The sequence below is a fragment of the Acidimicrobiales bacterium genome (genome assembly GCA_041394245.1).
Lineage (GTDB): Bacteria > Actinomycetota > Acidimicrobiia > Acidimicrobiales > Aldehydirespiratoraceae > JAJRXC01.
Genome location: JAWKIR010000002.1, coordinates 1827706 through 1884360 on the forward strand (window position 1 = coordinate 1827706; position 56655 = coordinate 1884360).

The 56655-nt window shown below is 67.9% G+C and carries 61 protein-coding genes (1 of these 61 only partly in view); 16 read left to right on the forward strand and 45 right to left on the reverse strand.

Features of this window, described 5'->3' with window-relative positions; translation table 11 throughout:
- A protein-coding gene (locus tag R2707_09185; protein MEZ5245256.1) for a DUF3516 domain-containing protein crosses the window boundary here: on the forward strand, positions 1–1022 show its end. 1411 nt of this gene lie to the left of the window's left edge; the window shows 1022 of its 2433 coding nt (coding positions 1412–2433); its start codon lies off the left edge, out of view; it ends in the stop codon at positions 1020–1022.
- Positions 1023–1030: 8 nt separating this feature from the next.
- On the opposite strand, the gene R2707_09190 is transcribed toward R2707_09185, so the two are convergent.
- The gene (locus R2707_09190) at positions 1031–1264 is read right to left on the reverse strand and encodes a hypothetical protein (protein MEZ5245257.1); all 234 of its coding nucleotides are present in this window, start codon (positions 1262–1264) and stop codon (positions 1031–1033) included.
- Between the two features lie 127 nt (positions 1265–1391).
- Here R2707_09190 and R2707_09195 point away from each other — a divergent pair, with 127 nt between their 5' ends.
- Positions 1392–2231, forward strand: coding sequence for an SDR family oxidoreductase (locus R2707_09195; protein ID MEZ5245258.1), 840 nt, complete (start codon positions 1392–1394; stop codon positions 2229–2231).
- On the opposite strand, the gene R2707_09200 is transcribed toward R2707_09195, so the two are convergent.
- The 3 genes from R2707_09200 to R2707_09210 are packed head-to-tail and all read right to left on the reverse strand — an operon-like array spanning position 2214 to position 4011.
- Positions 2214–2600, reverse strand: a complete 387-nt coding sequence (locus R2707_09200; protein MEZ5245259.1) for a DUF952 domain-containing protein — start codon at positions 2598–2600, stop codon at positions 2214–2216. The genes R2707_09195 and R2707_09200 overlap by 18 nt on opposite strands.
- Entirely contained in the window at positions 2597–3298 is a 702-nt protein-coding gene (locus R2707_09205; GenBank protein ID MEZ5245260.1) for a hypothetical protein, read from the reverse strand. The genes R2707_09200 and R2707_09205 overlap by 4 nt, the downstream gene beginning before the upstream one ends.
- On the reverse strand, positions 3295–4011 hold the full coding sequence (locus R2707_09210; GenBank protein MEZ5245261.1) for a maleylpyruvate isomerase family mycothiol-dependent enzyme: 717 nt from the start codon (positions 4009–4011) through the stop codon (positions 3295–3297). Before R2707_09210 ends, R2707_09205 begins: the two co-directional genes overlap by 4 nt.
- Positions 4012–4071: 60 nt before the next feature.
- Between R2707_09210 and R2707_09215 the strand changes: the two genes are divergently transcribed.
- Positions 4072–4869, forward strand: a complete 798-nt coding sequence (locus R2707_09215) for an SDR family oxidoreductase (protein ID MEZ5245262.1) — start codon at positions 4072–4074, stop codon at positions 4867–4869.
- Positions 4870–4894: 25 nt separating this feature from the next.
- Here R2707_09215 and R2707_09220 read toward each other — a convergent pair whose 3' ends face one another.
- Complete coding sequence (locus R2707_09220; protein ID MEZ5245263.1) at positions 4895–5575, reverse strand: hemolysin III family protein; 681 nt, start codon at positions 5573–5575, stop codon at positions 4895–4897.
- A 68-nt stretch (positions 5576–5643) separates the two neighbouring features.
- Between R2707_09220 and R2707_09225 the strand changes: the two genes are divergently transcribed.
- Both R2707_09225 and R2707_09230 read left to right on the forward strand, forming a co-directional pair.
- Complete coding sequence (locus tag R2707_09225; GenBank protein MEZ5245264.1) at positions 5644–7182, forward strand: MFS transporter; 1539 nt, start codon at positions 5644–5646, stop codon at positions 7180–7182.
- A 17-nt stretch (positions 7183–7199) separates the two neighbouring features.
- Positions 7200–8033, forward strand: a complete 834-nt coding sequence (locus R2707_09230) for a L,D-transpeptidase (GenBank protein ID MEZ5245265.1) — start codon at positions 7200–7202, stop codon at positions 8031–8033.
- Here R2707_09230 and R2707_09235 read toward each other — a convergent pair.
- From R2707_09235 to R2707_09275, 9 genes are all read right to left on the reverse strand, one after another.
- Positions 7996–9183, reverse strand: coding sequence for an MraY family glycosyltransferase (locus R2707_09235; GenBank protein ID MEZ5245266.1), 1188 nt, complete (start codon positions 9181–9183; stop codon positions 7996–7998). The two genes, R2707_09230 and R2707_09235, sit on opposite strands and share 38 nt — an antisense overlap.
- Before the next feature lie 28 nt (positions 9184–9211).
- The gene (gene glyA, locus R2707_09240; protein MEZ5245267.1) at positions 9212–10465 is read right to left on the reverse strand and encodes a serine hydroxymethyltransferase; all 1254 of its coding nucleotides are present in this window, start codon (positions 10463–10465) and stop codon (positions 9212–9214) included.
- Between the two features lie 82 nt (positions 10466–10547).
- The gene (gene rpiB / locus R2707_09245; protein MEZ5245268.1) at positions 10548–11006 is read right to left on the reverse strand and encodes a ribose 5-phosphate isomerase B; all 459 of its coding nucleotides are present in this window, start codon (positions 11004–11006) and stop codon (positions 10548–10550) included.
- Between the two features lie 9 nt (positions 11007–11015).
- Entirely contained in the window at positions 11016–11609 is a 594-nt protein-coding gene (locus R2707_09250) for an L-threonylcarbamoyladenylate synthase (GenBank protein MEZ5245269.1), read from the reverse strand.
- Between the two features lie 5 nt (positions 11610–11614).
- A complete protein-coding gene (gene prmC / locus R2707_09255) occupies positions 11615–12472 on the reverse strand; it encodes a peptide chain release factor N(5)-glutamine methyltransferase (protein ID MEZ5245270.1) in 858 nt (285 codons plus the stop codon).
- A gap of 1 nt (position 12473) precedes the next feature.
- Entirely contained in the window at positions 12474–13538 is a 1065-nt protein-coding gene (prfA, locus tag R2707_09260; GenBank protein ID MEZ5245271.1) for a peptide chain release factor 1, read from the reverse strand.
- A gap of 10 nt (positions 13539–13548) precedes the next feature.
- Positions 13549–14112: an alpha/beta family hydrolase gene (locus R2707_09265; protein ID MEZ5245272.1), complete on the reverse strand. Its 564-nt coding sequence runs from the start codon at positions 14110–14112 to the stop codon at positions 13549–13551.
- Positions 14112–14822, reverse strand: a complete 711-nt coding sequence (locus tag R2707_09270; GenBank protein MEZ5245273.1) for a hypothetical protein — start codon at positions 14820–14822, stop codon at positions 14112–14114. The genes R2707_09265 and R2707_09270 overlap by 1 nt, the downstream gene beginning before the upstream one ends.
- 53 nt (positions 14823–14875) lie before the next feature.
- Complete coding sequence (locus R2707_09275; protein MEZ5245274.1) at positions 14876–15685, reverse strand: hypothetical protein; 810 nt, start codon at positions 15683–15685, stop codon at positions 14876–14878.
- A 45-nt stretch (positions 15686–15730) separates the two neighbouring features.
- On the opposite strand from R2707_09275, the gene glpX reads away from it, so the two are divergent.
- Positions 15731–16723: a class II fructose-bisphosphatase gene (glpX, locus tag R2707_09280; protein ID MEZ5245275.1), complete on the forward strand. Its 993-nt coding sequence runs from the start codon at positions 15731–15733 to the stop codon at positions 16721–16723.
- 15 nt (positions 16724–16738) lie between these two features.
- On the opposite strand, the gene R2707_09285 is transcribed toward glpX, so the two are convergent.
- The gene (locus R2707_09285) at positions 16739–17575 is read right to left on the reverse strand and encodes a hypothetical protein (GenBank protein MEZ5245276.1); all 837 of its coding nucleotides are present in this window, start codon (positions 17573–17575) and stop codon (positions 16739–16741) included.
- A gap of 81 nt (positions 17576–17656) precedes the next feature.
- On the opposite strand from R2707_09285, the gene R2707_09290 reads away from it, so the two are divergent.
- Both R2707_09290 and R2707_09295 read left to right on the forward strand, forming a co-directional pair.
- The gene (locus tag R2707_09290) at positions 17657–18460 is read left to right on the forward strand and encodes a polyphosphate kinase 2 family protein (GenBank protein ID MEZ5245277.1); all 804 of its coding nucleotides are present in this window, start codon (positions 17657–17659) and stop codon (positions 18458–18460) included.
- A complete protein-coding gene (locus R2707_09295; protein ID MEZ5245278.1) occupies positions 18457–19422 on the forward strand; it encodes a hypothetical protein in 966 nt (321 codons plus the stop codon). Before R2707_09290 ends, R2707_09295 begins: the two co-directional genes overlap by 4 nt.
- Here R2707_09295 and atpC read toward each other — a convergent pair.
- The 11 genes from atpC to R2707_09350 are packed head-to-tail and all read right to left on the reverse strand — an operon-like array spanning position 19400 to position 27737.
- On the reverse strand, positions 19400–19792 hold the full coding sequence (gene atpC, locus R2707_09300; GenBank protein ID MEZ5245279.1) for an ATP synthase F1 subunit epsilon: 393 nt from the start codon (positions 19790–19792) through the stop codon (positions 19400–19402). The two genes, R2707_09295 and atpC, sit on opposite strands and share 23 nt — an antisense overlap.
- The gene (gene atpD / locus R2707_09305; GenBank protein ID MEZ5245280.1) at positions 19792–21240 is read right to left on the reverse strand and encodes a F0F1 ATP synthase subunit beta; all 1449 of its coding nucleotides are present in this window, start codon (positions 21238–21240) and stop codon (positions 19792–19794) included. The genes atpC and atpD overlap by 1 nt, the downstream gene beginning before the upstream one ends.
- Positions 21241–21259: 19 nt before the next feature.
- Complete coding sequence (locus R2707_09310) at positions 21260–22513, reverse strand: F0F1 ATP synthase subunit gamma (protein MEZ5245281.1); 1254 nt, start codon at positions 22511–22513, stop codon at positions 21260–21262.
- An 11-nt stretch (positions 22514–22524) separates the two neighbouring features.
- Entirely contained in the window at positions 22525–24147 is a 1623-nt protein-coding gene (gene atpA / locus R2707_09315) for a F0F1 ATP synthase subunit alpha (protein MEZ5245282.1), read from the reverse strand.
- Between the two features lie 31 nt (positions 24148–24178).
- Complete coding sequence (gene atpH / locus R2707_09320; GenBank protein ID MEZ5245283.1) at positions 24179–24703, reverse strand: ATP synthase F1 subunit delta; 525 nt, start codon at positions 24701–24703, stop codon at positions 24179–24181.
- Positions 24704–24747: 44 nt separating this feature from the next.
- Entirely contained in the window at positions 24748–25272 is a 525-nt protein-coding gene (locus R2707_09325) for a hypothetical protein (protein MEZ5245284.1), read from the reverse strand.
- A gap of 11 nt (positions 25273–25283) precedes the next feature.
- Positions 25284–25802, reverse strand: a complete 519-nt coding sequence (atpF, locus tag R2707_09330; GenBank protein ID MEZ5245285.1) for a F0F1 ATP synthase subunit B — start codon at positions 25800–25802, stop codon at positions 25284–25286.
- 19 nt (positions 25803–25821) lie between these two features.
- Positions 25822–26109, reverse strand: a complete 288-nt coding sequence (gene atpE, locus R2707_09335; GenBank protein MEZ5245286.1) for an ATP synthase F0 subunit C — start codon at positions 26107–26109, stop codon at positions 25822–25824.
- Between the two features lie 53 nt (positions 26110–26162).
- Entirely contained in the window at positions 26163–26918 is a 756-nt protein-coding gene (gene atpB, locus R2707_09340; GenBank protein MEZ5245287.1) for a F0F1 ATP synthase subunit A, read from the reverse strand.
- A gap of 11 nt (positions 26919–26929) precedes the next feature.
- Positions 26930–27451, reverse strand: coding sequence for an ATP synthase subunit I (locus tag R2707_09345; GenBank protein ID MEZ5245288.1), 522 nt, complete (start codon positions 27449–27451; stop codon positions 26930–26932).
- Positions 27444–27737 carry an AtpZ/AtpI family protein gene (locus tag R2707_09350; GenBank protein ID MEZ5245289.1) on the reverse strand — a complete coding sequence of 98 codons (294 nt, stop codon included), beginning with the start codon at positions 27735–27737 and terminating at the stop codon, positions 27444–27446. The genes R2707_09345 and R2707_09350 overlap by 8 nt, the downstream gene beginning before the upstream one ends.
- A gap of 138 nt (positions 27738–27875) precedes the next feature.
- Between R2707_09350 and R2707_09355 the strand changes: the two genes are divergently transcribed.
- Complete coding sequence (locus tag R2707_09355; protein ID MEZ5245290.1) at positions 27876–28805, forward strand: glycosyltransferase family 2 protein; 930 nt, start codon at positions 27876–27878, stop codon at positions 28803–28805.
- A gap of 9 nt (positions 28806–28814) precedes the next feature.
- Here R2707_09355 and R2707_09360 read toward each other — a convergent pair whose 3' ends face one another.
- The 6 genes from R2707_09360 to R2707_09385 form a co-directional block, all read right to left on the reverse strand.
- A complete protein-coding gene (locus R2707_09360; protein MEZ5245291.1) occupies positions 28815–29708 on the reverse strand; it encodes a glycosyltransferase family A protein in 894 nt (297 codons plus the stop codon).
- Positions 29701–31143, reverse strand: coding sequence for an O-antigen ligase family protein (locus R2707_09365; GenBank protein ID MEZ5245292.1), 1443 nt, complete (start codon positions 31141–31143; stop codon positions 29701–29703). The genes R2707_09360 and R2707_09365 overlap by 8 nt, the downstream gene beginning before the upstream one ends.
- A complete protein-coding gene (locus R2707_09370) occupies positions 31140–31763 on the reverse strand; it encodes a hypothetical protein (protein MEZ5245293.1) in 624 nt (207 codons plus the stop codon). Before R2707_09370 ends, R2707_09365 begins: the two co-directional genes overlap by 4 nt.
- A gap of 13 nt (positions 31764–31776) precedes the next feature.
- Positions 31777–32514, reverse strand: coding sequence for a hypothetical protein (locus tag R2707_09375; GenBank protein MEZ5245294.1), 738 nt, complete (start codon positions 32512–32514; stop codon positions 31777–31779).
- A gap of 161 nt (positions 32515–32675) precedes the next feature.
- A complete protein-coding gene (locus R2707_09380) occupies positions 32676–33866 on the reverse strand; it encodes a hypothetical protein (protein MEZ5245295.1) in 1191 nt (396 codons plus the stop codon).
- Complete coding sequence (locus R2707_09385) at positions 33821–35506, reverse strand: S-layer homology domain-containing protein (protein ID MEZ5245296.1); 1686 nt, start codon at positions 35504–35506, stop codon at positions 33821–33823. Before R2707_09385 ends, R2707_09380 begins: the two co-directional genes overlap by 46 nt.
- 130 nt (positions 35507–35636) lie before the next feature.
- On the opposite strand from R2707_09385, the gene R2707_09390 reads away from it, so the two are divergent.
- From R2707_09390 to R2707_09420, 7 genes are read left to right on the forward strand one after another with little or no spacing between them, the layout of a single operon-like run.
- Positions 35637–36101 carry a hypothetical protein gene (locus R2707_09390; GenBank protein ID MEZ5245297.1) on the forward strand — a complete coding sequence of 155 codons (465 nt, stop codon included), beginning with the start codon at positions 35637–35639 and terminating at the stop codon, positions 36099–36101.
- Positions 36098–36574 carry a glycosyltransferase gene (locus R2707_09395; protein ID MEZ5245298.1) on the forward strand — a complete coding sequence of 159 codons (477 nt, stop codon included), beginning with the start codon at positions 36098–36100 and terminating at the stop codon, positions 36572–36574. Before R2707_09390 ends, R2707_09395 begins: the two co-directional genes overlap by 4 nt.
- Complete coding sequence (locus R2707_09400) at positions 36567–37151, forward strand: acyltransferase (GenBank protein MEZ5245299.1); 585 nt, start codon at positions 36567–36569, stop codon at positions 37149–37151. Before R2707_09395 ends, R2707_09400 begins: the two co-directional genes overlap by 8 nt.
- 16 nt (positions 37152–37167) lie before the next feature.
- The gene (locus R2707_09405; protein MEZ5245300.1) at positions 37168–38310 is read left to right on the forward strand and encodes a glycosyltransferase; all 1143 of its coding nucleotides are present in this window, start codon (positions 37168–37170) and stop codon (positions 38308–38310) included.
- Entirely contained in the window at positions 38307–39758 is a 1452-nt protein-coding gene (locus R2707_09410) for a lipopolysaccharide biosynthesis protein (GenBank protein MEZ5245301.1), read from the forward strand. Before R2707_09405 ends, R2707_09410 begins: the two co-directional genes overlap by 4 nt.
- Positions 39755–40690: a glycosyltransferase family A protein gene (locus tag R2707_09415; protein MEZ5245302.1), complete on the forward strand. Its 936-nt coding sequence runs from the start codon at positions 39755–39757 to the stop codon at positions 40688–40690. The genes R2707_09410 and R2707_09415 overlap by 4 nt, the downstream gene beginning before the upstream one ends.
- Positions 40690–41613, forward strand: coding sequence for a glycosyltransferase family 2 protein (locus tag R2707_09420; protein MEZ5245303.1), 924 nt, complete (start codon positions 40690–40692; stop codon positions 41611–41613). The genes R2707_09415 and R2707_09420 overlap by 1 nt, the downstream gene beginning before the upstream one ends.
- Here R2707_09420 and R2707_09425 read toward each other — a convergent pair.
- The 13 genes from R2707_09425 to R2707_09485 all read right to left on the reverse strand — a co-directional run bounded on the left by R2707_09425 (position 41591) and on the right by R2707_09485 (position 56568).
- Positions 41591–43033 carry a PKD domain-containing protein gene (locus tag R2707_09425; protein ID MEZ5245304.1) on the reverse strand — a complete coding sequence of 481 codons (1443 nt, stop codon included), beginning with the start codon at positions 43031–43033 and terminating at the stop codon, positions 41591–41593. The genes R2707_09420 and R2707_09425 overlap by 23 nt on opposite strands.
- Positions 43033–44166, reverse strand: coding sequence for a methyltransferase domain-containing protein (locus tag R2707_09430; protein ID MEZ5245305.1), 1134 nt, complete (start codon positions 44164–44166; stop codon positions 43033–43035). The genes R2707_09425 and R2707_09430 overlap by 1 nt, the downstream gene beginning before the upstream one ends.
- Positions 44163–45203 carry an SDR family oxidoreductase gene (locus R2707_09435; protein ID MEZ5245306.1) on the reverse strand — a complete coding sequence of 347 codons (1041 nt, stop codon included), beginning with the start codon at positions 45201–45203 and terminating at the stop codon, positions 44163–44165. Before R2707_09435 ends, R2707_09430 begins: the two co-directional genes overlap by 4 nt.
- Positions 45204–45212: 9 nt before the next feature.
- Positions 45213–45866, reverse strand: a complete 654-nt coding sequence (locus tag R2707_09440; GenBank protein ID MEZ5245307.1) for a PIG-L family deacetylase — start codon at positions 45864–45866, stop codon at positions 45213–45215.
- A gap of 5 nt (positions 45867–45871) precedes the next feature.
- Positions 45872–46660, reverse strand: coding sequence for a sugar phosphate nucleotidyltransferase (locus R2707_09445; GenBank protein MEZ5245308.1), 789 nt, complete (start codon positions 46658–46660; stop codon positions 45872–45874).
- Entirely contained in the window at positions 46657–47916 is a 1260-nt protein-coding gene (locus tag R2707_09450) for a class I SAM-dependent methyltransferase (GenBank protein MEZ5245309.1), read from the reverse strand. Before R2707_09450 ends, R2707_09445 begins: the two co-directional genes overlap by 4 nt.
- A gap of 15 nt (positions 47917–47931) precedes the next feature.
- Positions 47932–48966: a class I SAM-dependent methyltransferase gene (locus R2707_09455; protein MEZ5245310.1), complete on the reverse strand. Its 1035-nt coding sequence runs from the start codon at positions 48964–48966 to the stop codon at positions 47932–47934.
- Between the two features lie 182 nt (positions 48967–49148).
- Positions 49149–50606: a hypothetical protein gene (locus tag R2707_09460; GenBank protein ID MEZ5245311.1), complete on the reverse strand. Its 1458-nt coding sequence runs from the start codon at positions 50604–50606 to the stop codon at positions 49149–49151.
- Between the two features lie 136 nt (positions 50607–50742).
- A complete protein-coding gene (locus R2707_09465; GenBank protein MEZ5245312.1) occupies positions 50743–51732 on the reverse strand; it encodes a hypothetical protein in 990 nt (329 codons plus the stop codon).
- Positions 51733–51738: 6 nt separating this feature from the next.
- Positions 51739–52047 (reverse strand): type B 50S ribosomal protein L31, encoded by a 309-nt coding sequence (locus R2707_09470; protein MEZ5245313.1) that lies wholly within the window; start codon positions 52045–52047, stop codon positions 51739–51741.
- A 39-nt stretch (positions 52048–52086) separates the two neighbouring features.
- Positions 52087–53694 carry a transcription termination factor Rho gene (gene rho / locus R2707_09475; protein ID MEZ5245314.1) on the reverse strand — a complete coding sequence of 536 codons (1608 nt, stop codon included), beginning with the start codon at positions 53692–53694 and terminating at the stop codon, positions 52087–52089.
- A gap of 193 nt (positions 53695–53887) precedes the next feature.
- The gene (thrC, locus tag R2707_09480) at positions 53888–55264 is read right to left on the reverse strand and encodes a threonine synthase (protein ID MEZ5245315.1); all 1377 of its coding nucleotides are present in this window, start codon (positions 55262–55264) and stop codon (positions 53888–53890) included.
- Positions 55265–55266: 2 nt separating this feature from the next.
- A complete protein-coding gene (locus R2707_09485; GenBank protein ID MEZ5245316.1) occupies positions 55267–56568 on the reverse strand; it encodes a homoserine dehydrogenase in 1302 nt (433 codons plus the stop codon).
- Positions 56569–56655 lie beyond the last annotated feature (87 nt).

Genomic DNA, 56655 nt, shown 5'->3' on the forward strand with positions numbered 1-56655 from the left:
GACGGGCGATCTCCGTCTATCGATCGCTGCTCGCCGCCGACATCATCGAAACCGACCCGCTGCGGGTCAACCTCGACCTCCAGGACGACTTCCGTCTCAATCAGCCGCTGTCACTCTTCGTCGTGGAGGCCATCGATGCGCTCGACAACGAGGCCCCCGACTACCACCTCCAGATCATCAGCCTCGTCGAGTCGATCCTCGAAGACCCGATGGCCGTCCTGATCGCCCAGAAGGACAAGGCCAAGGACGCCCTGATCAGCGAACTGAAGTCGCAGGGTGTCGAGTACGAGGAACGCATGAATCGGCTCGAGGAGATCACCTGGCCGCGGCCCGAGGCCGAGTTCATCGAACCGGCCTTCGAGATCTTCGCCCGCCAGCACCCCTGGGTGGGGCGCGACCGGGTCAGCCCCAAGGCGGTCGCCCGCGAGATGTTGGAGTTCGCGGAGACCTTCAACCAGTTCGTGGCCCGCTACGGGCTGAAACGGTCAGAAGGCCTCGTGCTTCGCTACCTGACCGACGTCTACAAGACGCTGGTGCAGACCGTGCCGATGGACAAGTCGAACGACGACCTCGACGACGTCATCGAATGGCTCGGTGCCATGATCCGCCGGGTCGACTCCAGCCTCCTCGACGAATGGGAGCGCCTGCGCAACCCCGACCCGACGCTGCCCGATGCGGCCACGATCGAGGAGCCCGCCGACATCACCGCGAACCATCGTGCCTTCGGTGTCCTCGTGCGCAACGAGATGTTCCGCCTGGTCACCGAGCTGGCGGGCCGTCGAACGGCGCTGCTGGCCGACGACATGGCCGCCTACTGGGACGAACACGACTGGATCGGCATCGACGCCGACGCTCGCAGCGGCGAGTGGTTCGACTTCGCCCGCGACGCGCAGATGGCCACCCAGATCATCATCGATCCGGATGGCCATCACGAGTGGGTGCTCGAAGCCGAGGTCGACCTCGAGGCGTCGCGGTCCGAGGACCGGGCGGTGGTTCGCCCGTTGCGCGTCGTGCGACGCTGACGGAAGAACTACTCGGCGCTGTCTGCTTCGGTGCCGCCCTCTTCGTCCTCACCATCGATCTTGTCGACGGCGTGCTTGACCGCGTCCGGTACCTTGCCGCCGGTCAGGTCATCGACCTTGTCGACGGCGGCCTCGGCCGCGTCGCCGACCTTGTGGCGGGCGGCTTCGGCGACGTCGCCGGCCTTCTCGGCCACATCGCCCAGCTTGTCCTTGGCCTTGTCGGCGAAATCCTTGATACCCATCGTGTGCTCCTCGGGGGTTGGGGGTGTGCGATCGGCCGGTTCCCCGGCCCGCTGATCTCGACGATAGGCGACGTGCGAAAGTCGCGCATTGGTGCAGGATTTCCTCCGCTCGCTAGTGTGCTCGCCCATGGCTTCGATTCAGGGATTTGCAACGCTCGTGACCGGAGGCGGCAGCGGCATCGGCGAGGCCGCCGCGGCCAAGCTGGCGGCCGACGGCGCGCACGTGACCATCTGCGGACGCACCGAGGACAAGCTCGTCGGCGCCGTCGAGCGCATCTCGGCCACCGCGGCCGAGGGGGTCACCGTGCAACACATCGTCGCCGATGTGACCAGCGAGGCCGACGTGCAGGCGGCCGTCGCCGCGGCCAGCGCGGTCACCGGCCGCCTCGACGGCCTGTTCGCGTGCGCCGGCGGCTCGACCGGTATGGGTCCGCTGGCCACCGCCGACGTCGAGGCCATTCGCTCGACGATGGAACTCAACTACATCGGCACCTTCCTGTGCCTCAAGCACGGCGGCGTCCAGATGGCGAAGCAGGGCGGCGGCGGCTCGATCGTCGGGTGCTCGTCGCATGCGGGTCAGGACTCCATGCGCTGCCTCGGCGGCTACGGCGGCGCCAAAGCCGGCCTCGACCATCTCTGCCGGGTCAGTGCCGACGAGATGGGCCGCTTCGGCGTACGGGTGAACTCGGTCCAGCCCGGCATCGTTGCGACCGAGCTCATGGGCGCGATCACCGGCGGCGGCGCGCTGCTCGACGACTACCTCCCACAGATCCCGCTCGGCCGCGTGGGCGAGCCCGAGGAGATCGCCGAGATGGTTCGATTCCTCATCGGCCCGGAGTCGTCGTGGATCACCGGCCAGGCGTTCGCCGTCGACGGCGGCCAGAACCTGCGCCGTGGTGCCGACTATGGCGCCCTGCTGCGCGAGTTCGGTTCCGATCCGCTCGACGAGCTAGTGGCCGAGGGGTGAGCGGACCGCCCGCACCAGCGCGGGCGGCAACACGAACGTCCCATCGACCTGGGGTGGAAACTCGATCTCGGTGAGCACCGACTCGGCCGGCAGCGCCGCGTAGAGGTGCGGGAACAACTCCTCGGTGTCGGTGCCCGGTTCCCACACCACGGCGGCGCCGAGATAGTGCGCGTCGAGGACGAGGGCGACGAGATCGTCGCGGCCCCGGTAGAAGCGATTGGCCGGAGTCAGCACCTGATCGATCGACGAGAGGTGGATGAACCCGTCGCGATCCCACTCTCGCGGGATGTAGCTCGGCCGACCGGCGGCCTCGGCCCACACCTGCTTCTCCGCCAAGTGCACGAGCCGCGCCGGGCGAGGGGCGGTCACGTCCTCAACCGCCCGGACTGCTCGAGCACATTGGTGAGGCCCGGATACTCCGGGATCGGGTCGAGTGTGCGGTCGATGTACATGAGCGCTCCGGTGATGAACGCGAACGACACGATGAAGTTGACCCCGGAGCGGGTCAGGAAGAAGAAGCCGAGACCCGAGTTGTTGTAGAGCCAGATGTCCCAGATCGAGGTGAGCAGCTCGAACGCCACGAAGATCCATGTCGCCCCCGACATCGCCGTCCGGTAGCGGGGATGCTCGATGACGCTCGCCGGCAACTTGACCACCTTCGGGATCAACCAACCCAGGATCGGGCGACCCGCCAGGATGGTCAGCGCACATCCGACACCGATCAGGATCTTGCCGACGATCCCGAAGCCGAAGTAGACGGCGTCGGCGCTCACGTCGACATCGATCCACTCCTGCTCGACGGCGATGGTCAGACCGGCCCGCACGAGCAGGTAGGCGGCGGTTCCGGGGAGGAACCAGCCGATCCGCAGCCCTCGACGGTGGCGGGAGATCGATGCCTTGATGGACCAGAGCATCGATGCGATGACGGCGAGCACGAGGTTGCCGAGCACGATGCGAAAGCCGAAGAACAGGATCACCGGCATCAGCTGATCGAGGTTGTGCCCCCCGGAGAAGGTGGCCGGCTCGAGCGCGTCCTCGGGGTCCGATGTCGTCTCGGATTCGGTCATGACGCCAACGCGATCCACTGCTCGGCCACGTCGCGGTCTCCGAAGAACTCGAGCCCGTCGAGCGAGCGTCGACCCCAGACGGCCAGCAGCAGATCCTCGCCGGTCGCCCGCAGGGCGGCATCGCCCTTTGCGTGCGCGCGGCTGACCGCCAGGGAGCCGTCCACCACGTCGAGCATGAACTCGCCGTCGCCGTCGGTCTGGTGCAGGTGGAACGAACCCGACGGCAGGTCTTCGGTTCTCCCGGCGCGAAGTTCCGTGTAGAGCTCGTCGACGCCGTCGATGCCCACCCACGGGTCGACCGGTGTGGGGTCGTTCGCCGCGAACTCGGCGTCGACTCGATGCACGACGGTCTCGAGGTGGGCCCGTCGGGGCCAGAACGCCATCGGCTTCTCCCCTGCCCAGGTCCAGACGGATCGACCCGGATCGACCGACGCCAGGACCGGAACGAGGAGATCGAGCCGCTCGGCTGCGAAGTCGGCGAGCGCAGCGGGGTCGTCGGGCAAGGTGGCGAGTTGGCCGAAGTCAGGAGGGTCGAGCGAGGGGGACTCGGCCGCGAGCCGCAGGGAGTCCCAGACCACCGCGACATGGCGCAGGAGGTCGCGACATCTCCAGCCCGGGCACGTGGGGACTTCGGCCTCGAGGTCCTTCGTGGCGACGGCGATCAATCGGCGACCCTCCGCCTCGAGCGCGGCACTGCGGTCGGCTGCATCCATTTGCCCAGTTTGGCGTAGTCGGACGATCATCGTGCACCAGCACAGGACGAATGGAGCAATGTGGGGACCTACGCCATCAGCGGTTCGGCATCGGGCATCGGTGCGGCGACGCGGGCCAAGCTCGAGAACGCCGGCAACACGGTGATCGGAATCGATCTGCGCGACGCCGAGGTGATCGGCGATCTCTCCACACCCGAGGGCCGCGCCACCGCCGTGGACGAGACCCTCGAACGCTGCCACGGCACCCTCGACGGCCTCGTGACCGCTGCCGGCCTCGGCCCGCCGTTGCGGGGCAACATCATCGCCCGGGTGAACTACTTCGGTTCGCTCGCCCTCCTGGAGGGTCTGCGACCCGCGCTGGCCGCCGCCGGTGCCGCCCAGGTGGTCCAGGTCGGCTCGAACTCGTCGACCACGACACCGAACCTGCCGAGCGAGTTGGTCGACGCGTTCCTGGCCGGCGACGAGGCACGCGTCGTGGAGATCGTCGCAGCAGTACCCGAGCCGTTCGACGGTGCGATGGCCTACGGCGGGGCCAAGCTCGCCATCTCGCGATGGTGCCGGAGGGCCTCGGTCACCGACGCCTGGGTGGGCCAGGGCATCACCTTGAACGTGATCGCACCCGGGCCGGTCCAGACGCCGCTGTTCCAGCAGGGAAAGGACGACAAGGACTTCGGGCCGTTGCTCGCGAGCTTCCCGATCCCCACCGGGGAACCCGCGACCCCGGACCTGATGGCCGACTGGATCGTCTTCATGCTCTCGCCCGCCGCGCGGTTCGCCTGCGGGTCGGTGATCTTCGTCGACGGCGGTGCCGACGCCATGATCCGCAGCGACGCCTGGCCCGACTCGTTCTCGATGTAGCCCGAGAACCGGTGTTCAGCGCTCGCTAGGAGGCGAGCGACACCGCCATCGCCGTGTGGATTCCCACGGCGACGACGACGAACACGTGCCAGATCTCGTGATAGCCGAACGTGTCGGTCCACGGGTCGGGACGCCGCGCTCCCACCACGATCGCGCCGACTGTGTAGGCCGCGCCGCCCCCGAGCAGCAGCGCCACTTCACCGATCGTCAGACCCGACAGCATCCAGGGGATGAAGACGACCATGGACCAGCCGAAGACCAGATAGGCGCCGTTCACCACACCTGCCGGCGGGTGCATGGGGATCCACTCGGCGACGATGCCGAGGACGGCGCCGGTCCATGCCACCCCGAGGAGCCAGCCCGCCACCGGTGGCTCCAGGCCGAGCATCGCGATCGGCGTTGCCGTCGTCGCGAACATCAGGAAGATCGCGCAATGGTCGAGGCGGACCATGAGCTCGACGCGTTCGATCGGCCAGTCGCGCAGGTGCACGATCGCACTCACGCCGAGCATCGCGGTGTTGCCGAGGGAGAAGATCGCCATGGCGGTCGTGGCGCGACTTCCGTCGGCGCCGACGGTCACCACCACACCGACGATGACCGAGACCAGCGCGGCCCAACGATGGAGCACGCCACGGAAGCGAGGGCGGGGACGGCGAAGGAGCCGACGGGCCGATGGTGAAAGGAGGTCCGCTCGCGGGTCATCCATCAACTGCACGACGGGAAGGATACGCGAGCGCGCCCCCGAGGGGTGAGCCAGGCATACCATCGTGACCCGTGAGCCGTCGCCGAGTGATCCACACCGAGACCTCGTGTGACGACCGCGAACTCGAACGTCGTCGGCGGCCGCGGGTCGACATCGTGGCCGAGACCGAGGCCGAGACCCTCAGGACCGGGAACGACGGCGAGCGCTTCGGGCTCGCCGAAGGACCGTTCAGTGAGTACGAGCGCACCCTCGAGGTGGCACCCGACGGCGACCGCTGGGTCGTGCGCGAGACCACGACGTATCGGCTCGCCATCCCCGTGTGGGGTTGGCTCTTCCAGCTTCCGGTCCGTCGGGCGCTGCGATCCCGCAGGGACGCGTTCGGCTACTGGTGGGCGCCGCCCGACCGCCTCGACGCCCGTGCCGCGATGGTGCTCGGTCTTCTCGCTGCGGCCCAGATCGTCGACGGCTACCTCGGCACCGTGCTGACCCAGACGATCAGCTTCGCCACCGACGAGTTCGGGCAGGGCAACAGTGCCCAGGGGTGGGTGCTCGGCATCGTCCGCGCCGGTGTGCTGTTCAGCCTCGTCACCGTGGCGCTCGCCGACCGTCGGGGCCGCCGTTCGATGCTCGTCGCCGCCGGTCTCGGAAGCTGCATCTTCACCCTCATGGGCGGGCTCGCACCCGACATCTGGACCCTCGGCGGATCACAGCTCATCGCCCGCGGCCTGTCGACGGGACTCGGCATCCTGATCGCCATCGTCGCCGCCGAGGAGATGCCGGCCCGCAGCCGGGCGTGGGCCGCATCCGTCCTCGTGCTCAGCGCCGGCGTCGGTTCGGGTCTGGCGGTCAACGTCCTTCGCCTCGCCGATCTCGGTCCGCGTGGCTGGCGGGGGGTGTATCTGGTGGGCGGGCTCGGGGTACTGGTGATCATCTGGGTCGGCCGGCGCCTGCCGGAGACCCTCCGGTTCACCCACTCCTCCGATGCGGTGGTCAGCGATGTCTCCGACGCACATCGGGACCGGCGTCGACAGCGGCTGATCCTCCTGGCCGGCTCGGCCTTCCTGCTGTCGATGTTCTTCTCGCCCGCCTCGAGCTTCCAGAACGACTTCCTGAAGGACGAACAGGGCTTCAGCGCATCGGGCATCTCGAACTTCACTCTCGTCACCGCAACGCCGGCGGGCCTCGGAGTGCTGCTCGGCGGCTACCTGGCCGAGACGAGGGGGCGCCGCAAGGTCGGCGCCACAGGCCTCGTGATCGGGGCCGGGTTCGCGACCCTCGCGTACTTCTCGGGCGGCATCGCGCTGTGGATCCTGACGCTGCTCGGCGTGGTGCTCGGGGGTATCGCCGTGCCCGCGATGGCCGTCTACGGACCAGAGATGTTCGGGACGCATGATCGCGGCCGGGCCAACGGCATCATCGTGACCGTCGGCGTGATGGGCAGCGCGGTGGGGCTGATCTTCGTCGGGCAGGTGTCCGAACGGATGGGCGAGATCGGCCCGGCCCTCGCCATCCTCGCGACCGGACCGCTCATCGTGGCCTGGCTCGTCCTGCGCCGATATCCCGAGACCGCCGGTCTCGAACTCGAGGAGATCAACCCCGAGGACCGCTGAGCGGTACCGTCATGGCGATGGACCGACGCACTTTCCTGTTGGGTACCGGTGCACTGGGATTGGTTGCCTGTTCGGCGCCCGAACGCGATCTGCTGGCACCCTACGACGGCGTCGACATCGAGCTCCGGCCAGGCGTCACGACCTCCGCCGGGATCGACGCGATCCCCGACTCCACCACGACCGGTGTCCCCCGGTCGCCGATGGAGGCGCTGCGCGATGCCATCGAGCCGGCCGAGGACCGGGTCGGCGTGTCGTTCGTGGCCCGGGCTCGCGGGAGCGAGGTCACGGTCGAGGAGAACCCCGGCGACGGCATCCCCCGGTGGACGTTCACGAATCCCGTCGCGTCGGGCGACGACCTGCTGTTCCTCGTGGAGGACTACGACGGGATCGAGTACTACCAGGTACTGCTGCCGACCCGGCCCAACGGCTCACTCGGGTGGATCCGCAGCGACAGCGTCGATCTTCTGCGCCACAACTTCGCCATTCGGGTCGAGCTCGACGAGTTCCGCCTGACCGTGTTCGACCACGAACAGGTCGTGCTCGAGACCACCGTCGGCGTTTCTCGCGACAATGCGCCCACGCCGCGCGGGCGGTACTACACGACCGAGATCATCCGCCCGGCCCGACCCGACTCGGTCTACGGGGCGTTCGCCTACGGGCTTTCCGGCTTCTCCGACACGTTCGTGACGTTCAACGGCGGACCGGGCCAGCTCGGCATCCACGGGACGAACGACCCCGACAGCCTGGGAACCAACGTCTCGTCGGGTTGCATCAGGATGGACAACGACGACATCACCAGGATGGTCGAGGAACTCAAGGTGACGGCCGGCGTCCCCGTCGAGGTGCTCTGAGCTTCTCGTTCGCGGCGTCGATGACGTCGAGATCGGCGGCATCGACCTCGACCGCAGCCCCCCGCCACCGAGGGTGAAAGACCGTGAACAGGCCGAGAGCAAGGGCCGCGACGCCGATCGGAACGACGGCATCGCCTTCACCCGTGTAGGTCGGGTCCAGGACGAACGCCGACAGCAGGGCCGTCCAGAGCCACAGGATCAGCACCGAACGCCGATGTCCGTGCCCGAGTCGCATCAGGCGATGATGCAGGTGCTCCTTGTCGGCCTCGGCCACCGCGCTTCGCTTCACGGCCCGGCGGGCGATGGCGAACGCGGTGTCGAGGATCGGCACGCCGAGGATCACCAACGGGATGAAGATGGGGGCGAAGAAGAAGAACGCCTGGCCGGAGAACTCCGCGGTCGTCCGCCCCCCGACCGACATCGTGGACGCGGCCATCAGGAGTCCGAGCAACAGCGCGCCGCCGTCGCCCATGAAGATCCGGGCCGGATGCACGTTGTGCGGCAGGAACCCGACGCACAGGCCGAGGGTGATGCTCGCCCACAGCGCACCCGGGTTGTTCGGATCCAGCACGCCCTCGTTGCCGAGCTGCAGGGCGTAGAGGAGGAAGGTCGCCGAGGCGATCGCGATGATGCCGCCGGCGAGACCGTCGAGCCCGTCGATGAAGTTGACCGCGTTGGCCATTCCGAGGACCCACAGCACGGTCACGAGCGCCGACCAATCGGCCGAGAGGAACAGCAGATCGAAGAACGGCACCCGGAAGAACAGGATCGACACGCCGGTGAGCGACATCACCGACCCGGCCAGCACCATCCCGGCGAGTTTCGCGGGTGGTGAGATCTCACGGACGTCGTCGATGAACCCGACGCTGAAGATCACCGCCGCCGCGATCACCACCCCGATCATCTCGGTGCGGGCCGCCATCACTCCGGAGAACTCGTCGAGGAGCGCCGCCGTGGCGAAGGCCACGAGCAGGCCGAACATCATCGCCGCGCCCCCGCCTCGGGGGGTCGGCACGAGATGGACGTGGCGCTCGTCGGCTGGAGCGATGGCCCCGATCCGAATCGACAGACGTCGGACCAGCGGCACCGACACGAACGTGACGACGGCCGCCGTCGCGCTGACGATCAGGTAGGCAGAGAGGGCCGGCATGCGGTCGCCGTCCGCCGTTGCCCGGCCCTCAGGCCCCCAGGTCGGGATAGGGCGGGAATTCCCCGCACAGGGTCGCCGCGTCGGCCTTGACCGCCGCCACCGCTGCCGGGTCGTTGCGCTCTCGCAACGCTCGTGCGATCAGTTCGGCGATCGTGACCATCTCGGCGGGACCCATGCCCTGGGTCGTGACCGCGGGAGTGCCGATGCGCACGCCCGAGGTGACGAAGGGAGAGCGGGGGTCGTCGGGAATCGTGTTCTTGTTGAGGCTCACGCCGGCGTCGTCGAGCACGGCCTGCGCCTCCTTCCCCGTGAGCTCCTCGTCGAAACCGCGCAGGTCGACCAGCAACAGATGGTTGTCGGTCCCGCCGCTGACGAGACGGAAGCCGTGCCCGGCCAGGGCTTCGGCCAGCGCCGCCGCGTTCTCGACGATGCGGGCCGTGTAGCTCTTGAATTCGTCGGTGGCGGCCTCGCCGAACGCAAGCGCCTTCGCCGCGATGACGTGTTCGAGCGGGCCGCCCTGGATCCCGGGGAACATGGCCTTGTCGATCTTCGCCGCGTACTCCTCACGGGCGAGGATGCACCCGCCACGCGGACCGCGAAGCGTCTTGTGGGTCGTGAAGGTCATCACGTCGGCCAGCGGAACGGGATTGGGGTGCTGGCCCCCGGCGATGAGGCCCGCGATGTGGGCGGCGTCGAACATCAAGAGCGCGCCGACCTCGTCGGCGATGTCGCGCAGGGGTTGCGGGTCGATGATGCGCGGGTAGGCGGTGGCCCCCGCAACGATCATCTTCGGCCTCTCGGCGTGGGCTTTCGCCGCCATGTCGTCGAAATCGATGCGTTCATCGCTCGCGGTCACGCCGTAGGAGACGAAGTTGTAGAGCAGGCCCGAGAAGTTGACCGGCGACCCGTGGGTGAGGTGCCCTCCGTGGTCGAGGCTCATCCCGAGGACGGTGTCGCCCGGCTCGAGGAGCGCCTGGTAGACCCCCATGTTGGCGATCGCACCGGCGTGGGGCTGGACGTTGGCGTGGTCGGCCCCGAAGAGGGCACAGACACGTCGCCGTGCCTCGTCCTCGATCTCGTCGACCACCATGTTGCCGCCGTAGTAACGCTTGCCCGGATAGCCCTCGCTGTACTTGTTGGTCAGCACCGAGCCCGTCGCGGCCATCACGGCGGGCGACGCGAAGTTCTCCGAGGCGATCAGCTGCACCGTGGTGTTCTGACGCGTCTCCTCCTTGGTGATGAGGTCGAGGACGGGATCGTCGGCAGTGCTGGGCCAGGGCATGGAAGGCTCCTCAGGAGGGCAGGATCACGGCAGCGTACCGCCCGGTCACCGGGTCGGAGAGACTGGCTGGCCAGAACGTCGATCAGTCGACCCGGGTGACGACCTCGCCACCCAACGCGTCGAGCTTGGCGACCCGACCCTCGTGGCGTCCGCCCTCGAACTCGGCGCCCAACCACGCGTCGAGCGCGTCGAGCGCCACCTGGGGGCCGACGAGTCGCTCGCCGATGCAGATCACGTTGGCGTCGTTGTGTTCCCTGGAGAGCCGGGCCGAGGTGGCGTCGTGGACGGTCGCGGCGCGCACGCCGGCGATCTTGTTGGCCGCGATGGCGATGCCGATGCCGCTCCCACACACGCACAGGCCGCCGTCGGCCTCGCCCGAGACGACGGCCCGGCCCACCGCCGCACCGAAGTCGGGGTAGTCGACCCGCTCCTCGGAGTGGGTGCCACAGTCGACGACCTCGTGGCCCCCGTCTCGCAGATGCTGGGCCAGGGACTCCTTCAGGTGGAACCCGGCGTGGTCGGAACCGACGGCGATGCGCATGGGCGGAGCTTAGGAGTCGGTGCTCGCGATGGCTTCGATATCGGTGTCGCTGATCGGACCCTGGCGCAGCACGACCGGAGGCGTCTCGACCACCGACACGACGGTCGACGCCGCGCCGGGACGCGGGCCATCGTCGAGCACGACCCTGACATCGGGAAAGAGCTCGGCGACCTCGGCCGCCCGGACCGGGGTGTCGCCGCCGTGGAGGTTGGCGCTCGTCGCTGCGATCGGCCCCACCTCGGCGGCCAGGGCCCGCGCGACCGCGTCGTCGGGACAGCGGACCCCGAGCGTCTCGTCGTCGCCCGCCGCCAGGGACCCCGGCACGTGGCGGGGTGCGACGATCGTGAGCGGCCCCGGCCAGTACCGTGCCGCCAGGGCCTCGCCGACGGGGCCGAGTTCGACATAGTGCCGGGCCTGGTCGATGTCGGCGACCAGCACGGCGATCTTCACGTCGACGGGGCGGTTCTTGAGCGCGAACATCGCCTCGACCGCGGCGGTGTGATCAGCGGCGGCCGCCAGTCCGTAGACCGTGTCGGTCGGGATGACGACCACTCCCCCACCGCGCATCTCGCGGGCGGCGTCGGCCAGATCATCAGGTGCCATGTCGTCTACTCCGGATTCTTGCGGGCAACGACCGCTCGGGGGCGACCCGAGAGGTCGGGGTGGACCGTCGCGGACATGTCGACCTGAGCGGCCCATCCGGCGACGATGTCGGTCTGGTCCGGGGCCATCTCGAGCACCAGCGCACCGTCGTCGGCGAGCCAGTGCGGCGCGTGCGAGACGATGTGGTGGAGGTCGTCGAGTCCGGCCGGACCGGCGCGGAGAGCCGACGGCGGTTCCCAGTCGGCGACGACGGCCGGGAGCTCCTCGTGGTCGGCGACATAGGGCGGATTCGACACGATCAGGTCGAGTGAACCCTGCACGGCCGACGGCAGGGCATCGAACCAGGCACCCTCGTGGATGGCGACGCGGGTCGCGGCCCGACCGATCCCCGCCAGGTTGGCCCGAGCGACGACGACGGCATCGGGCGACACGTCGGTGGCGATCACCCGAGCGGCACCGCACTCGACCGCGACCGACAGCCCGATCGCTCCGGATCCGGTGCCGAGGTCGGCCACCAGGAGTTCGCGCGCCACGTCGCGGGCGCGAGCGGTCAGCCAGTCGATGGCGAGACCGGCGACGACCTCGGTCTCGGGTCGAGGGATGAGGACCCGCCGATCGACCATCAGATCGAGCGTGCGGAAACCCCAACGACCGAGCACGTACTGCAGCGGTTCCCCGGCGAGCCGCCGGGCGACCATGTCGTCGAACCGGGCGACGCCCCGCACGGTCACCAGATCGTCGAGCACCCGATGCAGCTGCCCGGGTTCGGCGTCGGTCAGTTCCTCGACGATTCGGCGAGCGTCGGTGGCTCCCAGCCGGCGGGTCGCTTCGTCGAGGAGCTCGGACCAGGAAACGGTGCCCAACTCAGTCCTCGGCCTCGAGCTGACGCTGACGTTCGTCGGCGACGATGGCGTCGCTCAGGTCGTCGAGTTCGCCGGCGAGCACACGGTCGAGCTTGTGGATCGTCAACCCGATGCGATGATCGGTGACCCGGTTCTCCTTGTAGTTGTAGGTGCGGATCTTCTCGGACCGGTCGCCGGTGCTCACCTGGCTCTGACGGAGATCCGAGGCCTCGGCGTTGGCCTTCTCCTGTTCGAGGGCGAGCAGGCGGGAGCGCAGGACGCGCATCGCCTTGTTCTTGTTCTTCAGCTGACTCTTCTCGTCCTGCATCGAGACGGTCACACCGGTCGGCAGGTGGGTGATCCGCACGGCGGAATCCATGGTGTTGACCGACTGACCGCCCGAGCCGCTCGAACGATAGGTGTCGATGCGCAGGTCGTTGTCGTTGATGTCGACCTCGACCTCCTCGGCCTCCGGGAGCACGAGCATCGTCGCCGAGGAGGTGTGCACCCGCCCCTGCGACTCGGTCACCGGAACCCGCTGGACACGATGGGTGCCCGCCTCGTGCTTCATCCGGGTCCACACACCGTCGCCGCTCAGGAGGGCGGTCACCTCGGCGAACCCACCCAGATCGGAGGGCGATGCGCCCAACATCTCCATCCGCCAGCCCTGCCGCTTCGCGTACGCCTCGTACATGACGTAGAGGTCACGGGCGAACAGGTTGGCCTCCTCGCCTCCGGCTGCGCCGCGGATCTCGATGATGACGTTGCGACCCGCATTCGGGTCGGGCGGCAACAACAGGAGCCGCATCTCCTCTTCCCCCGCCGCGATCTGCGCCTCGAGCTCGGCGATCTCGTCCCGCATCGCGTCGCGATCTGCCCCCTCGGCCTCGCGAAGCATGTCGTTGGCCGCCTCGAGGTCGCCGGTCGCGTCTCGGAGGCGACGCCCGGCCGACACCACCTCCTCGAGCTGCTTGAATCGCCGACCGAGGTCGGCCATCTGTGACGGGTCGGCCTGCACGGCGGGATCGCCGAGACGGATCTCGACGTCACGAAGCTCTTTCTCGAGGCTCTCGATGCGGTCCCACACCCTTGCGAGGCTAGAGGCCGGCGAGGAAGGCACCGACGACGCTGATGATCTCGTCGTCGAACGCCGGCTTCGGATCGTGGCGTTGGCCCTCGAGCCAGTGGACCTGCGTCGGACCGGCGATCGCTCCGATGTGCGCGTCGAGCTCCTCGGGAGTCCCGAACGGATCGCGGTCGCCGTTGACGAAGAGCGTCGGCACGGCAATGTCGGGGAAGTGGTCGATCCGGAGCTTCTCGGGCTTTCCCACCGGGTGCAGGGGATAGCTGAGCAGCACCAGGCCGCTCGCCGCGAGACCTTCCGCGATGGCCATCGAGCAGATGCGTCCGCCCATGGAACGCCCGGCGAACGCGATGCGGTCGGGGTCGATCCGCATCTCTTCGGCCATCACGGCGACCTCGGTCCGAACCGCGTCGATGAGCTTGGGCGCACGGTCAGGGGCGCGGCGGCCCTCCCTGCGGTAGGGGAAGTCCATCCGTCGAACGGGAAGCTCGAGCCGGTCCTCCATGGCGACGAGCAGGCGATGCGAGGAATCGCCGCCGGCGCCGTGGGTCAGCAGGAGCGCCGACGGAGCAACCATCAGCGGGCGAGCAGGATCCGGCGAGCCTCGCCGATGTCGGCGATCCGCTGCGCCGCCTTGTCGCCGGCGCCGCCATGGTCGGGGTGCGCGGCGAGCAGCGCATCGCGGTAGCCCCGCTGGACGGCCCCCTTCGGAGGCGGGGTGTCGTGGGCGCTGAGCCCCAAGACGCCCATCGCCCAGCCGACGGGGTCGGCCATCGCACTCGACGAGAGCGCGACGTTGCCGCGACCGGCGAGATGGGCCAGCAGGGCCGGCCCGATGTCGCCCGTCCACGCGAGACCACGGCGCACCGAAGCGAGCACGTCGCCCCGGAACGCGGGCGGAAGCTGCCCGGCGGCGTAGACCGCACCGAGCACCTGCTGCGACGGCGCCCCTTTCTGGGTCGTGAACTGGAGACGCATCGCGTCGGTCTCATCGTCGCGGTGGAGCCGATGGGGACTGTTGGTCAACCCGACCCGGTCGTCCTGGAAGCGGTGGCGGAGCCGGGGCTGCGGGATGCGGCGACCGGCCTCGAGCTCATGGGTGAGCGCCACGATGTCGGGCAGGTCGTCGGGATCGAGATCCATCGCGAAGCGAGCGGCGATGCCGCCCAGCAGGAGCCCGGCGAAACCGGGCGGGGGATCGCATGGCAACAGGCTGTTGCCGATCGCGACACGTCGCGTGGGCGCGATCGGCCGCGAGTGGTACACCTCGATCTCGGCCAACAGCATCACCCGAAGCTACCGCGACGCGGGGTTCGACCGGACCTCGGAACAGCTGAACGTCAGATCAGCAGTTGCAGTGTGTCGCGCAGCTTCAGGGAATGGTCCGAGATGTCCTCGTCGGCCGACTCCTCGTCCTCGATCAGGTCGCAGAGGTCGGCCGCCGCGTCGCGCAGCGACGCCCAGGTGGTCGCCGCGAAGCCGAACGGGGTGGCGGTTGCCTCGAGCCGCCTCCCGTGTTCGAGGACTCCCAGCACCCCTCTGGAGTCGTGGACATCGCGTCGGAGACGATCGGTGGCCTCGAACAGCGCGCTCAGGAGATCGTTGGCTCCGAGATCGACGAGTTCCTCGAGGCCCTCGTCGGCGGACCGGGCCAGGAGTTCCTCGATGATGAGCTCCACCTGCTCCTCGTCGGCCTCGTGGCAGACGAGGTCACCGTCGACATCGAACTCGTGCGGCACGCCGACTGCGCCGAGACGTTCGGCGAGCAGGGCCTGGAGCTCACCGGACCATCCCTCCATCTCGAACGCCACTTGAGGTTCATCGGGGTCGAGTTCACGGGTGTCGGCCTGTTCGACCTCATCGATCAAGGTGTCGACCTGCTCCTCGACCGACTCGTGGGCGAGCAGCGTCGTCCCCTGCCACGAGTGGACCACCCCGTCGGCGAGCAACAGCTGCTCCAGCATCGACCGCGACTCCGACGCCCATTCGTGGAGCTCGTACGCCAGCCATTCGCCACCTTCGTCGTCGTGGAGCACGAGCCCAACGTCATCCGCCTCGGGTTCGCCCCCGCCCTCGGCAGGATCCTCGGCAGGGGCCTCGGCGCTGCTCGGGGTCGGATCGTCTTTGCGGAATCGGTTTCGGAAAGCCACGCCCGTCATCCTCGCACGCGGTCCGGGCGGCTACCGTTCCTGTTCATGACGAACCAGGAAGTTCCGGATCGCAACCTCGCCCTCGAGCTCGTGCGGGTCACCGAAGCCGCGGCCATGGCCGCCTCCCGTTGGATGGGGCGCGGCGACAAGGAAGGCGCCGACGGTGCCGCCGTCGACGCGATGCGCGTCGTGCTCGGCACGGTCCCGATGGACGGCATCGTCGTCATCGGTGAGGGCGAGAAGGACGAAGCGCCGATGCTCTACAACGGCGAGCGCATCGGCGACGGCACTCCACCGCAGACCGACATCGCGGTCGACCCGATCGACGGCACCACGCTGACCGCGCTCGGGCGGGGCAACGCCATTGCGGTGATCGCGGTGGCGCCCCGCGGCACCATGTTCGACCCGGGTCCGTGCGTCTACATGGAGAAGATCGCCGTCGGCCCCGAGGCCGCTGGAGTGATCAGCATGGAGAAGTCCATCACCGAGAACCTCCAGGCAGTGGCCGAGGCCAAGAACGAGTCCGTTCGCGACCTCACCGCGGTCATCCTCGACCGCGATCGCCACGAGGAGATCATCGCCGAGGTCCGCACCGCAGGCGCCCGCATCCGCCTCATCCCCGACGGCGACGTCGCCGGGGCGATCTCCACCGCGTGGCCCGACTCGGGGGCCGACATCTTGTTCGGGATCGGAGGCACACCCGAAGGAGTGATCACCGCAGCGGCCCTGAAGTGCATGGGCGGCCAGCAGCTCGGACGGCTCTGGCCCCGCAACGAGCGCGAACGGGCCGATGCCATCGCTGCCGGCTACGACCTCGAGCAGGTCCTCACCGTCGACGACCTCGTTCGCAGCAACGACTGCTTCTTCGCCGCCACCGGGATCACCGACGGCGACCTCCTGCAGGGCGTGCGCTTCGACAGCCGGGGCTGCCACACCGAGTCACTCGTGATGCGTTCGCGGTCGGGGACCGTCCGCAAGGTCGAGGCTCACCACAAGATCGACAAGCTGGGCGAGTTCAGCGCCGTCGACTACGGCTGACGGGCACCGACCCGTTCAGGCGTCGACCGCGGCGCCGACGGCAGCGTCGTAGCGTTCGAGGAGGAGATCCGGGATCCCGCGCAACGGCGCCTGCAACCGGGCGGTCGCCGCTTCGACGAGCCGCTCGATCTCGGCTCGAGCCCGCTCGTAGCCCACCAGGGCGAACTCCTGGTGACGCCACGGCGCCTGCGCCGCCAACATCGACTGACGGTGGTTGACCCGCTCGGCGAAGGTCTCCGACCACTGCTGCGCTGCGTACTGCTGGTGGGCGTCGTCGCCGCCGGCATCGCGCAGATACGCGGTCTTGAGGCTCTCGACGTCGGCGGTCGCGCAGGCCCGCATCGCGTCCTCCCCGGCGGAGCGGGCCGCGGCGACGACGGTGTCGGTCGGAAGCACGCTCAGCATCTCGGCCATCTGGTGATGGAGTTCGACGCAGCGGGCGCCGACCGCCTCGGCGACGAGAACGCGCAACCCGACGGGATCGGGGCCGGATTCGCCGGCCGCGTTGTCCACCAACGACTTCAGGTCCGCCTCGGCAACTTCCATCGTGGTGATGATGCGCTGCTCCAGCCACTCCACGATCGCGGTGACGTTGTCACGCAGCGAACGGCTCTGCGGCTTGACGGTGGCCTCCCAGTAGGCGTCGGCATCGGCGAGTTCCGGGTATGGCACCGATGAGGGGTCGTCGACGGCGCGCTGCACCTCGTCACGCAACGCGGCGAGGAACGCCGCCGTCGGACGGGCCGGTTCGAGCACCGCGGCGATTCGATCCCGCGCATCGTCGATGGCGGCCCGGAACTCGGTTGCCAGTGCGATCTCGGTCGCTCGAGCTTCTCTTTCGGCGGGGGACATCCCCACACACCTCCCCTGGACGGATTGGACTCCACTTCTACTGTCGGCACATCGGGGGCGAAGATCAAGCATGCTCTTCGGATGGATCTCTCCCACTTCCGCGTCACCCCCGGCCAATCCGTCGACCTGAACGATTGGCGAACCGACGACGACGGAGGGTGGGACCGTGACGATGCCGAGGCGCGTACCGACGCCCTCAATGATCGCCTCGAACACCTCCAGGAGCTCCTCTACGCCGAAGGGAAGCACAAGGTCCTCGTGGTCATCCAGGCGACCGACACCGGCGGCAAGGACGGCACGATCCGTCACGTCTTCGACAAGGTCAACCCGCAGGGCGTGAAGGTCGCGTCGTTCAAGCGACCGACCGACGAAGAGTTGGGCCACGACTATCTGTGGCGGGTGCACCGACACACACCGAAGTCGGGCGAGCTCACCATCTTCAATCGCTCGCACTACGAAGACGTGCTGGTCGTACGGGTCCACGACATCGTCCCCGCCGCCCGATGGGAACGGCGCTACGGCCACATCAACAGTTTCGAGCAGCTGCTGGCCGACGAGGGCACCACGATCATCAAGCTGTTCCTCCACATCTCCAAGGACGAACAGCGCGAACGACTTCAGTCCCGCATCGACACGCCCGACAAGCACTGGAAGTTCGACGCAGGCGACCTGAAGGAACGTGAGCGCTGGGATGACTATCAGGAGGCATTCCGCGTGATGCTCGAACGGACCAGCACCTCCGACGCGCCCTGGTACGTGATCCCGGCCGACCGGAAGTGGTTCAGAAACCTGCTCGTGAGTGAGATCATCGTCGATGCGTTGGAACGCCTCGACATGACCTACCCGCGAGCCGAAGGGGACCTCGACGGACTGGTGATCGAGTGAGTCGCGGGCTCCCTCGCGTCAGCTTCCGAGACGTCGGCCATCTCGATCTGGCGATCCAACGGTCACTGGCCGCCTTCCCTCCCGACATCGATCTGGTGGTCGGCATCCCGCGTTCGGGGATCCTCGCGGCCGGTCTCTTCGCGGTCCATCGAGGGATCCCGCTCGCCGACCTCCACGGCTTCCTGGAGGGGCGCGTGCTGACCGCCGGAGCACGGCTCGCCACCGCTGACCACGCGACGATCGACACTGCTCGTCGGATCCTGGTCCTCGACGACAGCGTCTTTTCCGGTTCGGCGATCGCGAAAGCCCGAGACCTCATCGATGCCGCCGGCCTCGGGGATCGAGTCGTCTACGGCGCCGTGTTCGTCGTGCCGTCCGCGACATCGCTCGTCGACATCCACTGTGAGATCGTGCCGCCGCCCCGCGTGTTCTCGTGGAACCTCATGAGCCACAGTGTGTTGGAGCGGTCGTGCCTCGACATCGACGGGGTGCTCTGTTTCGACCCCACCGACGAGGAGAACGACGACGGGCCGCGCTATCGAGAATTTCTGGAGAACGCGGCACCCCACATGCGGCCGAGCCGACGGGTGCATGCCCTGGTCACGTCACGGCTCGAGAAGTACCGACCCGAGACCGAAGCCTGGCTGGCGTGCCACGGCGTCGAATACGACGAACTCGTGATGCTCGACCTTCCCGACGCCGAGACGCGGCGCGCCCTCAACGGACACGCGGCGTTCAAGGCCGAGTTCTATGCGGCGAGTGACGCGATCCTCTTCATCGAGTCGAACGCCAAACAGGCGCACGAGATCGCCCGGCGCAGCCGAAAGCCGGCGCTGTGCACCGACGACGGCAGCTTCCACGACGGGCTGTCAGCCCCGGAACGAACGCTCCGACGCCAGACGCGCCGGGTCCGGATGCAGATGCGGCGGCTGAGGCGGCTCAGTCCGAGCCGGCGACCCTGAGGCGGAGTTCGGCTCGGCCGAGCGCCGCCGCGGCCGCAGCATCACCAGGATCGGCGTTGAGCGCCTGCTGGGCCCGATCACGAGCGGCTTCGGCGCGGGCGACATCGATCTGGTCGACCGATTCCGACACATCGGAGAGGATCGTCACCTGGTCGCCGCTCACCTGCACGAAGCCACGGTGGACGGCGAAGGTGTCGCGATCCCCGCCTTCCTTGATGACTTCGACCGACCAGACGGCGAGGGTGCCGATGAAGGGGACGTGCCCGGTCTGGAAGGCGATGTCGCCGCCGTCGACCGTGCGCGCGACGACCATCTCGGCTTCACCGGTGTAGGACACCGATTCAGGAGAGACGACCTCGACGGTGAACATCAGGCGTTGGCCTGGAGTTCTGCGGCCTTGCGCTCGGCGTCTTCGGCGCCACCGACCATCTGGAAGGCCTGCTCCGGCAGGTGGTCGAGGTCGCCGTTGATCACGGCCTCGAACGAGTCGATGGTCTCCTCGATCGGCGTGAAGACGCCGTCCTGGCCGGTGAACTGCTTGGCCACGAACATCGGCTGGCTGAGGAACTTCTCGACCTTGCGAGCCCGGTTCACGGTCACGCGGTCTTCTTCGGAGAGTTCGTCGAGGCCGAGGATGGCGATGATGTCCTGCAGCTCCTTGTAGCGCTGGAGGACTTCCTGCACACGGCGGGCCGTCCGATAGTGACGGTCGCCCACGACCAGCGGATCGAGAATCGTCGACGACGACGCCAGCGGATCCACTGCGGGGTAGATGCCCTTGGCCGCGATGTCGCGGGACAGCTCCGTCGTACCGTCGAAGTGGGTGAAGGAGGTGAACGGGGCCGGGTCGGTGTAGTCGTCGGCGGGCACGTAGACGGCCTGCAGCGAGGTGATCGACTTGCCCCGGGTCGAGGTGATCCGCTCCTGGAGCTCGCCCATCTCGTCGGCGAGGGTGGGCTGGTAGCCCACGGCCGACGGCATGCGACCGAGGAGGGTCGACACCTCGGAACCGGCCTGGACGAAGCGGAAGATGTTGTCGATGAACAGCAGCACGTCCTGGTTCTGCACGTCACGGAAGTACTCGGCCATGGTCACGCCGGACAGCGCCACGCGGAGACGAACCCCCGGGGGCTCGTCCATCTGGCCGAAGACCAGGGCGGCCTTGTCGAGCACCGTGGTGACACCGTCGCCCATGACGGTCTCGCCCATCTCGATGAAGAGGTCGGTTCCTTCACGGGTGCGCTCGCCCACACCGGCGAACACCGACACACCGCCGTGGTTGGAGGCCACACGGGTGATCATCTCGGTGATGAGCACGGTCTTGCCCACGCCGGCGCCGCCGAACAGACCGATCTTGCCACCCTCCTTGTAGGGAGTGAGCAGATCGATCACCTTCACACCGGTCTCGAACATCTTGGCCGACGGTTCGAGCGAGTCGAACGACGGCGCCGCACGGTGGATGTCCCAATGCTCTTCGGTGTCGTGCGACGGAAGGTCGAGGCAGTCGCCCATCACGTTCCAGATGTGACCGAGCGTGCCGTCGCCCACCGGTGCCTGTACGCCATGGCCGGTGTTGTCGACCGGTGCGCCACGGGTCAGACCATCGGTCGGCTTCATCGAGATGGCACGGATCCGGTTGTGACCGATCTGCTGGGCGACCTCGGCGGGAACCCGCGTCGTCTCACCGGCGACGGTCACGTCGAACTCGATTTGGGTGTTGATCTCGGGAAGATGCCCGGGCGGGAACTCGACGTCGACCACGGGGCCGGCGATGCCGACGATGCGGCCGCTCTTCAGATCGTTTTCGGTAACGGTCATGTTGGGGTGGTGCTCCTGATCAGGATTCCGGAGAGGGGTGGGTGTTGGCAAGGGTGAAGCCGGCGGCTTCGGCACGTTCGGCCGAGTCGAACCAGACTTCGGCCTTGGTCACGCTGTAGCTGCGACTGTCGGGCCGGTGGTAGAGCATCGAATCGGCGTTGCCCTTGATGGTGAACCCGGCCGGGGCCGAGTTGTCGGGCAGTGGCGCCGCCGAGCCGACGCCGTAGGGGCCCGGCTCGAGAACCGTGGTCGTCGAGCCGGCGTCGGCCACCGCCGGTGCCTGCGGGTACTCGTGACGTCCGTGGTCGCCACCGATGTGATCGGACGCGATGTGGCCGGTGTCGAGATGATGCAGGATCAGCTCGCCATTGGATTCCTTGTCGTCGCCGAGCGCCTCGGCGCCACCGACGATCTCCATGATCTCGGTGGTGATCGCCGCCTGACGCGCGGTGTTCATCTCGCGCGACAGCTTGGTGATCAGCTCCTCGGCATTGTCGGTCGCCGACTTCATGGCCCGCTGCCGGTTGGCGTGCTCCGACGCCGCCGAATCCAGTAGGGCGCCGAACAGTCGGGCCTCGACATAGCGGGGAAGCAAGGCCTCGAGCACCGCTTCGGGCGACGGCTCGAACTCGAACGCGGCGGCCGCGGCGGCATCGCCCCCGCCCTTGGTGGCCACGGTCTCGGTGTCTTCGAGCGGGAGGAAGCGTCGGACGGAGACCTTCTGGGTGCCCATCGAGACGAACTCGGTGTAGATCAGTTCGACCTCGTCGACCTCGCCACTGATGAAGGCGTCGGCGACGTCTTCGGCGATGCGGCGGGCGTCTTCGTAGCCCGGGTTGTCGCTGAAGCCCTCGTAGGTGTGGTCGACCCGGTAGTTGCGGAAGCGGAAGTAGGTGTTGGCCTTCTTGCCGATGGCGAAGATCGAGTAGTCCTTGCCCTCGAGCCGGTGGGCCTCGATCTGACGCTCGCACGCCCGGATCGGGTTCGTGTTGTAGGCGCCGGCCAGACCACGATCGCCCGTCATGACGATGAAGCCGACCCGCTTGACGTCGTCGACCTCGCGCAGGAGCGGGTGGCTCGCCTCGGCACCGCCGGCGGCGAGGTTCTCGATCACCGACGTGATCTGACGGGCATAGGGACGCGCCGCATCGGCCCGGTTCATGGCCTTGACGACGCGGGTCGCCGCGATCAGCTCCATGGCGCGCGTGATCTGCTTCGTCGTCTGGACGCTGCCGATCCGTCGCTTGAGCTCGCGCTCCTTACCACCGGGCACGCTGCGCTACCTCAGCCCTCTTCTCGAGTGATGTCTTCTTCGGGCAGGGTCACATCGCTGTCGACCGTCGTCGTGCGAGCGGTCCCCTGATCCTGTGCTTCGGGCTCTTCGCCCTCTGCGACCGAAGCGGTGAACTGGGCGGCGAACTCGCGGATCCCCGCCTCGAACGCCTCTTCGTCGTTGATCTTGCCCTCGTCGCGGATCGTCGCCATGACGTCGCTGTGGCGGGTCGCGAACCATTCGAGCAGCTCGCGCTCGAAACGCAACACGTCGTCAACCGGGAGACTGTCGAGATAGCCCCGGGTGCCTGCATAGATCGACACGACCTGATCCTCGACAGGATACGGCGAGTTGACGCCCTGCTTGAGCAGCTCGGTGAGGCGGTAGCCACGCTCGAGCTGTGCCTTCGACACGGCGTCGAGATCCGAACCGAACGCGGCGAACGCCTCGAGCTCGCGGAACTGCTGAAGGTCGCCCTTCAGCGTGCCGGTCGCGGTCTTCATGGCCTTGACCTGCGCCGCCGAGCCGACGCGAGACACCGAGATGCCCACGTCGACGGCCGGACGGATGCCGGACTTGAAGAGATCGTCCTGCAGGAAGATCTGGCCGTCGGTGATGGAGATCACGTTGGTCGGAATGAAGGCCGACACGTCGCCCGCCTTGGTCTCGATGACCGGCAGGGCGGTGAGCGAACCAGCACCGAGCTCGTCGGAGAGCTTGGCCGCCCGCTCGAGCAGACGCGAATGCAGGTAGAACACGTCGCCCGGGAAGGCCTCGCGCCCCGGCGGGCGGCGCAGCAGCAGCGACACCTGACGGTAGGCCTCGGCCTGCTTGGAGAGGTCGTCGTAGATGATGAGGGCGTGCTCGCCGTTCTCCATCCAGTGCTGGCCCATGGCGCAACCGCCATAGGGAGCAAGGAACTTGAACGGGGCCGGGTCCGACGCCGGGGCGACCACGACCGTGGTGTATTCCATGGCACCGAGCTCTTCGAGCGTCGCGACGTTCTGCGCAACCGTGGAGGCCTTCTGGCCGATCGCCACGTAAATGCACTTCACCCCGAGACCCTTCTGGTTGAGGATCGTGTCGAGGGCGATGGTGGTCTTGCCGGTCTTGCGGTCGCCGATGATGAGCTCGCGCTGGCCACGACCGACGGGGATCAGCGAGTCGATGGCCTTGATCCCGGTCTGCATCGGCTCGTGCACCGGCTTGCGGCCGAGGATGCCGGGAGCCTGGATCTCCATGCGGCGGGGCTGCACGTTGGTGAGCGGTCCCTTGCCGTCGACGGGCTCGCCGAGGGGGTTGACCACTCGGCCGAGAAGTCCGTCGCCCACCGGCACCGAGAGGATCTCGCCCGTGGCGACCACGGTCTGTCCCTCTTCGATGTGTTCGACGTCGCCGAGCACGACGGCACCGATCGAGTCCTCGTCGAGGTTCAGTGCGAGGCCGATGAGGCCGTTCTCGAACCGGAGCATCTCGTTGACGGCAGCATCGGGCAGGCCCGACACGCGAGCGATACCGTCGCCGACCTCGAGCACGCGGCCCACCGTGGTCTGTTCGACCGACGGGGAGAACCCTTGCAGGTTCGCCGTGAGGGCGGCGGTGATCTCATCGGTGTTGATCTGAAGATCAGCCATTTTTCCTAGTCTCTCTCTGCGAAGTTTCAGGTCAGCCGAGGTGGGTCTTCACCTGGGCGAGGCGGCGGCGAACGCTGCCATCGATGACGGTGTCGCCGATCGTGGTGACCACGCCCCCGAGCACGGAGGGATCGATGGTGACCCTGATGTCGACATCCTTGCCGGTGGCGTGCTTGAGCGACTCGGCGAGCCGGCTCTTCTGGTCATCGCTCAATGCGACGGCCGTGCGGACCTCGGCGACTTCCTTGCCCTGTGCGGCGGCACCCTTGGCGACGAGCGCCCGCGCGATCTCGGGCAGCTGGGCGGCACGTCCGGCGCCCACCACCAACGACACGGCCGCCCGGGCGACATGCGACGCCCGACCCTGCAACAGGTCTTCGACGATCTGCTGGCGCTTCTCGGCCGGCACGTAGGGGTCGGCCAGGGTGTTGCGGAGTTCGTCGTTGCCTTCGAGTGCCTGGGCGAAACGAAGGATCTCGTCGTCGGCTCCGGTCGCACTCTCGGCGCGCACGACGGCGAGGAGGGCCTCTGCGTATCCGTCGATCATGTCGCTCATGTATTCGTTTCCTCGGGGTAACGGGGTGGGGCGGACAGCGTGTGCTAGCCGGCGAGCTGGCTGATGTAGTCGTCGATCAACGCCGACTGGGTCGCCGCGTCACCGAGGTTCTGACGAACCACGGCGTCGGCGGCGATCCGGGCCTGCTCGGCGACTGCGGCCCGCAGATCGGTGAGTGCCTGCTCGCGTTGCGCCTCGATCTCGAGTCGCGAGCGCTCCTTTGCCTCGGCCACGTCGGCTTCGGCGCGGGCCAGGAGATCCGCCTCGAGCTTGGTGGCCTGGGCCCGGGCGTCGGCGATGATCTTCGCGGCTTCGGCATCGGCGTTGCCGAGCTGGCCGGAGAGCGTGGCCAGTTGATCCTCGGCAGCTGCCTTCTCGGCGGCCGCGGCGGCGATCTCTTCCTCGATGCGGACCGTGCGGCCCTTCATCAGCTTCGAGATCGCCGGCACGCCCTTCCACAGGAAGATCAGGAAGATGATCCCGAACGCAGCCGAGCCCCAGTAGAACTCGTTGATGTCGCCGGGGATGAAGTTTCCGTTGGGGCCTTCGGCGGCAAGGATTCCGATCATTTCGGCTCCGATCACTCGGCCGCGAGGGCCTGGTCGATGGCGGACTGCTGGGCACCGGCGTCGAGGCTGCGCCCGAGCACCGCACCGGCGGCACCCACGGCGAGCGTGGCGACGTCGCCACGCATCCCGCTCAGCGCGTCGGCCCGAGCCCGGTCGATCTCGACCTGCGCGCTACGGCGCAGTTCGGCGATCTCGGCGTCGGCCTCGGCTTGCAGCGCGGCCCGACGTTCGTCGGCCGCGGCGCGGGCCGCGGCGATGATCTCGTTGGCCTCGGTGCGGGCGTCGGCGAGGGATGCCTCGTAGTCGCGTCGCGTCGAACCCAGCGATGCCGTCGCCGCATCGGCGGCGTCGCGATCACCCTGAATCGTGTTGGCCCGTACTTCCATGGCCCGAGTGATCGGGGGGAGAAGGACGTACTTCATCAGCAGCCACAGCGCGACGAAGAAGATGAGGGCGTAGACGATCTCGTTGACCTCGGGGATCACCGGGTTCGGCGGGTCACCAGCGTCTTCCGCGGCGAGGACCAGCATCAGATTCACGACGTCGACCTCAGACGAACTTCAGCAGGATGAAGACGACGAAGCCGATGAGGGCGAGCGCCTCGGTGAAGGCGATGCCGAGGAACATGGTGGTCTGGACCTGACCGGCGGACTCGGGCTGACGAGCCATGGCCTGGACGGCCTGACCGACGAGGTAGCCGATGCCGATGCCCGGGCCGATGGCGGCGAGGCCGTAGGCGTAACCGGCACCGGTGGCGGCGGCGGCGTTCTTGGCATCGTCGGCAGCGGAAGTGTCAGCCTCCGCGGCAAGCGCAGCAAGCTGGCTCAGGGTGCTCATTTTGGGTGCTCTCCTGGATTGTTTGGTTTAGAAGACTTGGGTCGGGGTCGGCGCTAGTGCGCCGGGTGCAGCGCCATGCCGATGTAGACGGCGGTGAGAATCGTGAAGACGAAGGCCTGGATCAGCGACACACCGACCTCGAAGGCGGTGAACGCGAGCAGACCGGCAAACGTGAACGGCTGCACGATGAACAGCAGCGACGCCGAGAACACCGAGATGCACAACACCGAGAAGGTGACGAGCAGGATGTGGCCGGCGAGCATGTTGGCGAAGAGACGAACGGCGTGGCTGAAGGGGCGGATCAGGAAGTTCGAGAGGAACTCGATCGGCGTCACGAGCGGCAACAGCGCCTTCGGCACGCCCGGCGGGACGAGGAGCTCCTTGATGTAGCCGAGGCCGTTGTGCTTGATGCCGACGGAGATCCAGGTGACGTAGACGATGAGCGCCAGCACGAGCGGTCCGGCCATGCGGGCATTGCCCGGCATCTGGAAGAACGGGATGACCTCGGTGATGTTGCCGATGAAGATGAACAGGAACAGCGAGGTCAGCAGCGGCATGTACTTGCGGCCGTCGGGGCCGATGGCGGCCTGCACGATCTGGCCGTCGACGAACTCGACGATGCCTTCGGTCGCCGTGCGGAAACCCCGGGGGACGAGGGCGTCGCCGCGGTTGCCCAAGAGGAAGACGATCGACGGAATGGCCATGCCGAGGAAGTAGATGAACGCGATCTTGTTGAAGGCGAAGTAGTCGGAATCCTTGAAAAGGAACGCCGGCCACTCGATCACGTTCTCGATCGGCGGGAACGCCACGGCTCCGATAATCACAATTGCTCCTGTTGCTGGACGGTGCTCATCTCAGGCTCCTGGATGATGCGTCGTTCGTTCTGCGGCGGCTTAAGCCCGGGAAAGGCTAGCGACGCCGACACGAAACGCATCTCCCAGAACAGCAATCCGAGATGAGAAATGATCAGAGAAATGCCGAGGGGGACGAGTTCGACCCACGACTCGTTGCGCACGAGCAGCACCGCGATGGTGATGAGACCGAGCCGGATCAGGAAGCCGAAGAGGGCGGCGCCGGCCATGAACGCCAGCGAGATGCGGGCGGCGTAGCCGAGCATCGCCGCGGCGAGCAGGAAGTTGACGACCACGATGCCGAGCCCGAGGGCGACCGACAGCGCACCGTCGGAACCCCAGAACGCCGCGCCGAGGATGATCGCCGCCGGGGCGATCATCACGCCGTGGCGGGCGAGGTCGCGAGCGACGGCGACGGCCGGCGACGGGCCGTCCATGCGCTGCGCGAGGACATTCGGCTGAGCGTTGGTCGGGAAGTTCACGTCAGACACCCGCCTGCCGTCGGGCGGTGGCCCGCAGTTCGGCTGCTTCGGCGAGGAGGACATCGCGTCGTGCCGTCGCTGCGGCCATGCGGTGCTTCCAGTCGTAGTACACCTTCGCGCCCGCACCGATCGCGCCCAGGACGAGGAGGACGATCATGAAGATCGGGGCGGTGTCGAATCGCCGATCGAGCCACAGCCCGCCGAGCGACAAGATGACCGGGCCGAGCACGAGGTCGTAGCCACCGCTGGACTGCCACAGTGCGTCGTGGAGATCGCGTTGCGCGTGCCGTTCCATCGGAGGTCCTCGAACGAACCGAACGGGCGCCGTTGCCCGCTCGTGAAAGCGTTCACAACCTAGCCGCACACCCCCCGGGGAGGCAACACCGAACGGCAGGGCCGCGCGCAATTCCGCCGCCTACACTGACGCGCAACCATGGCCCCCAGTCCCTCCACGAGCGGTGTCGCGCTCTCCGTCGTCGTCGTCACCTGGAACAGTGCCGACACGCTCGAGGCCGCGGTGTCGCCGTTGAGCGGCGAGCGCGACATCGAGCTCATCGTCGTCGACAACGACAGCGCCGACGATTCGATCGCCGTCGCGTGTCGTGCCGCGCCGGAGGCCATCGTGGTGCAGACCGGTGGCAACTGCGGATTCGCGGCGGCAGTCGACGTCGGTGCCGACGCGGCCTCGGCCGATGTGCTCGTCCTCCTGAACCCCGATTGCGTCGCCGATCCCGCCGCCCTTCGCCACCTCGCCGCCCGCGTGCACGACGGTGTGGCGGTCGCGGCGCCACGACTCACCGATGGCGCCGGTCTCGTCGCCCGATCCGTGCGACGTCGACCACGAGTGCGTGACCAGTTCGTGGTCGCGACCGGGCTGCACAAGATCTCGCATCGCCTCGACCCCGACGACGACGGCGGCGCGTCGAGCGCGACTCGACCGATGACGGTCGAGGTCGTGTCGGGCGCCTGCTTCGCGACCCCGCTCGAACGCTTCCGTGAGCTCGGAGGGCTCGATCCGCGCTTCTTCCTCTACGGAGAGGAGGTCGACTACATGGCCCGGGTCGCCGACTCGGGGGGCCGCATCGAATACGACCCCGCGGTCAGCGTCGTGCACATCGGCGGCACCTCGGCCGACAAGGTGGCATCCGGCACCGACTTCCTCCTCATGGAGTCGCGGGTTCGCTGGTTCCGCAAGCATCGTGGTCGAGTGGCCGCTCAGCTGGTGCGACTCGCCCTCACCATGTGGGCGGTCCGCCGTCGTGATCGCGCCGCGATCCGGGCGATGTGCCGGCCGATGAGCCGGATCCTGACCCCCACCCATCCGGTGCCGGATCCCGTCAGGGTCGACGCCGGGCCTCGCTGACCGATACGCCTAGCGCCAGGCGCTCGAACGGCCGGTCAGCCGACGCCACTGTTGCTCGCGCACATACGCCAGCAACTCGGGATCATCGACTCGCTCACGGCGGTTGATCACCGCCTTGCAGTACCCGACGACGAGGCCCGCGCCGGCGATGACCCATGGTCGGATGAAGCATCGTCGAACCGCCTTCGCCAGCACGAAGGCCGGGTGATACCCGCAGACGTAGGCCGCCTCGCCGTTCTTCTGCCAGTTGGGCCACTGCCCCTGCCCGTCGCCGGTGAAGCGACGCTGGATCAAGATGATGTCGCGGAAGCTGCGGGTCGTGTAGCCGTTGAGCGCCGCCTTCAGCTCGTCGAGCGTGTCCCACCCCTTCACCGCATGGATGCCCCCGATCGCGTCCCAGCAGGACCGCCGATAGATCTTGGTGGCGCCGCGGACATGGAACATCGGATGCTCCTCGAGCACGAGCTTGCCGTCGATGTCGTTCTCGATCATGCCCCCGGCGATCCCGAGTTCGGGTTCGTCGATCATGCGCTGGAGGCACCGCTCGAAGTAGTCCTCCGGCAGGTCGAGATCGCTGTCGAGCTTGACCGCGAACTCCCAGTCGATGCCGTCCATCAGTGCGAAGCCCTCGGAGAACGCCTCGACCACTCCCCCGCCCGGGCGGCGACTCCCTCGGTCCCGACGATCGATGACCTCGATCCAGTCGTGATCGGCCGCGAACTCGCGGGCGATCTCCCCGGTGCCGTCGGTCGAGCCGTCGTTGACGATCACCCACTTCGCCGGCCGCCATGTCTGCGCGACCATGCTCCTCATCGTGTAGGGCAGATACTCGGCCTCGTCTCTGGCCGGTGAGACGACGACGTACACCGGCACCGAGCCGGCGTCGATTTCGGATTCAGACATGTCGGTCCTTGTAGATGTCTCGGATGTCGTCGGCGACGGCAACGTCCCACCATCGCGGCTTGCCCTTCACGCGGTGACGCTGGCTGAGGAGGCCTCGCTCCTGCGCGAGCGCCTCGACCTCGGGCGGCGGCATCTGCACGTTCATCATGCGATGGAGCGCACCGGCGGCACCGATGAGAACGAAGCAGGTGCCGACATAGATCTGGTAGTAGAGCCCGTTGACGAAGTAGTTGGCGAAGTAGCCGGCGAGGAGCGAGCCGAAGATCACCTGTCCGAGGTGCTTCGTGGTGTCGTCGCGGGCGACATGACGGATCTGGCGGGCGACGGCGATCGCGAGCAGGAACATGAACGACAGCGCGATCACGCCGATCCACCCGATCTCGAGCAGCGACAGCAGCATCTGGTTGTCGAGCAGGAGGTAGGTGTCGGAGCCCCAGGTCCCGGCACCGCGTCCGAACCACGGGCGCTCGGCGATGAAGTCGAAGGCGATCTCGTAGTCGTTGGTTCGTGCCGTGATCGACGTGTCGTCCTCGAGACCTCGGAACAGCGACAGGATCGACCCGAGCAGCGCAGGCGACGAGATGTAGATGCCACACATGGCGACGAACCCGATGTAGGCACCCTGGATCAGTTGCCGGCGGCTCCACACCGAGATGAGCGTGCCCATCGACATGATGATCGCGAGGATCGCCGAACGCGAGACGGTCGCCGGAAGGGTGGCGCCGATGAGGAACACGGCCACCCAGTAGAACCGCGCCTTCCGCTTCGCCGGTTCGTGCAGCGCGTAGTGCAACGCGATCGGGAGGATCATCGCCATCAAGATGCCGAGCTCGATCGCGTGCGCGGTCGTGCCCGTCGCCCGATCGAAGCCGGACCGCGCCCGGGAACGGGCCAGCTCGCCGCCGTTGAGGCTGAGCCCCGGGTACTTGAGCTCGGCCACGAGATCCCACGCGAAGTAGAACTGGAGCAGGGCAGTGATCGCGACGATCGTGCCGAAGAAGACGAGCCGCCGAAGCAGCGTCTCGATCTGCTCCCGACTCTCGATCGAGGCGCCGACGAGGAGCCCGATGCCGATCATCGACGCCGTCATGACGACCTCGCGCTGACCCGCCGTGATCTCGTGGGCGTAGAGGTCGCGGTTGAAGCTCAGCATGTGCGACATGAAGACCACGGTGCCGTAGCCCCAGAGACCGGCGGCGACGGGATTCCGGCCGGGCGGCACCATCGACGGCACGAAGCGCGACACCACATAGAGGAGGCAGGCACCGAGGCCGACGACGATCGAGGGGCGGGCGATCGAACCACCCCCGGGCAGCACCCACTGCTGCGGGATGAGGAAGAGCAGCGCCATCCAGATCGTGACGATGGTCAGCGAGTCGAACTGCCACCACGGCCTCGGGCCGAGCTCCACGGAGTGTTCGAGTTGTGCCGTCATGGCTTCAGCGCTCCGAGATCACGGCGCGGCCGGGGCCGCGGCCGCGCGGCCGGGAGAACGAACTGGTCGACCGCGTATGCAGCGCCCCCGGCCAGCATCGTCGACGCCGCCACGAGTCCGAGGAGTGCCCGATTGCTCCCGGGTGGACGGTTCGGCGGATCGGTGATCGCGGTGACCACTCCTCGGAAGCGGGCAGCGCCGATGATGTCTCGGTCGGACTGCACCAGATCGAGGCGTTCGACATACGCCTGCGACACGACGTCGGCCGCGGCGGACACGCCCGCACGGGTCGGTCCCCGCAGCGTGATGACGATGATCGGGAACTCGGACTGCCAATCGAACGAGAACGTGTCCGGAAGTCCGAGGGCGCTCACCGTCGAGCGGTACTCGTCGTCGAGCATCTCGACGGCGGCGATGATGGCCGGGCCGCGGTACTGACCGCGCGCACTGTCGAGCAGGGTGTTGTCGGTACGAGGCAGCGTCACGGTGACGCGGGCTTCGGCGATGTATTCGGCGCCCGTGGTCCGCAGCTGACTCGTCGCGAACAGCCCGATCGCCATCACGGGCACGAACACCCACCACTTCCGCAGGATGGCCCACGCCATCTCCGGGAACGACACGCCGGCCCCTCGCCTAGTCCTCGGCACCTCGGCCGGCACGGGCTCGCACCCATCGGCTCGAGGTCTTCTCCTCCAGTTGCGCCGGCTCGGGCCGGTTCTCGACGGCGCCCTGACCCTGACCGGGCCGGAAATCGGCTGCGCTCTCCCCGCCGATGCCGTACTTCGACGCGTCGGACTCGTAGCGGTCCAACTCGTGGAACTCCTGGCGTCGGTCGCTGAAGAAGTAGACGACACCCTCGAACGCGAAGGCGGCCATGAAGGCGGCGAGGAGACCCACTGCGGCGACCATGGCCTGACCGGTTCGCACCGACGAGTAGTCGGCGACCGGCTCGGAGATCTCGAGAAGCTCGGCGTTGGCGAGGGCCGCCGAATCGACCCCGAAGCGGAGCTGCTGGGTGGTCATCTCCGCGGTGAACACCCGGGCGAGGACCGCGGCCGACTCCGTCGCGACCAGCTGGTCGACGTCGCTCACCTCGAAGTTCACGAACGGGTCGTTGCGGGCGACGGAGAAGTTGTAGCCCGAGGCGTAGCCGGCATCGGCGAACAGGGTGCGACGTTCGGTGGTGTGCATGACGACCACGGCCACGTTGGCGACCGAGTTGACGCCCTGCGGGGTGTCGATGATCACGTTGGACACGGTGTCCTCGGATGCATCGGGGCTCACGACCAACAAGAAGCTGCCCTCGACCGTGTAGGTGGGCGAACCACCGCTCCCTGCCGCGCTGTACAACGCAAACAGCGCGATCGGCACGGCGACATACCACCGACGCAAGAGGATGAGAACGATTGTTCTGATATCCACGAACACTCCAGACGGGCCGATGGGCGCTGTTCAGCCACCATCAGTACTGATCGGCCGCTCCTCGACATTACCAACCGTTTGCAGCGTTGGTTCGGTCGCGACCGAGCCGATCAGCAGTCGGTCGAGGCGCCATATCGCGGCGCTGCGCACGAGGGCCGACCATCGATCGACGGGCCGAAGGGAGCTGCGGCGACGGGCACACTCTCGGGGTCGACCAATCGGAGGTCGCCGACACCCGGCCGGTCGTCGAGGAACTCGGGGAACTCCGCCTGCACACCGCGGCCCTCGCACGCCTCGACGGTCACCGTCAGGTTGTCGCTGGTCCCGGCAGTGCACGGCAGCGAGGAGGCGATGTTCCCCACGGCGATGAAGTTGTCGCCGGGATCGATCGTGGATCCACCACTCGAGATGCCGACCGATCCCCGAATCGTGTTGTGGCGCAGCACGAGCGCGGTCGTCTCGGTCGATGCCCAGGTGATCGCGTGGAAACCCTCGCAGCCGGCCCGCTGCTCGACGCACTCGAGGATGAAGTTGCCCTCGAGGATCACGGTGCCGATGTCGCCTCCCGCTCCCGACCGGATCTGGAAGGCCTTGTCGCCGCACGGCATGACGATGTTGCGGACGAAGCGGAGTTCGTCACCGCCGAGAATCTGGACACAGTCGGTGTGGATCTCCCCGTCGGAGTCCTGCGGGCCGATCACGTTCGCCTCGACGAGCAGGTTCTCCGGCTGGTCGCCGTCGAACGTCTTGATCTGTATCGCGTCGGGTCCGATGTCGAACGGCCGGATGAGGTTGCCGCGCACGACCACATCATCGGCACCGTTGACGAACAGTTGTCCGATCCGGTTCGCCTCGAGGTGAGCGCCATTGCCGCCCGGAAGGATGACGATGGTGTCGATCTCGACCCCGACGATCGTCACGCCCGGCGCTTCGATCTCGACCAGGCCAAGGGTCGTTCCCTCGCCGCCGACGAGGATCGCGTCGGGCTGATCGAGCACGAGCTCGTCGGTGTGACCGGCCGCCAACTCGACGGTCGATGCCGGGAGATCGTCGGGCCGAGGGGGGCGACAGTCGGGTTCGTCACCGCAGGGCGCCTCGAACCACCATGACACTGCGTCCCCCGCGGTGCCGTCGACGGTCGACGCGGTGTCGAGGGACGAGATCGGGACATCGGCAGCACCGTCCCCCTCATCGTCATCGCCGGCGCACGCGGCACCGAGCAGTTGGACGACGAGGAGGAGGCCGACGACTCGGATCAGCAGCGCCCCACGGGCAGGGAGACCTCGTCGGAATAGCGGCACAGCATCAACGCAACATGGCCGCGGGTGATCGACTCATCAGGTCGGAACCTACCGTCGCCGAAGCCGTTCATCACCCCGACGTGGTTCGCCCAGCGGATCGCCTCGTAGTAGTAGCTCGACCGGGAGACGTCGGGCAGGGTGACGTCGGGCGCCGACGGAGAGCCGGCCGAGCGCCACAGGATGAGGGCGAAGTCGGCTCGCGAGATCGGCGCGTTGGGGCGGAAGGTGCCGTCCGGGTAGCCGGTGACGGCGCCACGAGCGATGGCCCAGCGCACCGGGGCGGAGTAGTACTGGCCGGCCGGAACGTCGATCGGCAGGGCCGCCCGTTGGCCCGGTTCGCCGTACGCCCGGAAGAGGAACGTGACGGTGTGGGCCCGGGTGTTGGTGTTGTCGTAGCCGAACTCCCACGGGGTGGCACCTTCGGTGGTGATTCCCGTGTCGTTGAGCCACTCGATCGCGTCGGCCAGTTCGCTCGAGACGCCCGAACCGCCGGAACCGCCGGAACCGCAGACCTGGTCGGCTCCGAGATCTCCCCCGGCGCAGCCGCTCTGGCGGTCGATGTCGGTGTTGGGGGCGTAGGGACTTCCGACGCCGATGCCCTTGCTGCCGGCAACGAGGTGGAGGTTCTGGACGTTCGACGATCGGTCGACCCACGTGGGTTGCCCGACGATGTCGTGGCTTCCGCACTTGGCACTGTTGACGAGATTCCAGTCGGTGTGGGGCGTGCACGGCAGGTCGGAGGCGATGTTGCCGTAGAAGTGGAGGTTGTTCGTTCCGCCCGACGTGGAGCCCGAGGACAGACCGACCGAGCCGTTGATCGAGTTGTGGATGAAGCGGAGGTCGTTGCCTTCGGCCGAGACGGTGATCGCGTGATAGCCGTTGCACAGGGTCGTGCGTGGCGCGCACTCGCTGATGAAGTTGCTCTCGACGAGCACACTCCCGACCGTCCCACCGGCCCCGCTGCGGATCTGGATCGACTTGTCGGCGCACGGGAAGAAGACGTTGCGCGCGACATAGATGTCGTCGCCGCCGAGGATCTGGAGACAGTCGGTGTGGGAGTCGCCGGAGAGCAGCTGCGGCCCGAGGATGTTGTCGATGATCGTCACGCCGATCGGGTTGTCGCCATTGAGTCCCTTGACCTGCATGGCATCGGGACCGTTGGTCTTGGGATCGATGATGTTGCCGGCCCAGTAGGTGCCGTCGGCAGCGGTGACATACGCCTGGTCGATGCGATTGTTGATCGCACGGTTGGCATCGGCTCCCGGATGGAAGTACATGACGCCGGTGTTGTTGAACCCCTGGAAGGTCAACGACGGCACATGGCTGCGGATGCCGGCGACGGTGACCGTGCCGCTGTCGGGCTTGAAGGTGATGTTGGCCGACGCCGCGTTCCAGCCGACGTTGCGGTCGATCTCCTGCAACGGGTACGACCCGGCGCGCACGCGAACGGTGTCGCCGGGGCGCGCCTGACCGAGCGCGGCGCTGAAGGTGCGGCACGGGGCGGCCGAGGTGCAGGCACTCCCCGACCCCGAGGAGCTGACGTACCAGGTGTTGGCAGCGGAGGCGGGCGAAGCCGCGAGTACCAACGAAGCTGCCAGGGATGACAGAATCGCAATGATGGCGGCGGTCGTGGAGGTCATTCGGTGCACTTGAATCTCGTCCTTGCTAGCCGATTGAAGGTTGTGTCGTTCTCGTCGCCGCCCGCAACCGACACGTAATGTCTGTAACAGAAGTGCAATGTAGTAGAAGCGGAAGCCGTAGGGGTGCCACGTGCCGAAAAAGACACCACGCCGGGTCCTGGCGGTCGCGTCGGGTGGTGGGCACTGGGTCCAGCTGCTCCGACTCCGCCCCGCGCTGGCGGGCCACGACGTCACATTCGTCACCGTCCGCGAACAGTATCGAGCCGACCTCGACGCGAGCGATCGGCTCGTCGTGGTCGAGGACGCGACCCGATGGGACCGGCTCAAGCTGGTCAAGCTCGCCCTCCAACTCCTCTGGGTCATCGTGCGCCATCGCCCCCACGTGATCATCTCGACGGGGGCCGCTCCCGGTGTCCTCGCCATCCAGCTCGGCAAGCTCGTGCGGGCCCGCGGGATCTGGATCGACTCGATCGCGAACTGTGAGGAGATCTCGATGTCGGGACGCCGCGCCGGCCGGATCGCCGACCTCTGGCTCACCCAGTGGCCCCACCTGACGACCGAGGAAGGACCGCACTACGCGGGGTCGGTCGCATGATCCTCGTCACGGTCGGCGCCCAGATGCCGTTCCCCCGCCTGATCGACGCAGTGGACGAGTGGGCCGAACGGCACCCCGATGCGGAGGTGTTCGCCCAGATCGGCGACCAGACACCGCCACCGACGCACCTCCATCACGTGGCTCTGGTCGACCCGGCCGAGCTACGGGCGAAGATCGAGGAGGCCGAAGTCGTCGTCGCCCACGCCGGCATGGGAACGATCATCACCTGCCTCGACCTGGGAGCTCCCCTGGTGATCTTCCCGCGCGAAGGGGCACGTCGCGAGACCCGCAACGACCATCAGGTCGCGACCGCGCTCCGGTTCGGCGAACGTCCCGGCATCTGGGTGGCCGACACTCCCGGATCGCTGCACGATCTGCTCGACCGTCGTGGCGACCTGCGGTCCCAGACCCCGACGGCCCCCGAGACCTCACCACAACTCCTCGACACCATCCGGACCTTCATCGATGCGTAGCGGCTATCACCTCCATCAGGCGCTCACCCGGGTCCGCGACAAGGGACTCTCCTTGATGGTGCGGGGGGCGTTCGCGTCGTTCGGCCGACACAGCGTGCTCGCCCATCCGGTCCGCCTCGGCGGCGTCGAGCGGATCCGGATCGGATCGGGCGTCTACATCGGCGCGTCGTCATGGCTCCAGGTCGTCGATCCGCCGGAGGGATCCGGCCCGCAACCCGACGTCGTCATCGACATCGCCGACAACGTCCGCATGTCGGGGATGTGCGTCATCTCCGGGGCCACGAGCATCCGCATCGAGGAAGGTGCGCTGCTCGCCCGCAACGTCTACGTCGCCGACCATGGCCACGCCTTCATGGCCGACGACGTCGCCATCCACGAACAGGGAATCAGTTCACTCGAGGCCGTTCGCATCGGTGCCGGCGCCTGGCTCGGCCAGAACGTCGTCCTGCTCCCCGGCGCCGACATCGGCCGCGGCGCCATCGTCGGTGCGAACTCGGTCGTGCGCGGCACCGTGCCCGACCGGAGCGTGGCCGTCGGTGCCCCGGCCCGCGTCGTTCGTGCGCTCGACGACGACTGAGACCGCGATGGAATCGATGACCGCCCCCCGAGACGTCGTCTTCACGTTCTCCACCGAGACGCTCGCCGATGCCGACGCCCGTGGCCTCGCGCGACCGCCGGAACGGATGCTGCAGACGCTCGTCCGTAGCGAGCGCGTCGGCAAGGTCCTCGTCGTCGATGCCCCTCGTTGGCTTCCCGCGAAACTCCGAAGGGGACCCACGCCGTGGCCTCGAGGACTCGGAAGCCCTCGAGCCCACCTCCGTCCCGTGCGGCTCCGTCGTCGGGAAGCGGTCTCGATCGACGACATCCGCGCCGAGGTGGCCCGCCGCGACGCAGTCGTGCGGGCCGCTGCGGATCGGGCCGGGCTCCGACAACCGGCGGTGGTCAGCTTCGATCCGCTCTTCGCCGGATTCGCCCCCCTGGAGTGGGCCGGGCCGGTCACCTACTACGGCCGCGACGACTGGTCGCGCTTTCCTCCCCGGCAACCGTGGTGGCCCGCCTACCTGGCGGCCTACGAGGGCCTGCGGACGACGGGCCGCGGCGTGCTCACGATCAGTCGCCCCCTCCTCGACCGCATCGCCCCGACCGGTCCCGCCGCGGTGATCCCCAACGGCATCGACCCGACCGAGTGGCTCGAACCCGGGCCCCCGCCGCCGCTGACGCGAACCCTCCCCCGCCCGATCTTCACGTATGTCGGCACGGTCGACGAGCGCATCGACGAGCGCCTGCTCCCCGACCTCGTGGCGGCACCCGGCAGCGTGCTGCTCGTCGGCCCGTGTCGCGACGACGACCGACGCGCCCGACTCGAAGCGCTCGGCGCCACGTTGCACGTCGCGGCCGACCGGGCCGAGCTCGCTGCGCTCGTGAGCGACTCCGATGTCGGACTCATCCCCCACACCCGAACCGATCTCACCGAGGCGATGAGCCCGCTGAAGCTCTACGAGTACCGCGCCGCAGGGATTCCGGTCGCGACCGTCGATCTTCCACCGATCGCGGCGGAGGCGGCCGACGACGACGCCATCGTGCTCGCCGCGCCGGGTGCGGCGGGTTTCGCAGCGGCTGCGGCCGACGCGGCCGAACGAGGACGCGACGACGAGACCACCCGACGCGACTATGTCGAACGGGCATCGTGGGCCGGTCGGCACCGGACCGCGCTCGAGATCGCGTTGCGGGCATGACCAGCATCCGATCATCGGTCGGGTGGAACGCCCTGTCGCTCGGCGGACGCCAGGGCCTGCGCGTCGCCACTGCGCTGCTGCTGGCCGGCATGCTCGGCCAGGAGAACTTCGGCATCATCGGGATGGCGACGGTCTACGTCACCTTCGGCACGATCTTCGTCCAGTTCGGTTTCGGCACGGCCCTCGTGCAGAAGGAGGAGCTGCAACCCGGCCACATCGGCGCCGCGTCGTGGCTCTCGCTCGGGAGCGGCGGCGCCGTCGCCCTGCTCACCCTCGTGGTCGCGCCGGTCGTGGCCGATTTCTACCGCACCGACGAGCTGACCTCGGTCCTCCGGGTGCTGTCGGTGCTCGTGATCCTCAAGGCATTGGCCATCGTGCCGAGCAGCCTCCTCATGCGAGATATGCGGTTCGCCCCGCTGGCCCGGGCGGAACTGGCCGGTGCGGTCGCCGGCGCGGCAGCCGGGATCACCGCCGCGATCCTGACCGACTCGTACTGGGCCATCGTCTGGCAGATGATCGTCACCGACGCGGTCACGCTGCTCGGCATCCTCCTCGTCGAGCGTCACCACGAATGGCGCACCAGTCGGGCGGAGGTGAAGGAACTCTCGGGGTTCGGCGCGAAGCTGCTCGGCACCAACCTGGTCAACTTCGCCTCGGGCAATGGCGACAATGTCGTCGTGGGCCGCGTCGAGGGACCCATCGCGCTGGCCGACTACTCGCTGTCGTACCGCGTCCTGTCATTGCCGCTCCAGATCGTCGGGCAGACCGTGGCCCGGACGATCCTGCCGACCTTCTCCCGACTCCAGCACGACCGTCCAGCGGTCGCCGACCTCTACTACCGCAGCCAGCGCGCCATCGCCGCGCTCGTCACCGGTCCGCTGGTCGTGATCGCCCTCGCCTCGCACGACGCGATCCCGTGGGCGTTCGGCGACGAGTGGGCGTCGGCCGTGACGGCGACCCAGTGGATCGCGGTCGCCGGCATCCTCCGACTCGTCTTCGGCAACGGCGGCGCGACCATGGTCGCCATGGGTCACCCGGGCTGGCAGTTCTGGTGGTCGCTCGCGACCACGACGGTGTCGGTCACCGGATTCATCGTCGGCGTGCAGTGGGGCATCGAAGGGGTCGCCGCGTCGATCGTGATCGCCGGCGTGCCCCTCGGTCTGCTCGGCGTCGCCATCGTCGGACGCCTCATCCCCGTCACGCCGCTCGGCTCGCTCGTCCGACTCGCGCCCATCGCCGCGGCCGGCGGCGGTCTGGTCGCGCTGTGGTGGCTCGTCGCCCAACCCAGCAGCGACTGGCCGACCCTCGTGCGCCTCCTGGTGCGCTGCGGCACGACCTCTGCGGTCTATCTCGTGCTGATCGCCATGATCCCCGCCGTGCGGGCCGACATCACCCGGCTCGTGCGCCGGACACCACCCGTCCCCCACACTTCGGTGACACCGACATGACACTTCACAACGACGTCACGATCGCCGCGATCATTCCGGCCTACAACCGGGCCACGACGATCGTGCGCGCCGTCGAGAGCATCCTCGCGCAGACGCGACCCGCCGACGAGGTGCTCGTCGTCGACGACGGGTCGACCGACGACACCCGAGCCCTGCTCGAGCCCTTCGGCGATCGAGTGCGGGTCGAGACGATCGACAACTCCGGTGCCGCCGTCGCCCGCAACATCGGGGCGGCACGCACCGAGGCCGACTGGATCGCGTTTCTCGACAGCGACGATCACTGGCTTCCCGACCATCTCGAACGCATCACCGCGGCCATCCGCGCGACGGAGGGCCGCGCGGGCGTCTACTTCGACGACACCAGCCGACCCGTGGGCGACCGCGACGACGCCTCGCTCTACGAGCTGGCCGACTTCGCCGTCGACGGCGCATGGGAGTTGGCCGAGGATGCGACCGACTGGGTGGTCCGGCGCCGCCAGCCGACGATGCTGCAGTCGTCGGTGTTCTCGCGCACCGCGTGGGACTCGGTCGGCGGCCTCTGGCCGGAGCTCCGATCCCGCCACGACACCCATGTGTTCCTGCGCCTCGGGATCGGCAAGCCGATGTGTGCGGTCGCCGGCACGGGCTGCCAGATGACCGACGACGACACGACCGGCAACCGTCAGATGGACGCGATGGGGACGCGGTCGCGGCGCTACTGGCACCACACGGTCGCGCTCTACGGCGACATCCTCGACCGCCACGGCGACGATCTCGACGAACCGCACCGGGAGATGCTCGCGGCCCGGCTCGCCCGCGGACACCTGTCGCTCGCACGCCACGATCTCCGCTCGGCTCCGCTCTCGGCCGTCCGGAGCGTGGTCGCCGCGGTGAGAGCCGACCGACCGACCGCGCTCGGACCGATCACCCGTCGTCTGCGGAGGCGACGCTGATGGTGTCGGTCTCCGTCGGCGTCCCCGTCTGGAACGGCGAGCGGTATCTCGAGGCGTGCGTCGCCGGGCTACTCGGCCAGACCCGACCGCCGGACGAGATCCTGATCTCCGACAACGCGTCCACCGACGGCACCGCGGCGCTCGCCGACGGTCTGGCCGCGGCCGAGCCCACGGTTCGGGTCGTCCGTCACGCCGAGAACGTGGGTGCGGCGGGCAACTTCAACGGCCTGGTCACGCGCGGCGACGCGGAGCTGTTCGCCTGGTGCCCGCACGACGACGTGTGGTCTCCCCACCTGCTCGCCGAGCTGATCGCGGCACACGACGAGCCCGGCGTGGCGATCGCCTACGGCGCGCCCCACTTCATCGACGCCGACGGTGAGCCTGCCGGCGAACCCGAACCGGCGATATGGACCGACCGCGACGACCCGATCGACCGGCTGCGCGAGCTCTTCGCCGACCCGATCCGTTCCCACCTCCACGTGTGCAATCCGGTCCTCGGCCTGATGCGGCGGGACCTGCTGATCGACACCGGCGTCATCCGACCCTACGGCGGCTCCGACAAGGTGTTGATCGTCGAGATGGCGTTGCGAGGACGACTCGTTCCCGTCGATGCCGCATTCCATCGCCGTCTCCACGAGACCTCGTCGGTCAAGGCGAACCCCGACGGCGAGTCCCGGCGACGATGGTTCGATCCGAATGCGACCGGCCCGGCACTACCCGAGTCCCGCCTTCTCGGCGGATTCTGGTCCGCCGTGTCGGATGCGCCGCTGACGCCGGCGCAGCGGCGCTCGGCGCGACGCGTCCTGCTCTCGTGGGCCCGACAGGGGCGCCGTCCCCGAGTCCTGCTCGGCGAGGCCCGACGCTGGGCTGCGTGGCGAGCACAGCGGGCGGTCGCGACGGTCAGTTCAGCTGGGCGGCCCTGAGCTGGAGGACCGCCTCGTCGCTGAGACGGTCGCTCTCGGGAACCTCGGAGATCCGCAGCGAGCCGTAGCGCACCGCGACCTCGTGGGCGACGAGCACGAAGCTGCCCGAGCCGGCCTCGACCTCCGGAGCGACCTGGGCGACATAGCTCACCATCCAGTCGGGCTCGGGCGACCCCTCCGGCCAGAGCTTCGCCCGGAACACCGAACCACCGCTGCCCACGATCGACTGCGCCTGGCCCCGGAAGAGGTAGGTGCGTCCGACCCTGACCTGCTCGGTGAGATCACGGGTGACCACCGTGCCGTTCGGGTTCTGCATCTCGAGGACGTTGTCGCCGTTCAGCTCGATCGCGTAGAAGGGGAAGGCACCGTAGGGCGTTTTCGTGTTGCCCCCATCGGGGCGGAAACCCTGCTGGGGCTGACTCCCGGGCGTGAAGCTCTCGTTGTGGCCGTTCCACCGCAGCAACATGCCGAAGCCGGGCGTGGTGGAGGTGAACGGGTTGAAGTCCTCACTGATCGCGTCGATCGTGATCGGGAACTGGACGTCGAAATCGGTCCACTCGATGTCGCCGACGGCGAGAAGGCGGTCGTAGCCCAGGCTCTCCTCGTCGATGACGAGTTCGTCGCCCTCGATCTTCCAGCGCCCGTCGACCACCTCGACGAGCCCGTCGAGTTCCTGGACGCTCCAGTCGATCACGCCGGGTAGGGGAAGCTCGTCGACCGGTTCGTTGACGATCTGGACGAGCGCGGTCGTCACATCGCCGACATTGTCCGCGGCGCGGATCTCGACCGTGTTGACGCCTTCTCGCAGGCGGGTACGGAGGATGTCGATCACGAAGTCGCCCTCGCGCACGAGCCGGCGATCGTTGGGGCCGAGCGAGAGACTCTCGGATGCTTCGCCGTTGAGACTGAAGACCAGCGACGCGACACCGTCGGGGTCGCTGACATTCCCGTGGATGTCGTACCACCGTTGGGCGACGCCCTCGCCGGCGTTCATCTCGGGGCCGTAGAAGAGATCGATCATGGGGCTGTTGTCGGTCGACTGGTAGGGCTTGAGCACCCGTACGACCACCGTGCGGATGTCGGACAGCCCGTTGTCGTCGGTCACGGTCAGCGTCACGACGTGTTCCCCGACATCGAACTCGCCGGTGTAGTCGGGGGTGAACGCGAGGTCCTCGAGCTCTTCGCTCCAGCGATAGTCGACGATCGGCGCGTCGGGTGCACGAACGTTGCCGGTCGCGTCGAGACTGACCTGCTCGACGCCGTCGCCGTCGATGTCGATGGCCACCGCCTGCGACGGGACCTGGATCACCGGCACACGAGGGATCTCGACATCACCCAACGCGACGGGCGCCGGATCGTCGGCGCCGCACGACGATGCGACGAGGGCACACGCGACGAACAGGAAGGCAGACCGCCGCATCACGCCCCCAGCCCCAAGAGTTCCGCTTCGACGCCGACACGCGCGAGTTCTTCGCTGATCTCGTCCATGTAGACCGGGTTCATCACCACGACCGTATCGACCGCGAACCCCGGAAGATCGTCGGGGTGGCAGATGGCGAGACCGGAGCCCGGAAGGTAGCGGCCGGCCTTGGCCGGATTTATGTCGACCGCGACCACGGGTGCGAACTCCGGCACGGCGGAGAGGAACGCGACGGCCTTCGAGCTGGCGGCCCACACCGCACACCGACGACCCTCGGTCTGTGCCGCCCACCGGCGCCACTCCTCCACGCTGTCGGCCAGCGCACCGAAGTCGGGACGATCCCCACGGGGCTCGAACGGCGTGGGAGACGCGAGTCGGGCATGGGCGACGAGGTACTGGCCGTTGTAGTCGAGGCGCGACATGACGACCTCGAACCCGCTGCGCCGGAGCAGCCCGTCGAACCCGACCTGGTCGACATAGCTGCAGTGTTCGAAGTAGATGTCCCAGAAGGCCGCTTCGGTCGCGATGCGGCCGCTGTCGGGCACCTCGAGATAGACGACGACATCGGGCCGATCGGCAAGCTCGCCGCGGATGACGGCGAGGAAATCGGCGATGTCCGGCACGTGCTCGAGCGTGTGACGACAGATCACCACATCGGCATCGAAGTGCCCGGACCCGACGCCGAACGACTCCGCCCGGAGCTCGACGGCGCCATCCACCGCGGCGCGGCGACCGAGCGCCGGGTCGAGCCCGATCCCGGTGCCACCGGACGCCTCGCAGAATCGACGCAGGAAGTCGCCATCGCCACACCCGATCTCGAGGGCCCTCGCCCCCTTCAGCTGGTGCGTGTCGATCATCTCGTCGATCACTCGTCCCGCGAACGCCTGGAAGAAGGTCGAGTGACCCTGCGAATCCTCGTAGTCGTCGTCGTAGACGACGAGGTCGGGATCGAACGCCGAGTTCTGCACGAATCCACACCGTTCACACTGTTGGATGACCAGATCGCCGCGGGTCACCGCCCGTGCCGCCGCGGCATCGGCGTAGAGCCGGGAGTTCTCGACCGGCACCGACGGCGCGTCGAAGACCGTCGACAGCTCGGTGTGCCCGCAACTCCGACAGCCGGCGTCTGTCACGTGGGCGCGTTGCCGTCCGTCCAACGGACGGTCTGGTCGAGCCGACCAGCGGCCTGATGTGCGTCGAGTCGCTTGAGGCGGATGAAACGGTCGGAGAACAGCGTGTCGATGTCGAGTCCGGCCTCGCGGAAGTCCTCGGCCATCTGGGCGATGCCGGTGCGCACCGTGAACTTCGGCTGGAACTCGGGCAGCTCGGTCGCGATCCGGGTGAAGTCGACCTTGTAGTCGCGCTTGTCGGCGCCACTTCCCTCGGCCACGGAGATCTCCGCACCGGGAACCGCCTCGGCGACCATCTCGGCCACGGTGATGACCTGGTAGTTCTCTTCGGTCCGACCGACGTTGAACGGCCGGTCGTGTACCCGCTCGACGTCGTCGACCGACAACACGGCCTCGACGGCGTGGGCGATGTCGGCCACGTGGACGAACGGGCGCCACGGGGTGCCGTCGCTCATCAGCACGATCCGGCCCTCGACGACGGCCCGGGCCGTGATGTCGTTGATCAGCAGATCCATCCGCAACTTCGGCGACGAGCCGTAGGCCGTCGCGTTGCGCATGTAGGTCGGATGGAAGTCGTCGTCGGCGAGTTCGGAGATCGCGAACTCGGCTCTCACCTTGGACTCGCCGTAGGGGGTGACGGGGTTGAACGCCGCCGTCTCGTCGAGCAGGGAGCCGTCGCCCGCGCCGTAGAGCGAGCACGACGAGGCGAACACGAAGCGACGCGCGCCCGCCGCCTTGGCCATCTCGGCCATGCGCACCGAAGCCCGCTCGTTGATGCCGTAGGTGAGATCGGGGTCGACATTGCCGAGTGGGTCGTTCGAGAGGGCGGCGAGATGCACCACGCCCTCGATCCCCTCGAAGACCTCCGGGCCGACGTCTCGCACGTCGCCCCACGAGGTGGACGGTGCCGTGTTGTCCTGGAAGTCCATCTTCTGGAACAGGCCCGTGTCGAGGCCGACGACGTCGTGCCCGGCCCGTTCGAGCATGGGGCAGAGGATCGAGCCGATGTAGCCATCGCTACCGGTGACGAGAACGCGCATTGGAATGTCTCACTTGCTTTCGGGGAGGAGGGTGAACTTGTCGGCGTGGAAGGCTTCGGCCCAGCGTTGGTTGCACTCGACGCCGCGCACCCGGGCGAGCCCGCGAAACGTGTCGGCATCGAACCAGGGCTTGTCGACCTGGCTGGCGAAAGCGGTCCGGATGATCTCGACCTTGCGGTCGATCACCGAATCGTCGAACGGCACATAGGTGTTGGGCGGAACGAGATCACCTTCGTACTTGGGGATCTCGTACTGGAGGACGAGGTGGTCGCGAAAGCTCCCCCACGTCGCGTCGGCGATGGCAGCGTGGTCCTGATGGCGATCGCCCCGACGATGGGTGAACACGAGATCGGGGGCGAACGCGGCACTGGCATGCAGCGCCGACTTCAACGCGGCCCACTGGTCGGGAAAGAACGACTCGCGGAAGTCGTGGATCTCGAGTTCGTACGACACCGAGGCGGCGAAGAGCATCGCCGAGGCGACCTCCTGCTCGGCGCGACGCTCGGGGCTCGCGCTGAAGATCACCGCTCGCGCGACGACCGGACGCTCCGCCTGCAGCCGGAGCAGCGTGGCGCCGGCACCGATCTCGACGTCGTCGGCGTGGGCGCCGAGACAGAGCACCCGCAGGGGTGCGTCGGTCGGCGCCGGGAGCAGAGGAAGCACGGTGCCTAGGCCCACTTCTCCCAGGGGGCTTCGCCCGCCTGATGCATCTCGTCGAGGGCCTGGCGGTCCTTGAAGGTGTCCATGCCCATCCAGAAACCATCGTGTCGATGGGCCATCAGCTTGCGCTGGTCCATCAGGCGTCGGAACGGCTCGTAGACGAGCTCCTCTCCGGGTCGCATGTAGTCCCACAGCTCCTTGCGGAACACGAAGTAGCCACCGTTGACCCAGACATCGGCCGCGTCGGCCTCGGCGAAGTCGGTGGCCCGGTTGTCGTCGTCGATCGCGACGACGTGGAAACTCTGGCTCGGCGGCACGCAGAGGAAGTTGGCCACGACATCGGGCGTGTTCTCCACCTCGGCGATCATCTCGTCGATCGGGCAGTCGGACAGCCCGTCGCCGTAGTTGGCGAGGAACATCTCCTCGCCGTCGAGGTGCTCGCGCACCGCCATCAGCCGCTGACCGATGTTGGCGTCGAGCCCGGTGTCGACGAACGTGATGTTCCAGGTGTCGAGGTCGGTGTTGAGCATCTCGACGTCGGACCCCCCCGACCCGCTGTTACCGCGCAGGATGAAGTCGTTCGACAGCCATTCCTCGTAGTCGAGGAAGTAGCGCTTGATGTAGTCACCGCGGTAGCCGAGGCAGAGCACGAAGTCGGTGTGGCCGTAGTGGGCGTAGTAGCGCATGAGGTGCCACAGGATCGGGCGAGGCCCGACGGGCACCATGGGCTTCGGGATGTTCTCGGAGAACTCGCGCATGCGCATGCCCCGCCCGCCGCAGAACAGGACGACCTTCACCTCGGCTCCCCACCCAGAACCGTGAGTCCCGGAACGGGCCGCACGAACTTCGTGCCGCGCTCGGCGAGATGGGCGAGCTGCTTCGTGATCTCGTCGGTGAGATTCCACGGAAGGATGAAGATGTAGTCGGCGTGCTCCGTCTCGAGGATCTCGGGATCGTGGATCGGGATGTGCGTGCCGGGAGTGAACCGACCGTGCTTGTAGGGATTGCGGTCGACGGTGAACTCGATCAGGTCTTCGCGGATGCCGATGTAGTTGAGCAGCGTGTTGCCCTTGCCCGGGGCTCCGTAGCCCAGCACCCGCTTGCCGTCGCGACGGGCCTGGATCAAGAACGTGAGGACGTCGTGACGCAGACCCACGATCCGCGAGGCGAAGTCGCGGTAGTAGTCGAGTGTCTCGGTGCCGAGCGCGAGTTCGCGTTCGCGTAGCTCGCGGAGACGATCGGTCTCCTCGAGCGTGTGCTCGGCGTGGCATGCGTAGATCCGAATCGATCCGCCGTGGGTCCACAGCTCCTCGACGTCGTAGAGCCGCATGCCGTGTGCCGCGAAGATCCGTTCGGTGGTGACGAGCGAGAAGTACGAGAAATGCTCGTGGTACACCTGATCGAACTGGTTCTCCTCCATCGTCCGCATCAGATGGGGGAACTCGATCGTGACCGTGCCGTGGGGCGCGAGGATGATCGGCATGCCGCCGACGAAGTCGTTGAGGTCGGGCACCTGGGCCATCACGTTGTTGCCGAGCACGAGGTCGGCCTGGATGCCCTCCTCGGCGAGCTTCGACGCGAACTCGCGACCGAAGAACTCGGTGCGGGTCGGGACACCGCGCTCCTCCTCCGCGACCTTCGCGACGTTGAGGGCCGGCTCGACACCGAGCACCGGGATGTTCTTCTGGAGGAAGTACTGGAGGAGGTAGCCGTCGTTGCTGGCGAGCTCGACGACCATCGAGTCCTCGCCGAGGCCGAGCTGCTCGGTCATCTTGTCGACATAGTTCGCGCAGTGTTCGAGCCAGGCGTTGGAGTACGAGGAGAAGTAGGCGTACTCGCGGAAGATCTCGTCGGGGCTCACGAACTCCTGGAGCTGCACGAGGAAGCACTCGTGGCACACCCATGCGTGAAGGGGGTAGAAGTTCTCGCCCTCGAGCAGCTGCTCCTGGGTGAGGAATGTCTCGCACAGGGGCGACTTGCCCAGATCGATGAAGGTCTCGGTCAACTCGGTGCCACAGAAGCGGCACGGGCCACCAGTGAGTGATTCAGCCATGTGGGGGCACTCCTCTCAGATGCTGATCACGTCGGCATCTACCCCGAGATCTGAAAGCATTCGCGTGATCTCGTCGGTGTACACCGGGTTGACCACCAGCACCGCGTCGGGCCGCGCCTCCACGAGCACCTCGGGCGCGACGATGGCGTGGCCGGTCCCGGTGACGAACGTCCCCTGCTTGCGCGGGTTGATGTCGACCACCCACTCGATGGCATCGGAGGCCGGGACGAGGTTCATCAACCCGACGGCGCGGGCGCCGCCACCCCACGCAGCGAGTCGCTGTCCACGATCGCGGCGGGCCGCGAGATCCGCGCCGACGGCCTCGATGCGGTCGGCCAGGGCGTGGACGTCGGCCCGGATCCGCTCGACCACCGCGGGGTCGACCGGCTCGTCGTTCGGCGCCGCGCCGGTGACGTTGGCCTCGACGGCGGCGAAGAGGCCGTCGAAGGTCGGGCGAGCCTCGACATCGGTGAGCCCCGCTCTGACCATCAGGTGGGCGAGCGTCTCGGGCGTGTAGTAGCCGCAGTGCTCGTACATCAGGTCCTCGAACGCGCCCCGGTCGAGCGCCCACGCGAAGTTCGGCACCTCGATGTAGACCCCGCCGCCAGGGACGATCCCGCCCCGGATCGTGTCGATCAGCATCATCGGCTCGGGAAGGTGCTCGAGGACGTGGCGTGACGAGACGAAGTCGACCTCGTGGCCACGCAGGCTGTCGGCATCGGCATATTCGTCGAAGATCCGCACATCGGCCCGGGCGACCAGCTCGCTCACACGATCGGGGTTGTGGCCCGGCTCGAAACCGATGCCGGTGTTGCCTCCCTCGATGCAGAGGTTGGCGAGGAACCGCCCGTCGCCGGGCCCGATCTCGGCGAGGCGACGGCCTCGCAGCCCGTGGCGTTCGACGAGCCCCTTGGCGAGTTCCGCCTCCCAGTTCGCGAACTTCGGCGAGTGGTGCAGCGCGTTGTCGTAGTCCTGCTCGTAGTCCATGCGGTCGATGTCGAACGCCGCGTTCCACACATAGCCGCAGTGCGAGCACAGGGTGAGCGCCATCTCCGCCTTCTCACACCCTCGAGCAGCAGCCTCGCTGTGCCAGAGCAATCCGACGTGCACCGGCAGGGCCGGAATCACCATCAGAGATTCGGTGTTCGCCGAACTACACGCAGGACATTGGGGCGCCATTTCCCCAAGCCTACCGCTCGCCCGGAGAGGCGACGGAGATGACGCGACCCCCGTCAGTTGATGGTCACGTTGCCGCCGACGCCGTTGCTGCCGGCGGCGACGGTCCATCCGTCGGTGGCGGCGACGGAGGCGCCGTCGAGGAGGGTGTTGTTGCGCCACAGCATGCTCGACGAGGCGTTGCCGGGCTTGGCGATGACGGCGTGGTAGGACTCGAACTCTTCGGAGAGTGTGGTGTTCTCGATGGTGAACAGTCCGACCACGTGCTTGGCCTGCACGGCTGCGGATGAGGCGCCGTAGATGGTGCTGTTGCGGATGGTCGGGTTGACGACCTGTCCGCCGGACATGCCGGTGTATTGGATGGCGTCGTTGTGGGCGGTGGATCCGCTGGGTCGTTGTTTGCCGTGGATGGTGACGTTGTCGACGAGCGGGTCGATGATGTTTCCTTCGTAGGCGAAGAACTGCATGATGTCGCCGTCGCCGATGTTGGGTTGGCTGTTCACGTCGGTGCCGTCGATGAAGTACGGCCGGGTGACGGTTGCGCCGCCCGACATCTGGACGTGGGCGAAGGTGAATTCGAAGTTGCGGAATCCGGAGTCGGTGATGCTTTGTCCGTTGCGGACGCCGATTCGGCGGGCGCCGCCGCCGCGGATGTTTCGTGCTTCGACGTTGCTGGCCATGATGACGACTTCGCCGGGTGATGAGAAGTTGAAGTCGTAGATGGTGTTGGGCTGGTTGAGCACGGTGTCGGCGTTGGCCATCACGATGGGTCGTCCATCGGTCGAGACCGGCGCCGCTGTCGTCGTCGGTGCCGGAGCCGCCGTCGTCGTCGTCGTGGGCGCAGGAGCCGCCGTCGTCGTCGTCGTGGGCGCAGGAGCCGCCGTCGTGGTCGTCGTGGGCGCGGGAGCCGCCGTCGTCGTCGGCACCGCCGGCGTGCCGGCCGCCGCTCCGATCGTGAACTCGGCGGCGAGTGTCACCGAGGCGTCCCCGCGATGCACGACCGCCTGGACCGCGTAGGTCTGCCCACGCCGGAACGTCCAGGAGTTGTCGAATCCCTGGTCGGACTCGAAGGTGCCGTCGATCGGCAAGACGCCGACGTAGCGGATGTTGAAGGGGGGCGAGATGTCGTCGTCGCGGAAGAGGACGCCGTCGATGTACCACTCGACGCGGTCGATGGACGTGTCGGAGACCTCGAGGCGAACCTCGAAGGGTTCGTCGATCGCCGCGTTCTCGAGCGAACCCTCGGCCGGCGCGTTCCGCGCCGTAGCCCAGACGAGCGACAGCCCGTCGGCTTCGAGGATCGACACTTCATCCTGCGGGATCACCGGAAGCAGTTGGGCGGTGTCGCCGGTGCCCCCTGGCACGTCGACGCGATCGACGTTGCGCTCGACCCCGGTGTCGGGGTTCGTCGCCGTGACGTCGCCGTCGATTCCGGTGGTGACGTTCTCGAACGTCTCCTTGCACCCGGTCACCATCAGTGCCGTCACTGCCACAGCGGCGGTCCACTTCTTCATCTCTGTGCTCCTCGGTTCACGCGCCCAGTGCGTGATCCATCGGGGCAGTGGCGTGGACCCTTTAGTGAATATCTGGGTCCATCGGCCCAGGACCTCTCACCTCACGGAGTCGTGGCCGACCTCGGGCCCGACCGGGTCAGTCGACCCAGGGCGTCTCGATGACACGGATCTCGGTGGGCACCGGCAACCGGGTTGCGAGCCGCTCCAGGTGCGGCAACCGATCGCGAACGGGAACGACGATCCTGACGATGTCGGGCGCGTGCGCGACCATGAGGTCGGCGATCGCAGGGATCAGGCCCAGGTCGACGCCGACCGAGCACACCAGCAGCACCGACCGGTCATCATCGGTTCCGAACACGGCGGCGGGAACGGCCTCGAGAAGATTGGCTCGGGGCGGCACCGGCTCGACGAGCGCCGGGAGATCGATGTCGAAGGCGATCGGGTCGGCCACCACGATGGCACGGAGCCAGCGTTCGCGGGCAAGGCGGTTGACGGCGTGGGAAACCGCGCCCGGAGTGCGATGCGGCCACACCTGGGCAGCGGCATCGGCGACCGCCTCGATCGGGGAACGGCCCGCATGCAACAAGACGCCGGCCTCGCGGTCGAAACGGCCGACGCCGGCCTCGAGCACCGGGCCGTCGGGTCCGTGGAGGATCCGGGCGACTTCGAGTCCGGCGATCTCGCCGCGCAAGATGCCGTCCTCGCACACCACGTCGAGACCGAGCTCCACGAGCGCGGCCTCGAAGTGTGCGGCATCGTCGGGCCGCGGCAACGGTTCGGGGATCGGCTCCGGCACCGCCGCAACGACCACGCCTCCCGAGGAAGTCCAGACACGGCACTCCGGCGCCAGTACTGCGGCGCGGCGAGCGTGGATCCCACCATGGTGCTCGACCACGAGATCGACCTCAGCCGGCGAATGGCGGTCGATCCAGACGAGAGCGCCACCGAGCACGGCGAGGTCGTCGCTCATCGACACGATCCAGGCGCGGTCGTCGTCCCGGGCGATGATGCCGAACGGTGCCGACGTCAGCTCGAGTAGCGATGGATCGAGATCGAAGGAACTCCGCAGCAGCCCCTCGGCCCGCGAACGTTCGAGGAGCGCCCGACGATCCGCGTCGAGCGCCATGACGACTCAGTCGTCGGAAGCGGGGGCTTCGGCCTCGGCTTCGACGGCGGCGGCCTCGCCGGCAGCGGCCTTGCGGCGGCCGTAGCGCTTCTCGAAGCGCTCGACGCGACCCGCGGTGTCGACGATCTTCATCTGACCGGTGAAGAACGGATGGCTCTCGCTCGAGATCTCCACCTTGGCCAGGGGGTACTCGTTGCCGTCTTCCCAGGTGGTCGTCTCGGAGGTCGACATCGTCGAACGAGTGAGGAAGGAGGTGCCGGCGGAAACATCGTGGAACACGACGAAGCGGTACTCGGGGTGGATGTCGGACTTCATAACGGCTCCAGTCTGGAGGGGGATTGCCGTCGCGGCAACCTACCCCGCGGCGATCTTCTCGAGCAGGGCCAGCAGATCGGCGGCTGCGTCGGTGGTGGGGTCGGCTGCGACAGCGGCGAGCTCGCGGCGAAGCGCACGCGACGCCTCGAGTTCCTTGTCGCCGACGAGGCGCTCCTCGTGCACGGTTGCCGACGCCTCGATGTCGACGGCGGGGAACACGCGGCGAACCGCTGCAGCCCGCGACAGTCGGATCTCGAGGTTGGCGGTCGGTGCGAGCTCTTCGTAGATGGCGGCGTCGGTGGTCGAGTCGGTGTCGACGTTGATCGTCGCGATCATCGTCAGCGAGCCGCCGCCTTCGAGCTTGCGTGCCGCCCCGAGGAAGCGCTTCGCGGGATGAACGGTCGTCGCGTCGACCACCACGCCGGACCGGTTGCCGGCGGCCTCCTGGGCGTAGGCACGAGCGAGACGGGTGATCCCGTCGACCACGACCACGGCATCCTTCCCTGCCTCGACGAGCCGCTTGGCCCGCTCGATCACCATCTCCGCGATCGTCACCTGTTCTTCGGCGGGACGATCGAACGCCGCAGCGATCACATCGCCCTTCTCGACCCAGCGGGTCATCTCGGTCACGTCCTCGGGCCGCTCGTCGAGCAGCAGGACGAGAAGCGTCAGGTCGGGGTGATTGGTCTCGATCGATCGGATCAGGTGCTGCAGCACCGTCGTCTTGCCGGTGCGCGGCGCACCGGCGAGCAATGCGCGCTGACCCCTGCCGAACGGCGTGAGCAGGTCGATCACCTGCGCCGTCGGATCGGCGGGTTCCTGCGGCCCGGCGAACACGATCGGTTCACTCGGGTACACGGCCGGAAGCGAGTCGATGTCGATGCGCTCCGAGACTGCTTCGGGATCACCGCCATTGACCGACTGGATCTCGGTCATCGCCGGGTTCTTCTCGTTACGGTTCGCCGGCCGGGAGGTGCCGCTGAGGTGATCACCCTTCCGCAGGCCGAACTGGCGGACCATCTTCACGGGAACATAGGCGTCGTCCTTGGACGGCAGCGCGCCGTCGACCCTCAGGAAGCCGTAGCCCTCGTTGCGGAGCTCGAGATAGCCGGCGACAGGGATCGGCTCGCCGTCCCATTGATCGTTCGAGTCCCGGTTGTTCTCGCGGTCGCGGCCACGGCGCCGACGCTTCCGGTTCGACTCCCCTTCACGGCCACTCTCGTTCTGTTCGCCGGATCCGTCGCGATCACCGTTCCGGGAGCGACCCGTCCGCCCGCCGCCGGATTCCTCGGCATCTCCGTCGCTCCCGTCGTCGTCACTGCCGTCGTCGTCATCGTCGTCGTCGTCACCGCTGTCGTCGTCAGCACCGTCGTCATCACTGCTGTCGTCGTCAGTACTGTCGTCGTCGCTGTCGTCGTCGGCAGCGGCGGAGGACTCCTCCACCGCTTCGGCCGCGGGTTCGGGGTCGGGCTCCGCCGGAACCACACTGCTGCCGTCGCCGCCGGCGGCGAGATCGAGGATGAGGTCGATGATCTCGCCCTTGCGAGCCCGCGACGCCGGCTTCTTGCCCAGCGTCGTCGCGATCATCGTGAGTTCTTCGCGGTCCTTGCGTTGCAGGGTGGACCGGCGCATTTCCGCGGTTTCCACGGACAGGCTCCTCGTGTTGGGGTCGAGGTGGAGGGTGCGTCGCACCACAGGTAGGCGCCAGGCTCTCGAATCGAGCTGGCCGCGCCCCTCTTTCTCGGCGACTCCGCTCAGGCTACGGACAACGCTGTCCGGCAACAACCACGCAGCCGGTCTGCCGGGTCACCGGCGGACGCCGTCGACAGGGTCTGCCGGGTCACCGGCGGACGCCGTCGACATAATCCTCGACGGTCGCGAGGTCGTTCGGGAGGACGACGAACTCCTCGTGACGGTCGAACAGGTCGGCGAGATGAAGCGGCAACTCCGGACGGACACCGGTTGCCGCTTCGACCGCATCGGGGAACTTCGCCGGGTGCGCGGTGGACAGGGTCACCACCGTCTCGCCCGGACGCCGCAACCGCTGTGTTGCGCCGAGCGCGACGGCGGTGTGCGGATCGATCAGGCGCCCGAGGGTCCGGTACACCTCACCGATCACGGCCAGTGTCTCGTCGTCGTCGAGACGGGCGCCAGCGAACTCGTCTCGCAGTCGGGCGTGCTGTGCCTCGGTGAGCGAGGCACGGCCCCGGGTCCGGAAGTCGGCGAGGAGCTCGGCGGTGGCTGGCCCGTTCCCGTCGAGCAGTTCGACGAGCAGCCGCTCGAGGTTCGACGAGATCTGGATGTCCATGCTCGGCGAGAGGGTGGGCACGACCTCATCCGCCACCATCTCGCCGGTGTCGATGAGCCGCGTGAGGATGTCGTTGCGGTTGCTGGCGACGAGGAACCGCTCGACCGGAAGCCCCATCGACGCGGCCACGTGCCCGGCGAAGACATTGCCGAAGTTGCCGGTCGGCACACAGAATGTCGTCGGGATCGACCGCCGGTCGAGTCGCTGCGCGGCCCACACGTAGTAGACGATCTGCGCCATCACACGTGCCCAGTTGATGGAGTTCACCGCCGACAGTCGGTTCCGGTCCCGGAACGGCTCGTCGGCGAACATCGCCTTCACGAGGTCCTGACAGTCGTCGAAGGTCCCCTCGACCGCGACCGCGTGGACGTTGCGAGCGCCGAGGGTGGTCATCTGGCGCCGCTGGACCTCGCTCGTGCGACCCTGGGGGAAGAGAATGACGATGTCGACGAGGTCGCTGTCGCGAACCGCATCCATCGCCGCCGAGCCGGTGTCGCCCGAGGTCGCGCCGACGATCATCACGCGTTCACCTCGGCGGCGCAGTTCGTAGTCGAAGAGCCGCCCCACGAGCTGGAGCGCGACGTCCTTGAACGCGAGTGTCGGACCGTGGAACAGCTCGAGCAGATGGTGTTGTTCGTCGAGTTGGACCAGCGGGACCACCTCGGGGTGATCGAAGGTGGCGTAGGCCGCCGTGACCATCTCGGCGAAGTCGTCGGCCGGGATGGTGCCGGCCACGAACGGGGCCATCACCGCGGTGGCGAGCTCGGCGTAGTCGCTCGGGGCGGCGTCGGTCAGCGGCGGCCATGCTGCCGGGAGATACAACCCGCCGTCGGGCGCCAGGCCGGTCAGCAACACGTCGGGGAAGGTGAGCGAGGGCGCCCGTCCCCGCGAGCTGAGGTACTCGAGCACGATCAGATCTCGCCGACCACGCGGATCACCGAGGTGATGTCGGTGACGATGTCGAGCCCGCGCAGCTCCTCGAGCGTCGCCCGCACGTCGGCCTCGCGCGACACGTGGGTGATGAACATCAGGACCGCTTCGTCACCCATGCCGTGTTGTTCCATCGACGAGATCGAGACTTGGTGGCGGCCGAACACATCGGCGACCTGCGCGAGGACGCCGGGCCGGTCCATCACCGCCACCCGCAGGTAGTAGGCCGACGTCGACTCGCTGACCGGCCGGACGGAGGCGGCGGTCAGGGCGCCGATGCGGGCACTGGTACCACGGGTGAGATTCGCGGCCGCGTCGATCAGGTCGCCGAGCACTGCGCTCGCGGTCGGGTCGCCGCCGGCTCCCCGTCCGTAGAGCATCAGCTCACCGACCGACTCGCCCTCGATGAAGACGGCGTTGAAGCTGTCGCGCACGGACGCGAGCGGATGAGCGAGCGGGACCAGTGCGGGGTGGACCCGCACGGCGATGCTCGGTACGCCCTCCTCGACCGGACACTTCTCGACGATCGCGATCGCCTTGATCGCGTAGCCCAGGCGCCCGGCGACGGCGATGTCGTCGGAGGTGATCGCCGAGATCCCCTCGTGGTGCACCTGGTCGTGGGGGACGATGGCGCCGTAGACGATGGTGGCGATGATGGCCGCCTTCGCGCCGGCGTCGTAGCCCTCGACATCGGCCGTGGGGTCTTCCTCTGCGTAGCCGAGGGCCTGGGCCTCGGCCAGGGCCTCCTCGTAGGACGCGCCGGCTTCGGTCATCCTCGTGAGGATGTAGTTGGTCGTGCCGTTGATGATGCCCATCACCCGCGTGACGGGTTCGGCGACCAACGATTCACGCAACGGCCGCATGAGCGGGATGCCACCCGCCACGGCGGCTTCGAACAGGAGATCGACGCCGGCTGCGTCGGCCGCGGCGTAGAGCTCGGCGCCGTGCGCGGCGAGGAGGGCCTTGTTGCCGGTCACCACCGGCTTGCCCAGCGAGAGGGCACGGGCGACCAGTTCGTGTGCACGTTCGACCCCACCGATGAGCTCGACGACGATGTCGACGTCGGGATCCTCGACGACACCCATGGTGTCGGTCGTGAAGACGTCGTCGGGAACGGCGACATCGCGATTTCTGTCGAGGTCGCGGACGGCGATCCGCGTGATCTCGAGCTCGACGCCGGTACGGGCGACGATCGTTTCGCGCTGCCGGTCGAGCAGACGTGCCAGCGCACTGCCCACCGTGCCGCAACCAAGGAGCCCGAGCTTCACGGTTTTGATGTCCACGGGCGCCGAGCGTATCCGCCAATGCCGACCGGCAGGGTGGAGTTCCCCCCAGCGCCCTTACATTGCTTTTCCATGTGTTTCATGCAA

Coding starts and splice junctions, on each gene's coding strand:
- R2707_09400 (MEZ5245299.1), top strand. CDS start 36,567: ATGCGTAGCGGCTATCACCTCCATCAGGCGCTCACCCGGGTCCGCGAC.
- R2707_09195 (MEZ5245258.1), top strand. CDS start 1,392: ATGGCTTCGATTCAGGGATTTGCAACGCTCGTGACCGGAGGCGGCAGC.
- R2707_09365 (MEZ5245292.1), bottom strand. CDS start 31,143: ATGACGGCACAACTCGAACACTCCGTGGAGCTCGGCCCGAGGCCGTGG.
- R2707_09415 (MEZ5245302.1), top strand. CDS start 39,755: ATGACACTTCACAACGACGTCACGATCGCCGCGATCATTCCGGCCTAC.
- R2707_09410 (MEZ5245301.1), top strand. CDS start 38,307: ATGACCAGCATCCGATCATCGGTCGGGTGGAACGCCCTGTCGCTCGGC.
- R2707_09290 (MEZ5245277.1), top strand. CDS start 17,657: ATGGATCTCTCCCACTTCCGCGTCACCCCCGGCCAATCCGTCGACCTG.
- R2707_09450 (MEZ5245309.1), bottom strand. CDS start 47,916: ATGGCTGAATCACTCACTGGTGGCCCGTGCCGCTTCTGTGGCACCGAG.
- R2707_09405 (MEZ5245300.1), top strand. CDS start 37,168: ATGACCGCCCCCCGAGACGTCGTCTTCACGTTCTCCACCGAGACGCTC.
- R2707_09355 (MEZ5245290.1), top strand. CDS start 27,876: ATGGCCCCCAGTCCCTCCACGAGCGGTGTCGCGCTCTCCGTCGTCGTC.
- atpE (MEZ5245286.1), bottom strand. CDS start 26,109: ATGAGCACCCTGAGCCAGCTTGCTGCGCTTGCCGCGGAGGCTGACACT.
- R2707_09435 (MEZ5245306.1), bottom strand. CDS start 45,203: ATGCGCGTTCTCGTCACCGGTAGCGATGGCTACATCGGCTCGATCCTC.
- R2707_09395 (MEZ5245298.1), top strand. CDS start 36,098: ATGATCCTCGTCACGGTCGGCGCCCAGATGCCGTTCCCCCGCCTGATC.
- R2707_09205 (MEZ5245260.1), bottom strand. CDS start 3,298: ATGACCGAATCCGAGACGACATCGGACCCCGAGGACGCGCTCGAGCCG.
- atpH (MEZ5245283.1), bottom strand. CDS start 24,703: ATGAGCGACATGATCGACGGATACGCAGAGGCCCTCCTCGCCGTCGTG.
- glpX (MEZ5245275.1), top strand. CDS start 15,731: ATGACGAACCAGGAAGTTCCGGATCGCAACCTCGCCCTCGAGCTCGTG.
- R2707_09270 (MEZ5245273.1), bottom strand. CDS start 14,822: ATGCTGTTGGCCGAGATCGAGGTGTACCACTCGCGGCCGATCGCGCCC.
- R2707_09465 (MEZ5245312.1), bottom strand. CDS start 51,732: ATGGCGCTCGACGCGGATCGTCGGGCGCTCCTCGAACGTTCGCGGGCC.
- R2707_09210 (MEZ5245261.1), bottom strand. CDS start 4,011: ATGGATGCAGCCGACCGCAGTGCCGCGCTCGAGGCGGAGGGTCGCCGA.
- R2707_09360 (MEZ5245291.1), bottom strand. CDS start 29,708: ATGTCTGAATCCGAAATCGACGCCGGCTCGGTGCCGGTGTACGTCGTC.
- R2707_09220 (MEZ5245263.1), bottom strand. CDS start 5,575: ATGGATGACCCGCGAGCGGACCTCCTTTCACCATCGGCCCGTCGGCTC.
- R2707_09425 (MEZ5245304.1), bottom strand. CDS start 43,033: ATGCGGCGGTCTGCCTTCCTGTTCGTCGCGTGTGCCCTCGTCGCATCG.
- R2707_09190 (MEZ5245257.1), bottom strand. CDS start 1,264: ATGGGTATCAAGGATTTCGCCGACAAGGCCAAGGACAAGCTGGGCGAT.
- atpD (MEZ5245280.1), bottom strand. CDS start 21,240: ATGACCGTTACCGAAAACGATCTGAAGAGCGGCCGCATCGTCGGCATC.
- R2707_09265 (MEZ5245272.1), bottom strand. CDS start 14,112: ATGGTTGCTCCGTCGGCGCTCCTGCTGACCCACGGCGCCGGCGGCGAT.
- R2707_09250 (MEZ5245269.1), bottom strand. CDS start 11,609: ATGGCACCTGATGATCTGGCCGACGCCGCCCGCGAGATGCGCGGTGGG.
- R2707_09230 (MEZ5245265.1), top strand. CDS start 7,200: ATGGACCGACGCACTTTCCTGTTGGGTACCGGTGCACTGGGATTGGTT.
- atpF (MEZ5245285.1), bottom strand. CDS start 25,802: ATGCTGGTCCTCGCCGCGGAAGACGCTGGTGACCCGCCGAACCCGGTG.
- rpiB (MEZ5245268.1), bottom strand. CDS start 11,006: ATGCGCATCGCCGTCGGTTCCGACCACGCCGGGTTCCACCTGAAGGAG.
- glyA (MEZ5245267.1), bottom strand. CDS start 10,465: ATGCCCTGGCCCAGCACTGCCGACGATCCCGTCCTCGACCTCATCACC.
- R2707_09385 (MEZ5245296.1), bottom strand. CDS start 35,506: ATGACCTCCACGACCGCCGCCATCATTGCGATTCTGTCATCCCTGGCA.
- R2707_09420 (MEZ5245303.1), top strand. CDS start 40,690: ATGGTGTCGGTCTCCGTCGGCGTCCCCGTCTGGAACGGCGAGCGGTAT.
- atpA (MEZ5245282.1), bottom strand. CDS start 24,147: ATGGCTGATCTTCAGATCAACACCGATGAGATCACCGCCGCCCTCACG.
- R2707_09455 (MEZ5245310.1), bottom strand. CDS start 48,966: ATGGCGCTCACCCTGTGCTCGCACTGCGGCTATGTGTGGAACGCGGCG.
- R2707_09325 (MEZ5245284.1), bottom strand. CDS start 25,272: ATGATCGGAATCCTTGCCGCCGAAGGCCCCAACGGAAACTTCATCCCC.
- R2707_09350 (MEZ5245289.1), bottom strand. CDS start 27,737: ATGGAACGGCACGCGCAACGCGATCTCCACGACGCACTGTGGCAGTCC.
- R2707_09285 (MEZ5245276.1), bottom strand. CDS start 17,575: ATGTCCCCCGCCGAAAGAGAAGCTCGAGCGACCGAGATCGCACTGGCA.
- R2707_09235 (MEZ5245266.1), bottom strand. CDS start 9,183: ATGCCGGCCCTCTCTGCCTACCTGATCGTCAGCGCGACGGCGGCCGTC.
- R2707_09460 (MEZ5245311.1), bottom strand. CDS start 50,606: ATGAAGAAGTGGACCGCCGCTGTGGCAGTGACGGCACTGATGGTGACC.
- atpC (MEZ5245279.1), bottom strand. CDS start 19,792: ATGTTCACCGTCGAGGTCGTCTCTCCTGAATCGGTGTCCTACACCGGT.
- R2707_09470 (MEZ5245313.1), bottom strand. CDS start 52,047: ATGAAGTCCGACATCCACCCCGAGTACCGCTTCGTCGTGTTCCACGAT.